The sequence below is a fragment of the Blautia sp. SF-50 genome (assembly GCF_900101315.1).
Lineage (GTDB): Bacteria > Bacillota > Clostridia > Lachnospirales > Lachnospiraceae > Blautia_A > Blautia_A fusiformis.
In genome coordinates this window covers 115,343-173,013 of the sequence record NZ_FMUW01000001.1, presented here as the reverse complement: position 1 = coordinate 173,013, position 57,671 = coordinate 115,343, and the positions used below count along the sequence as shown (strand labels likewise).

59 protein-coding genes, 2 pseudogenes and 1 riboswitch (2 of these 62 running past the window's edge) are annotated in these 57,671 nt (G+C 44.3%); of the genes and pseudogenes, 41 read left to right on the top strand and 20 right to left on the bottom strand.

What is annotated here, in order from left to right; genetic code table 11:
* The 4 genes from BLP57_RS00815 to BLP57_RS00800 all read left to right on the top strand — a co-directional run.
* A protein-coding gene (locus BLP57_RS00815) for a phosphoribosylanthranilate isomerase (RefSeq protein WP_092068540.1) crosses the window boundary here: on the top strand, positions 1-207 show its final stretch. The gene continues 441 nt to the left of window position 1, outside the view; 207 of the gene's 648 nt are visible here — the last part of the coding sequence; its start codon lies beyond the left edge, outside the window; the stop codon is at positions 205-207.
* 1 nt (position 208) lies between these two features.
* Positions 209-1,393, top strand: a complete 1,185-nt coding sequence (gene trpB / locus BLP57_RS00810) for a tryptophan synthase subunit beta (protein ID WP_015527286.1) — start codon at positions 209-211, stop codon at positions 1,391-1,393.
* Positions 1,386-2,159, top strand: coding sequence for a tryptophan synthase subunit alpha (trpA, locus tag BLP57_RS00805; protein WP_059086055.1), 774 nt, complete (start codon positions 1,386-1,388; stop codon positions 2,157-2,159). Before trpB ends, trpA begins: the two co-directional genes overlap by 8 nt.
* A gap of 184 nt (positions 2,160-2,343) precedes the next feature.
* Positions 2,344-4,437 carry a glycoside hydrolase family 3 C-terminal domain-containing protein gene (locus BLP57_RS00800; protein ID WP_092068537.1) on the top strand — a complete coding sequence of 698 codons (2,094 nt, stop codon included), beginning with the start codon at positions 2,344-2,346 and terminating at the stop codon, positions 4,435-4,437.
* A 57-nt stretch (positions 4,438-4,494) separates the two neighbouring features.
* Here BLP57_RS00800 and BLP57_RS00795 read toward each other — a convergent pair whose 3' ends face one another.
* Positions 4,495-5,874 carry an aldehyde dehydrogenase gene (locus BLP57_RS00795; protein ID WP_092068534.1) on the bottom strand — a complete coding sequence of 460 codons (1,380 nt, stop codon included), beginning with the start codon at positions 5,872-5,874 and terminating at the stop codon, positions 4,495-4,497.
* Between the two features lie 70 nt (positions 5,875-5,944).
* Positions 5,945-7,159, bottom strand: coding sequence for an iron-containing alcohol dehydrogenase (locus tag BLP57_RS00790; RefSeq protein ID WP_092068531.1), 1,215 nt, complete (start codon positions 7,157-7,159; stop codon positions 5,945-5,947).
* A 285-nt stretch (positions 7,160-7,444) separates the two neighbouring features.
* Between BLP57_RS00790 and BLP57_RS00785 the strand changes: the two genes are divergently transcribed.
* Both BLP57_RS00785 and glgP read left to right on the top strand, forming a co-directional pair.
* A complete protein-coding gene (locus BLP57_RS00785) occupies positions 7,445-8,362 on the top strand; it encodes an AraC family transcriptional regulator (protein ID WP_092068528.1) in 918 nt (305 codons plus the stop codon).
* Positions 8,363-8,577: 215 nt separating this feature from the next.
* On the top strand, positions 8,578-10,845 hold the full coding sequence (gene glgP, locus BLP57_RS00780; protein ID WP_092068525.1) for a glycogen/starch/alpha-glucan family phosphorylase: 2,268 nt from the start codon (positions 8,578-8,580) through the stop codon (positions 10,843-10,845).
* Between the two features lie 205 nt (positions 10,846-11,050).
* On the opposite strand, the gene nudC is transcribed toward glgP, so the two are convergent.
* Entirely contained in the window at positions 11,051-11,887 is an 837-nt protein-coding gene (gene nudC, locus BLP57_RS00775; protein ID WP_022426711.1) for an NAD(+) diphosphatase, read from the bottom strand.
* Positions 11,888-12,114: 227 nt separating this feature from the next.
* On the opposite strand from nudC, the gene BLP57_RS00770 reads away from it, so the two are divergent.
* From BLP57_RS00770 to BLP57_RS00755, 4 genes are all read left to right on the top strand, one after another.
* Complete coding sequence (locus tag BLP57_RS00770) at positions 12,115-12,840, top strand: TraX family protein (protein ID WP_242872532.1); 726 nt, start codon at positions 12,115-12,117, stop codon at positions 12,838-12,840.
* A gap of 234 nt (positions 12,841-13,074) precedes the next feature.
* Positions 13,075-14,313, top strand: coding sequence for an ammonium transporter (locus BLP57_RS00765; protein WP_092068756.1), 1,239 nt, complete (start codon positions 13,075-13,077; stop codon positions 14,311-14,313).
* A 54-nt stretch (positions 14,314-14,367) separates the two neighbouring features.
* Positions 14,368-14,727 (top strand): P-II family nitrogen regulator, encoded by a 360-nt coding sequence (locus BLP57_RS00760; RefSeq protein WP_092068522.1) that lies wholly within the window; start codon positions 14,368-14,370, stop codon positions 14,725-14,727.
* A 205-nt stretch (positions 14,728-14,932) separates the two neighbouring features.
* On the top strand, positions 14,933-15,727 hold the full coding sequence (locus BLP57_RS00755) for a GTP pyrophosphokinase (protein WP_242872531.1): 795 nt from the start codon (positions 14,933-14,935) through the stop codon (positions 15,725-15,727).
* Positions 15,728-16,015: 288 nt separating this feature from the next.
* Here BLP57_RS00755 and sdaAA read toward each other — a convergent pair whose 3' ends face one another.
* The 3 genes from sdaAA to BLP57_RS00740 are packed head-to-tail and all read right to left on the bottom strand — an operon-like array spanning position 16,016 to position 18,800.
* Positions 16,016-16,885, bottom strand: coding sequence for an L-serine ammonia-lyase, iron-sulfur-dependent, subunit alpha (gene sdaAA, locus BLP57_RS00750; protein ID WP_092068520.1), 870 nt, complete (start codon positions 16,883-16,885; stop codon positions 16,016-16,018).
* Positions 16,886-16,905: 20 nt separating this feature from the next.
* Positions 16,906-17,574, bottom strand: a complete 669-nt coding sequence (gene sdaAB, locus BLP57_RS00745; protein ID WP_092068517.1) for an L-serine ammonia-lyase, iron-sulfur-dependent subunit beta — start codon at positions 17,572-17,574, stop codon at positions 16,906-16,908.
* Between the two features lie 5 nt (positions 17,575-17,579).
* The gene (locus tag BLP57_RS00740; RefSeq protein ID WP_092068514.1) at positions 17,580-18,800 is read right to left on the bottom strand and encodes a dicarboxylate/amino acid:cation symporter; all 1,221 of its coding nucleotides are present in this window, start codon (positions 18,798-18,800) and stop codon (positions 17,580-17,582) included.
* Positions 18,801-18,955: 155 nt separating this feature from the next.
* Between BLP57_RS00740 and BLP57_RS00735 the strand changes: the two genes are divergently transcribed.
* The 4 genes from BLP57_RS00735 (at position 18,956) to BLP57_RS00720 (ending at position 23,105) form a co-directional block, all read left to right on the top strand.
* Positions 18,956-19,828 carry a LysR family transcriptional regulator gene (locus BLP57_RS00735; protein WP_092068511.1) on the top strand — a complete coding sequence of 291 codons (873 nt, stop codon included), beginning with the start codon at positions 18,956-18,958 and terminating at the stop codon, positions 19,826-19,828.
* Positions 19,829-19,894: 66 nt separating this feature from the next.
* The gene (locus BLP57_RS00730; protein WP_015527271.1) at positions 19,895-20,362 is read left to right on the top strand and encodes a DUF2284 domain-containing protein; all 468 of its coding nucleotides are present in this window, start codon (positions 19,895-19,897) and stop codon (positions 20,360-20,362) included.
* 140 nt (positions 20,363-20,502) lie between these two features.
* Positions 20,503-21,627: a DUF362 domain-containing protein gene (locus tag BLP57_RS00725; protein ID WP_092068508.1), complete on the top strand. Its 1,125-nt coding sequence runs from the start codon at positions 20,503-20,505 to the stop codon at positions 21,625-21,627.
* 215 nt (positions 21,628-21,842) lie between these two features.
* Positions 21,843-23,105: an MFS transporter gene (locus BLP57_RS00720; RefSeq protein ID WP_092068505.1), complete on the top strand. Its 1,263-nt coding sequence runs from the start codon at positions 21,843-21,845 to the stop codon at positions 23,103-23,105.
* 17 nt (positions 23,106-23,122) lie between these two features.
* Here BLP57_RS00720 and BLP57_RS00715 read toward each other — a convergent pair whose 3' ends face one another.
* Positions 23,123-24,289: a sensor histidine kinase gene (locus BLP57_RS00715; RefSeq protein WP_092068502.1), complete on the bottom strand. Its 1,167-nt coding sequence runs from the start codon at positions 24,287-24,289 to the stop codon at positions 23,123-23,125.
* Positions 24,286-24,963 (bottom strand): response regulator transcription factor, encoded by a 678-nt coding sequence (locus BLP57_RS00710; protein ID WP_022426717.1) that lies wholly within the window; start codon positions 24,961-24,963, stop codon positions 24,286-24,288. The genes BLP57_RS00715 and BLP57_RS00710 overlap by 4 nt, the downstream gene beginning before the upstream one ends.
* A gap of 205 nt (positions 24,964-25,168) precedes the next feature.
* Here BLP57_RS00710 and BLP57_RS00705 point away from each other — a divergent pair, with 205 nt between their 5' ends.
* From BLP57_RS00705 to BLP57_RS00695, 3 genes are read left to right on the top strand one after another with little or no spacing between them, the layout of a single operon-like run.
* A complete protein-coding gene (locus tag BLP57_RS00705; RefSeq protein WP_059086046.1) occupies positions 25,169-26,317 on the top strand; it encodes a TlpA family protein disulfide reductase in 1,149 nt (382 codons plus the stop codon).
* A gap of 27 nt (positions 26,318-26,344) precedes the next feature.
* Positions 26,345-26,497, top strand: coding sequence for a CD1871A family CXXC motif-containing protein (locus tag BLP57_RS00700; protein ID WP_092068499.1), 153 nt, complete (start codon positions 26,345-26,347; stop codon positions 26,495-26,497).
* Positions 26,498-26,504: 7 nt separating this feature from the next.
* Positions 26,505-27,353 (top strand): 4Fe-4S binding protein, encoded by an 849-nt coding sequence (locus BLP57_RS00695; protein ID WP_092068750.1) that lies wholly within the window; start codon positions 26,505-26,507, stop codon positions 27,351-27,353.
* A gap of 63 nt (positions 27,354-27,416) precedes the next feature.
* Here the strand turns inward: BLP57_RS00695 and BLP57_RS00690 are convergent, their stop codons facing one another.
* A complete protein-coding gene (locus BLP57_RS00690; RefSeq protein WP_092068494.1) occupies positions 27,417-28,145 on the bottom strand; it encodes a helix-turn-helix domain-containing protein in 729 nt (242 codons plus the stop codon).
* Between the two features lie 221 nt (positions 28,146-28,366).
* Between BLP57_RS00690 and BLP57_RS00685 the strand changes: the two genes are divergently transcribed.
* From BLP57_RS00685 to BLP57_RS00645, 8 genes are all read left to right on the top strand, one after another.
* Positions 28,367-29,767 (top strand): sodium-dependent transporter, encoded by a 1,401-nt coding sequence (locus BLP57_RS00685; protein WP_021652983.1) that lies wholly within the window; start codon positions 28,367-28,369, stop codon positions 29,765-29,767.
* Between the two features lie 240 nt (positions 29,768-30,007).
* Positions 30,008-30,089, top strand: a riboswitch (ZMP/ZTP riboswitch).
* Positions 30,090-30,162: 73 nt separating this feature from the next.
* Positions 30,163-31,848 carry a formate--tetrahydrofolate ligase gene (locus BLP57_RS00680; RefSeq protein WP_092068491.1) on the top strand — a complete coding sequence of 562 codons (1,686 nt, stop codon included), beginning with the start codon at positions 30,163-30,165 and terminating at the stop codon, positions 31,846-31,848.
* A gap of 601 nt (positions 31,849-32,449) precedes the next feature.
* Positions 32,450-32,983, top strand: a complete 534-nt coding sequence (locus BLP57_RS00670; protein WP_092068747.1) for a methylated-DNA--[protein]-cysteine S-methyltransferase — start codon at positions 32,450-32,452, stop codon at positions 32,981-32,983.
* 107 nt (positions 32,984-33,090) lie between these two features.
* Positions 33,091-33,399: an MGMT family protein gene (locus BLP57_RS00665; protein ID WP_015527257.1), complete on the top strand. Its 309-nt coding sequence runs from the start codon at positions 33,091-33,093 to the stop codon at positions 33,397-33,399.
* Positions 33,400-33,532: 133 nt separating this feature from the next.
* Complete coding sequence (locus tag BLP57_RS00660; protein ID WP_207646684.1) at positions 33,533-33,757, top strand: hypothetical protein; 225 nt, start codon at positions 33,533-33,535, stop codon at positions 33,755-33,757.
* A 188-nt stretch (positions 33,758-33,945) separates the two neighbouring features.
* The gene (locus tag BLP57_RS00655; RefSeq protein WP_092068482.1) at positions 33,946-34,398 is read left to right on the top strand and encodes a MarR family winged helix-turn-helix transcriptional regulator; all 453 of its coding nucleotides are present in this window, start codon (positions 33,946-33,948) and stop codon (positions 34,396-34,398) included.
* Positions 34,388-35,740 (top strand): MATE family efflux transporter, encoded by a 1,353-nt coding sequence (locus BLP57_RS00650; RefSeq protein ID WP_092068479.1) that lies wholly within the window; start codon positions 34,388-34,390, stop codon positions 35,738-35,740. The genes BLP57_RS00655 and BLP57_RS00650 overlap by 11 nt, the downstream gene beginning before the upstream one ends.
* Positions 35,741-35,864: 124 nt before the next feature.
* Entirely contained in the window at positions 35,865-36,752 is an 888-nt protein-coding gene (locus BLP57_RS00645) for a putative ABC transporter permease (RefSeq protein ID WP_092068476.1), read from the top strand.
* 80 nt (positions 36,753-36,832) lie between these two features.
* On the opposite strand, the gene BLP57_RS00640 is transcribed toward BLP57_RS00645, so the two are convergent.
* Both BLP57_RS00640 and bioB read right to left on the bottom strand, forming a co-directional pair.
* Positions 36,833-37,378: a biotin transporter BioY gene (locus tag BLP57_RS00640; RefSeq protein WP_092068473.1), complete on the bottom strand. Its 546-nt coding sequence runs from the start codon at positions 37,376-37,378 to the stop codon at positions 36,833-36,835.
* 101 nt (positions 37,379-37,479) lie between these two features.
* Positions 37,480-38,451, bottom strand: a complete 972-nt coding sequence (gene bioB, locus BLP57_RS00635; RefSeq protein ID WP_092068470.1) for a biotin synthase BioB — start codon at positions 38,449-38,451, stop codon at positions 37,480-37,482.
* A gap of 306 nt (positions 38,452-38,757) precedes the next feature.
* Here bioB and BLP57_RS00630 point away from each other — a divergent pair, with 306 nt between their 5' ends.
* The 9 genes and pseudogenes from BLP57_RS00630 to BLP57_RS18630 form a co-directional block, all read left to right on the top strand.
* Complete coding sequence (locus BLP57_RS00630) at positions 38,758-40,095, top strand: TrkH family potassium uptake protein (protein ID WP_059086039.1); 1,338 nt, start codon at positions 38,758-38,760, stop codon at positions 40,093-40,095.
* A gap of 19 nt (positions 40,096-40,114) precedes the next feature.
* The gene (locus BLP57_RS00625; RefSeq protein WP_015527248.1) at positions 40,115-40,762 is read left to right on the top strand and encodes a potassium channel family protein; all 648 of its coding nucleotides are present in this window, start codon (positions 40,115-40,117) and stop codon (positions 40,760-40,762) included.
* 85 nt (positions 40,763-40,847) lie between these two features.
* Entirely contained in the window at positions 40,848-42,431 is a 1,584-nt protein-coding gene (locus BLP57_RS00620) for an ATP-binding protein (RefSeq protein ID WP_092068467.1), read from the top strand.
* Positions 42,424-43,176, top strand: a complete 753-nt coding sequence (locus BLP57_RS00615) for a response regulator (protein WP_059086037.1) — start codon at positions 42,424-42,426, stop codon at positions 43,174-43,176. Before BLP57_RS00620 ends, BLP57_RS00615 begins: the two co-directional genes overlap by 8 nt.
* Before the next feature lie 9 nt (positions 43,177-43,185).
* Positions 43,186-44,553, top strand: coding sequence for a sedoheptulokinase (locus tag BLP57_RS00610; RefSeq protein WP_092068464.1), 1,368 nt, complete (start codon positions 43,186-43,188; stop codon positions 44,551-44,553).
* A gap of 8 nt (positions 44,554-44,561) precedes the next feature.
* On the top strand, positions 44,562-44,804 hold the full coding sequence (locus BLP57_RS17960; protein WP_195274283.1) for a hypothetical protein: 243 nt from the start codon (positions 44,562-44,564) through the stop codon (positions 44,802-44,804).
* A complete protein-coding gene (locus BLP57_RS00605) occupies positions 44,764-46,131 on the top strand; it encodes an MATE family efflux transporter (RefSeq protein WP_092068461.1) in 1,368 nt (455 codons plus the stop codon). Before BLP57_RS17960 ends, BLP57_RS00605 begins: the two co-directional genes overlap by 41 nt.
* 13 nt (positions 46,132-46,144) lie before the next feature.
* Complete coding sequence (locus BLP57_RS00600) at positions 46,145-46,732, top strand: cytidylate kinase-like family protein (protein WP_092068458.1); 588 nt, start codon at positions 46,145-46,147, stop codon at positions 46,730-46,732.
* A gap of 85 nt (positions 46,733-46,817) precedes the next feature.
* Positions 46,818-46,907 (top strand): annotated as a pseudogene (locus BLP57_RS18630) (TnpV protein); the annotation flags it as partial.
* Positions 46,908-46,943: 36 nt separating this feature from the next.
* On the opposite strand, the gene BLP57_RS18405 reads toward BLP57_RS18630, so the two are convergent.
* The 9 genes from BLP57_RS18405 to BLP57_RS17730 all read right to left on the bottom strand — a co-directional run bounded on the left by BLP57_RS18405 (position 46,944) and on the right by BLP57_RS17730 (position 52,964).
* Entirely contained in the window at positions 46,944-47,075 is a 132-nt protein-coding gene (locus BLP57_RS18405; protein ID WP_255363742.1) for a hypothetical protein, read from the bottom strand.
* A 599-nt stretch (positions 47,076-47,674) separates the two neighbouring features.
* On the bottom strand, positions 47,675-49,039 hold the full coding sequence (locus BLP57_RS00585; RefSeq protein ID WP_092068452.1) for a sensor histidine kinase: 1,365 nt from the start codon (positions 49,037-49,039) through the stop codon (positions 47,675-47,677).
* Positions 49,030-49,692 carry a response regulator transcription factor gene (locus BLP57_RS00580; protein WP_008705326.1) on the bottom strand — a complete coding sequence of 221 codons (663 nt, stop codon included), beginning with the start codon at positions 49,690-49,692 and terminating at the stop codon, positions 49,030-49,032. The genes BLP57_RS00585 and BLP57_RS00580 overlap by 10 nt, the downstream gene beginning before the upstream one ends.
* A 38-nt stretch (positions 49,693-49,730) precedes the next feature.
* A complete protein-coding gene (locus BLP57_RS00575; RefSeq protein WP_242872530.1) occupies positions 49,731-50,108 on the bottom strand; it encodes a NisI/SpaI family lantibiotic immunity lipoprotein in 378 nt (125 codons plus the stop codon).
* Positions 50,101-50,844, bottom strand: coding sequence for a lantibiotic immunity ABC transporter MutG family permease subunit (locus BLP57_RS00570; RefSeq protein WP_025580193.1), 744 nt, complete (start codon positions 50,842-50,844; stop codon positions 50,101-50,103). Before BLP57_RS00570 ends, BLP57_RS00575 begins: the two co-directional genes overlap by 8 nt.
* A 2-nt stretch (positions 50,845-50,846) precedes the next feature.
* The gene (locus BLP57_RS00565) at positions 50,847-51,593 is read right to left on the bottom strand and encodes a lantibiotic immunity ABC transporter MutE/EpiE family permease subunit (RefSeq protein WP_015527239.1); all 747 of its coding nucleotides are present in this window, start codon (positions 51,591-51,593) and stop codon (positions 50,847-50,849) included.
* Positions 51,594-52,298, bottom strand: a complete 705-nt coding sequence (locus BLP57_RS00560) for a lantibiotic protection ABC transporter ATP-binding protein (RefSeq protein ID WP_175442935.1) — start codon at positions 52,296-52,298, stop codon at positions 51,594-51,596.
* Between the two features lie 312 nt (positions 52,299-52,610).
* Positions 52,611-52,820 carry a transposon-transfer assisting family protein gene (locus tag BLP57_RS00555; protein WP_092068442.1) on the bottom strand — a complete coding sequence of 70 codons (210 nt, stop codon included), beginning with the start codon at positions 52,818-52,820 and terminating at the stop codon, positions 52,611-52,613.
* Positions 52,821-52,823: 3 nt separating this feature from the next.
* Positions 52,824-52,964: a hypothetical protein gene (locus BLP57_RS17730; RefSeq protein ID WP_021651320.1), complete on the bottom strand. Its 141-nt coding sequence runs from the start codon at positions 52,962-52,964 to the stop codon at positions 52,824-52,826.
* A gap of 164 nt (positions 52,965-53,128) precedes the next feature.
* Between BLP57_RS17730 and BLP57_RS00550 the strand changes: the two are divergent.
* The 7 genes and pseudogenes from BLP57_RS00550 to BLP57_RS00520 all read left to right on the top strand — a co-directional run.
* A pseudogene (locus BLP57_RS00550) lies at positions 53,129-53,395 on the top strand (ABC transporter ATP-binding protein); the annotation flags it as partial.
* Positions 53,396-53,603: 208 nt separating this feature from the next.
* Positions 53,604-54,074: a primase-like DNA-binding domain-containing protein gene (locus BLP57_RS00545; protein WP_242872529.1), complete on the top strand. Its 471-nt coding sequence runs from the start codon at positions 53,604-53,606 to the stop codon at positions 54,072-54,074.
* A gap of 182 nt (positions 54,075-54,256) precedes the next feature.
* Positions 54,257-55,201 carry a ParM/StbA family protein gene (locus BLP57_RS00540; RefSeq protein WP_175442930.1) on the top strand — a complete coding sequence of 315 codons (945 nt, stop codon included), beginning with the start codon at positions 54,257-54,259 and terminating at the stop codon, positions 55,199-55,201.
* The gene (locus tag BLP57_RS00535) at positions 55,198-55,650 is read left to right on the top strand and encodes a hypothetical protein (protein WP_092068436.1); all 453 of its coding nucleotides are present in this window, start codon (positions 55,198-55,200) and stop codon (positions 55,648-55,650) included. The genes BLP57_RS00540 and BLP57_RS00535 overlap by 4 nt, the downstream gene beginning before the upstream one ends.
* Before the next feature lie 223 nt (positions 55,651-55,873).
* A complete protein-coding gene (locus tag BLP57_RS17955) occupies positions 55,874-56,065 on the top strand; it encodes a hypothetical protein (protein ID WP_173719831.1) in 192 nt (63 codons plus the stop codon).
* Between the two features lie 351 nt (positions 56,066-56,416).
* Positions 56,417-56,797, top strand: a complete 381-nt coding sequence (locus BLP57_RS00525; RefSeq protein WP_092068433.1) for a plasmid mobilization protein — start codon at positions 56,417-56,419, stop codon at positions 56,795-56,797.
* Positions 56,746-57,671, top strand: the 5' portion of a protein-coding gene (locus BLP57_RS00520; RefSeq protein ID WP_175442929.1) for a relaxase/mobilization nuclease domain-containing protein. Its footprint extends 316 nt past the window's final position; the window shows 926 of its 1,242 coding nt (coding positions 1-926); its start codon is at positions 56,746-56,748; its stop codon lies beyond the right edge, outside the window. The genes BLP57_RS00525 and BLP57_RS00520 overlap by 52 nt, the downstream gene beginning before the upstream one ends.

Genomic DNA, 57,671 nt, shown 5'->3' with positions numbered 1-57,671 from the left:
ACTTTCGACTGGAGTCTGGTACCGGCGATCAAACGTCCCTGGTTTCTGGCAGGAGGTCTGGGCTGTGAAAATATGGAATCGGCCATACATCTGCTTCACCCCTGGGCAGTAGATTTAAGCAGCAGTGTAGAAACCGACGGTCACAAAGACCCGAATAAAATATTAGAAGCAGTATACGCAGTAAGGAACATAAAGGAGGAAATATAACATGTCAAAAGGAAGATTCGGCATCCATGGCGGACAGTACATCCCGGAAACACTGATGAACGCTGTTTTGGAGCTTGAGGAAGCATACAACCATTACAAAAACGACCCGGAATTCAACCGTGAGCTCACAGAGCTTCTCAATGAATACGCAGGAAGACCATCCCGTCTTTACTATGCGGCACATATGACCGAGGACCTTGGCGGAGCCAAGATCTATCTGAAAAGAGAAGACTTAAACCACACAGGAGCCCACAAGATCAACAACGTACTTGGTCAGGTGCTCCTGGCAAAAAAAATGGGCAAGACCCGTGTCATCGCAGAGACAGGAGCCGGCCAGCACGGTGTTGCAACTGCAACCGCAGCAGCACTGATGGGAATGGAATGTGAGGTATTTATGGGAAAAGAGGACACCGAGCGGCAGGCTCTGAACGTATATAAAATGCGTCTCCTCGGAGCAAAGGTCCATGCAGTTACAAGCGGAACCGCAACCTTAAAGGATGCCGTTTCCGAGACCATGCGTGAGTGGACAAACCGTATTGCAGATACCCATTATGTACTGGGATCTGTTATGGGCCCGCACCCGTTCCCGACCATCGTACGTGATTTCCAGGCCGTGATCTCCAAGGAGATCAAAGAACAGATGCTGGAAAAAGAGGGCAGACTTCCGGATGTTGTCCTGGCCTGTGTGGGCGGCGGCTCCAATGCTATCGGAACCTTCTACAATTTCATTGAGGACAAAGACGTTCGTCTCATCGGCTGTGAGGCAGCAGGACGTGGCGTGAATACTGCGGAGACTGCGGCAACCATCGCAACCGGTCGTCTTGGAATCTTCCATGGTATGAAATCTTACTTCTGCCAGGATGAATACGGACAGATCGCACCGGTATACTCCATCTCCGCAGGTCTTGATTATCCGGGTGTAGGTCCGGAGCATGCACACCTTTATGATATCGGAAGAGCAGAGTACGTTCCTGTTACAGATGACGAAGCAGTAGAGGCTTTTGAATATCTTTCCAGAACAGAAGGAATCATTCCTGCGATCGAAAGTGCTCACGCAGTGGCCTATGCGAAAAAGATCGCACCGACACTTGGAAAGGACAAGATCATGGTAGTTACTATTTCAGGACGTGGAGATAAGGACTGTGCGGCAATCGCCCGCTACAGAGGGGAGGATATTCATGAATAAGAGAATTACAGAGGCATTTGCAAACGGAAAAGCATTTATTCCTTTTTTAACCTGCGGAGATCCGTCTCTGGAGGTAACAGAGCAGCTGGTTTATGCAATGGAAGAAGCAGGAGCAGATCTGATCGAGCTTGGGATCCCGTTCTCAGATCCTACCGCAGAGGGACCTGTGATCCAGGAAGCTAATGTCCGGGCACTTGCAGGCGGCGTGACTACAGATAAAGTTTTTGCAATGGTAGAAAAAATCCGTAAAAATACAAAAATCCCAATGGTATTCATGACCTACGCAAACGTAGTATTTTCTTACGGAACAGAGCGTTTTATCAAGAAAGCAGCGGAAGTTGGAATGGATGGACTGATCCTTCCGGATGTTCCGTTTGAGGAAAAAGAAGAGTTTGATGTTGTGTGCAAACAGTACGGCCTTGACCTGATCTCCCTGATCGCACCGACCTCCCATGAGCGGATCGCCATGATCGCAAAAGAGGCGGAAGGCTTTGTTTACTGCGTATCTTCCCTTGGTGTAACAGGAATGCGTACCAGCATTACCACAGATATCGGAGCTATGGTGAAATTAGTAAAAGCTCAGAAAGACATTCCATGTGCAGTAGGATTCGGAATCTCCACACCGGAGCAGGCAAAAAAAATGGCAGATCAGTCAGACGGTGCCATTGTAGGATCTGCGATCGTGAAGCTTTGTGGTGCCTACGGCAAAGACTGCGTGCCGAAGGTGAAGGCTTATGTGAAAGAGATGAAGGATGCGATCAGATAAGTTCCCGGCTGAAATCGCAACACAGATCACAAAGTGTAATAAAAATCTGCTTTATCCCAAAGAAAGGGTAAAGCAGATTTTTTTCTGCTCTGAACAGAGGCCGGAAAAATTGCAGGAAATATCTACTTGACAGTCAGAGACCAAATGATAGATGATATAAAAAAAGGTGAGGAGGAAATTGGGGATGAATCGGGAAGAAGCAAAGAAGAAAGCAGAAGCGCTGGTTGCCAGGATGACTCTGGAGGAAAAAGCCAGTCAGTTAAGGTACGATGCACCTGCAATAAAAAGATTGGGAATTCCGGCGTATAACTGGTGGAATGAGGGACTTCACGGTGTTGCCAGAGCAGGGCAGGCAACGGTTTTTCCACAGGCGATCGGAATGGCGGCAGCTTTTGACCGGAAAAGTGTGGCAGAGATGGCCGGTATCGTGGCAACAGAGGGCAGAGCAAAGTATAATGCATATTCCGTAAACGGTGACAGAGATATTTATAAGGGATTGACGTTCTGGTCTCCTAATGTCAATATTTTCCGTGATCCACGATGGGGTAGAGGCCATGAAACTTATGGGGAAGATCCGTATCTTACAAAAGAACTTGGAGTTTCCTTTGTAAAAGCACTTCAGGGAAATGGGGATACAATGAAGGCAGCAGCCTGTGCCAAACATTTTGCAGTACATTCCGGGCCGGAGGCACTCCGTCATGAATTTGATGCGGAAGCATCCGCAAAAGATATGGAAGAAACGTATCTGCCGGCATTCGAAGGTCTGGTAAAAGAAGCGAAAGTAGAAGCGGTTATGGGAGCTTATAACCGGACAAACGGGGAACCCTGCTGCGGAAGTCCCACATTACAGAAAAAACTCAGAGGCGAATGGAAATTTCAGGGGCATTTTGTATCAGACTGCTGGGCGATCCGTGATTTTCACGAACACCATATGGTAACGGATACAGCCGTTGAATCTGCAGCACTGGCTATTAATAATGGCTGTGACCTGAATTGTGGAAATACTTATCTTCACATTATGAAGGCATACGAAAAGGGGCTTGTCACAGAAGAAACCATAACCCGGGCAGCAGTGCGGCTTTTTACCACAAGGTATCTGCTGGGGTTGTTTGATGGAAGCGAATATGACAATATCTCCTATCTGGAGGTGGAATCTCCCAGGCATCTGGATGCAGCGGAGAAAGCAGCGGAAAAAAGCTTTGTTCTGCTGAAAAATAATGGGATTCTTCCGCTTGATAAAGAAAAACTGAAAACAATAGGGATCATCGGACCAAATGCGGACAGCAGGCAGGCGCTGATCGGCAATTATCACGGGACAGCTTCCAGGTATATTACCATACAGGAAGGCATCCAGGATTATGTGGGAGACGATGTAAGGATCCTTACTTCCAGAGGCTGTGATCTGTTCCGAGACCGGACGGAGCACCTTGCGTTTACCAGAGATCGTATTGCGGAAGCAAAGGTGGTTGCGGAAAACAGCGATGTGGTGATCTTATGTATGGGACTGGATGAGACACTGGAAGGGGAAGAGGGAGACACCGGAAACAGCTATGTATCGGGAGATAAAGAAGATATTGAACTTCCCGGAGTACAGCGAGAACTGATGGAAGCGATCGCAGATACCGGAAAACCGGTAGTATTCTGTCTGCTGGCAGGAAGTGACCTTAATCTGAAATATGCGGCAGAGAAATTTGATGCAGTCATGATGCTGTGGTACCCTGGATGCCAGGGCGGGAAGGCAGCGGCAAAGGTACTGTTTGGAGAAATCTCGCCATCAGGAAAACTTCCGGTGACATTTTATGAAAGCCTGGAAGAACTTCCGGATTTTACCGATTATTCCATGAAAGGCAGAACATATCGCTATATGGAACGAAAAGCACAGTTTCCTTTTGGATATGGTCTGACGTACAGTAAGGTGGCAGTAGATAAAGCTGAGGTCAAAACATGTGGACAGAAGATAAACGTGGAGGTAGAAGTGCAGAATAACGGCGCATATGATACAGAGGATGTTGTTCAGATCTATGTAAAAAATATCGACAGCAAAAATGCCATTCCCAATCCGATGCTGGCCGGTTTTCAGCGGATATTCCTGAAGGCGGGAGAATGCCGGAAAATAGAAATCCCAATATGGGAAAAAGCATTCACCGTAGTAGATGAAACAGGAAAACGGATGGAAGAAGGAAAGAAATTTGAAATTTATGCAGGCTGCAGCCAGCCGGATGAAAAAAGCAAAGAACTGACCGGGATCATGCCGGTAAAGATCATCTGGGAAAAATAATAAGAAAATCTAAAGTAACAGGAGGGCGATGCATCAGGCAGCGCCCTCCCTTCATATCTACCGCATAAACAACCGTACCATTTTTTCATAAATCTTCCGATATTTCTGATACCGCATAGGAAGATCGATCCAGGTTTTTTTATCTACAATACTCTTATAATGAGAGAATGTCCGGAAGCCGTCGATGCCATGATAGGATCCCATGCCGCTTTCACCAAAGCCGCCGAAGCCCATATTGCTGGTTGCCAGATGTATGAGGACATCGTTGATACAGCCACCGCCGAAACCACATCGGGAAGTAACTTCCCGGGCATTTTTTTCATCTTCGGTGAAGATATAAAGAGCCAGCGGATGTGCCATGGAATTGATCTTTGTTACAGCACCTCCGAGAGAGTCATAGGTAAGGACCGGAAGTACCGGACCGAAGATTTCCTGCTGCATGACCGGATCTTCGAAGGTTACGTTATCAAGAACCGTCGGCTCGATCTGAAGTGTTTCACGGTTGGAACCACCGCCGCAGACAGTTTTGGCAGGATCGATCAGACTGTTGATACGGTCGAAATGCTTTTCGTTGATGATCTTTCCATAATTCCGGTTCTTCAGTGGTTCTTTTCCATACTGGCGTGTGATCTGTCTGCGAAGCTCTGCGACCAGGGCTTCTTTGATCTCCGGATCACAGTAGATATAGTCCGGAGCCACGCAGGTCTGGCCACAGTTCAGGAACTTGCCGAATACGATACGTTTTGCCGCAAGGCGGAGATTGGCTGTTTTGTCCACGATGCAGGGGCTTTTTCCACCCAGCTCCAGAGTGACTGGTGTGAGGTGTTCGGAAGCCTTTCTCATGACCTCTTTTCCTACAGACTGGCTTCCCGTGAAGAAGATGTAATCAAAGTGCAGACTGAGAAGATGTGTGTTTTCCGCACGTCCGCCTGTGACAGTTGCAACGTATTTTTCATCGAAACATTCATGGATGAGAAGACGGATCACTTCGCTTGTTGCCGGTGAGTAGGCACTTGGTTTCAGGATGACTGTGTTTCCGGCTGCAATGGCGTCTACCAGTGGTTCTATGGTGAGAAGAAACGGATAGTTCCACGGACTCATAATGAGAACAACACCGTAGGGGGATGGTTTGCGGAAACTGTGGGAATGGAACTGTGCCAGTGGAGTCGGAACGGTCTGTTCTTTTGCGTAGGAGCGGATATTTTTCAGCATATGTGTGATCTCGGAGAGCACCAGTCCGGTCTCACACATATAGCTTTCGAAATTACTTTTTCCCAGATCCTTTTTCAGCGCGGCGTGGATCTGATCTTCGTGTTTCCGGATGGAAGCGCGGAGACGTTTCAGGGCGCTGATGCGAAAATCAAGGTCAAGAGTTGCGCCGGAGTAGAAGTACTGGCGCTGTTTATCTAAAAGCTGGTTGATCTGTTCTTTTTCCATGGAATTGTAGTCCTTTCTGAAAAAACTGTATTCGAAATATCGAAAAAATCTTTCTATGCCAATGGCTGTTTTAGCAATTGCCTGCCGGAGGCATCAGTCTGTAATACAGTGTCTCAAGTTCGCCGGCATCCATCAGCACAGGAACCGGGTACAGAGGATTGGCTTCTTTATCTGCGTAATGGGCAAGCTCCGGGATGTCCGTTTCCTGGATTTCCGGGATATAGTCTCCGATGCCATAGCGTTTTTTCATATCTTTTATTGCATCAATAAACATCCGGGCAGCAGTTTTATCGTCCTCATGTTTATCGCAGAGACCGGCAGTTACGGCAAGGTTGCGGAGTTTGTGAGTGATGGAATCTCCGTATGTTTCCAGTACCATAGGAAGGATCACTGCATTGGCAAGCCCATGTGGAACATTATATTTTCCGCCGAGGGAATGTGCAATTGCGTGGACATATCCAACGTAGGATTTGGTGAAGGCACAGCCTGCGAAATAGGAGGCGCGGAGCATATTTCGTCTTGCTTCAATATTATTGCCGTCTGTGTAGGCGGTATCCAGATTTTCAAAGATCAGTCTGACAGCATCCAGGGCATTTTTTCTTGTGCCAGGTGTAGTGGAATTTCCAATGTAGGCTTCCACCGCGTGAGTCAGGGCATCCATGCCGGTGGTAGCTGTGATAAACGGCGGAAGGCTTAAAGTCACTTTCGGGTCAAGGACTGCGTAGCGTGGGATCAGCGGAAAATCGTTGATGGCATATTTGTGCCGTGTTTCTGCATCGGTAATGACAGCAGCAAGTGTTGTTTCACTTCCTGTTCCTGCAGTCGTGGGGATGGCGATGAGAAGAGGAAGCTTTTTGTGGATCTTCAGGATTCCCTTCATCTGAGCAAGAGACTGGTGTGGCTTGGCAATGCGGGCTGCTGTGGCTTTTGCACAGTCCATACTGGAACCTCCGCCGAAGCCGATGATCGCCTGGCAGTCATTGTCCAGATACATGTGAAGGGCTTCGTCCACATTGACGGTTGTTGGATTGGCAACGGTTTTGTCGTAGATGTGGTAAGAGATGCAGCTTCGCTTCAGTGTCTGCTCCAGCCTTTCTGTAAGGCCAAGGCTTCGGATCCCTGCATCTGTGATGATGAGTACATTGTTATAGTTTCTTTTTTCCAGAACTTCCGGAATACCTTTGACGCTTCCGATGATCTTCGGATTGCGGTAAGGAAGCAGTGGAAGGGCGAATTTAAAGACATTCTGGAAAACCCGGCAGTAAGCTTTTTTTAATGGATTCATGGTAGTTTTCGTTCCTTTTAAAGTCAAATTATTTTATTCTAAATATTATATATAGCAGTTGGAAGGGGAAAAGTCAAGGTTGCCGTTTATGGAAGTGCATCGCGAAGCGTGTTGCTGAGAACAGAGTAACCGTAACGTCATAAAAAAGAAAACAGGAAAATATAATATTGTCATGGTTGTAAATATCCTTTACACTAAGGGAGTCAAACAGAATCATTATGCAAGGATTGGATATCCAGCGGAAGGCAAATGTCCGCAGGATAGATATTGATCACGGAGGAAATCATGCCAGAAACAGACACATCCGCAAAAAATCCTCTTCATGTATCCGAAGTGGATGATAATTTAAAAGAATTAAGCCCTCACGGTTCCTTTGAGCTGCCGGTGGAAACCTATATGGCGAACTGTGAGATCTTTCATGCATTGTATGACCACTGGCACAGTGAGATGGAGATCATGTATATTGAAAAAGGCAGTGGCTTTGCCAGACTGAACCGGGAGAGCATCCGCCTGAAAAAGGGGGATATCCTGATCGTGAACTGCGGAGTTCTCCATAGTATGCGCACGGATCTTAAGAAGCCTCTTTATTATAAGAGTGTGGTTTTCAGCCTGGGCTTCCTTGCAGGTCAGCCGGGAGATATCTGCCAGGAATGTGTGGTATCACCATTAATAGAAAACAAGGCAGAATTCTGCCATCATATAGAAGAAGGAGATTCCGGATATGAGAAGCTACGGGAAATTTTTCTGGAGATCCATGACTGTCATACGGAGAAGAAGCCATATTTCTATGTGAAGTTGAAAATGCTGTTCTTTGATTTCTTTTATGAGATGCTGACGAAGCATTATATTATCCCGGTAAGCACAGAGCAGAACAAGAGCCTTGCAGCAGTAAAGAAAGTGCTGGATCATATCAGCCTTCACTACCAGGAGAATCTTACTGTTTCAGAGCTTTCCGGACTTTCCAATTACAGTGAGTATTATTTTATGAAGCTTTTCCGCCAGTATACGGGAAAAACCCTGGTGGAATACATCAATGACTTCCGTATGGAGAAGGCGAAGTATCTTCTTACGCATTCCGATGCACCTGTGACGGAGATCGCCATGCAGGTGGGATTTAACAGTACAAGTTATTTTATAAAGAAATTTCAGCAGTCCAATAAGGTTTCACCGCATAAGTACAGGAAGAGTATGAGACAGATCTGAGACAGATCCCGAAACAACCGCATATGTACCGGTTATGTTTTTATGCAGAGCTACAGTAAAAAGTGAAAAACAGTCTGACAAATATCTTGCATATCATGACAGGATTGTTATATTTTTGAAAAGAAATGCGTGATATCCTAATATCATCAAAAACAAAGCAAACAACCTTGTAAAAACATATTTCATCCCATCAAGATCCATGAAAGGAGATCAAAATGGAAACATTAAGCAAAGTATTTGAAGACAAATATAACAAAAATGTAAAAGATTGTACAAATGAGGAAATCTATCATGGACTTCTCTCCTGGACAAAGGAGCAGCTGAAGGGCCGCGGCTACCAGGATGGAAAAAAGAAAATTTATTATATTTCCGCAGAGTTCCTTATCGGTAAGCTTCTTTCCAACAACCTGATCAATCTGGGCGTTTATGATGAAGTTGCGAAATATCTTAAAGAAAACGGAAAAGAGCTTTCCATGATCGAGGAGATCGAGCCGGAGCCATCTCTCGGAAACGGCGGACTTGGTCGTCTGGCAGCTTGCTTCCTGGATTCCATCGCAACTTTGGGACTTCCGGGAGAAGGAATCGGACTTAATTATCACCTCGGACTTTTCAAACAGGAGTTTAAGGATCATCTTCAGTTTGAGACACCGAATCCGTGGATCCAGCCGGAGAGCTGGCTTACAGATGCAGGCGTTTCCTATTACGTGCCGTTTAAGGGCTTTATGCTGAAATCCACACTGTATGATATTGATGTTGCAGGCTATGAGAACAAAGCGATCAAGCTTCGCCTTTTTGATATTGATATTGCAGATGAGAGCATTGTAGGCGAGGGAATCTCCTTTGATAAGAGGGATCTGCTCCACAACCTGACACTGTTCCTGTATCCGGATGACAGCGATGATGCAGGAAGAAAGCTTCGTATCTATCAGCAGTACTTCATGGTAAGCAATGCGGCACAGCTGATCCTGGATGAAGCAACAGCAAAAGGCTGCAATCTTCATGACCTTGCCGATTACGCAGTGATCCAGATCAACGATACACATCCGAGTATGGTAATTCCGGAGCTTATCCGTCTCCTCACAGAGCGTGGAATCGAGTTCGAGGAGGCATGCGAGATCGTATCTCATGTATGCGCTTATACCAACCATACCATTCTTGCAGAGGCACTTGAGAAATGGCCGATCTCCTATCTTGAGGAGGTTGTTCCGCATCTGATGCCGATCATCCGCAAGCTGGACGAGCGTATCAAAGCAAAATATCCGCAGGAAAATCTTGCCATCATCGACAAGAACGACCTGGTACACATGGCACATATGGACATACACTACGGATTTTCTATCAACGGTGTTGCATCCCTTCATACCGATATCCTGAAGGAGACAGAGCTTCATCAGTTCTATGAGATCTATCCGGAGAAATTCAATAACAAGACAAACGGAATCACCTTCCGCAGATGGCTCCTTCACTGCAACCATCCGCTGACAGAGTACATCACATCCATGATCGGTGACGGCTTCCGCAAGGATTCCTTTGAGCTTGACAAGATGCTTGGCTTCAAGGGAAATCAGGACGTTCTTGCAAATATCCTTAAGATCAAGCAGGATGCAAAGAAGAGATGTGCGGAGTTTATCAAAGCCAACACAGGTGAAGAGATCAACACACACAGTGTTTATGATATCCAGATCAAACGTCTTCATGAGTACAAACGTCAGCAGCTGAACGCACTTTACATCATTGACCGTTACCTGAAGATCAAAGCAGGCGAGAAGCCGCAGCGCCCGGTAACCTTTATCTTCGGTGCAAAGGCAGCTCCTGCATACGTTATCGCAAAGGATATTATCCACCTGCTTCTCTGCTTACAGGAGCTTATCAACAATGATCCGGAGGTTTCCCCGTACATGAAAGTTGTTATGGTGGAAAACTACAACGTAAGTGCAGCAGAGAAGCTGATCCCTGCCTGCGATATCTCCGAGCAGATCTCTCTTGCTTCCAAGGAGGCCAGCGGAACAGGAAACATGAAGTTCATGCTCAACGGTGCTGTAACACTGGGAACCATGGATGGTGCAAATGTGGAGATCAGCCAGCTGGTAGGCAAGGATAATATCTATATCTTCGGAGAGTCCAGTGAGCAGGTTATCGAACACTATGAAAAGGCTGACTACTGCTCCAGAGATTTTTATGAGAAAGACGAGCGCATCCGTCGTGCAGTAGACTTTATCGTAGGAAACGAGCTTCTTTCTATTGGAAGTGAGGAGCATTTAAGAAGACTGCATCATGAGATCGTAAGCAAAGACTGGTTCATGACTCTTCTTGACTTCGAGGATTATGCGAAGGTGAAAGATCAGGCACTGCTCGATTATGAGGACAGAACCGCATGGGCAGAGAAAATGCTTGTAAATATCGGAAAAGCAGGATACTTCTCTTCAGACAGAACCATCGAAGAGTACAACAGAGATATCTGGCATCTGACACCGGAGAAATAAAACGGTTTTAGGCAGATTGCTCCGGCTCGAAAGAAAAATAGAAAAATAGAAAATAAAAACACCGGCATTCATCGGAATATGTACTGGGGCTGAGATGTCAGAGATGATCTGGCAGCCTGGACAGGACATGGTACAGATGAATGGCCGGTGTTTTTTTGTGAAATTGGTTGCGAAAAATTGTTTACGGAATCAGGCAAGCGATATTTCAGGCTTTTCCATGCTTAAATGCCATCATCATCTCCTTGGTAAGGCTGATATTATCTCCTTCATCCGGAATGTCTTCCCGGTTGAACCAGGAGGCCATGGAAAGCTCATCGTGGTCTACAGTCAGAGTGTCGTCGCCATCCAGATCACAGTAGAAGCCAAACAGAAGGGTTCCGGAGAAGGACCATGGCTGGCTCTTGTAGTAGCGGAGATTTTTGACCTTTACGCCGATCTCTTCCATAACTTCACGGTGAACGGTCTCCTCGATGGTCTCACCAATCTCGGCAAAACCTGCGATCATGGCGTAGCGGGTGTGATTTCGGCCCTCATATTTGGAGAGGATCAGCTTGTCACCGTTGGTAACGCCTACGATCACAGCCGGAGAAAGCACCGGATATTCACCGTTTCCACAGGCAGGGCAGATCATCTTGCGCTCATGTTTATCATGTACCATCGGTTTTCCGCAGCAGCCGCAGAAACGGCGCTTGCTGTACCACTGAAAGAGCTGATATCCGGTGATTCCTGCGAAAGCCAGATACTGTGGCTCCGCTGTGCGGAGAACTCTTGTGATCTCAAACTGATAACCAGGAAGGAGACTGGTGTCAAGATCCGGGATCAGATAAAAATGCTCTTCGTCAATGGAGAAAAGATAGATATAATTCTCATAGAGGTTTTCAACTTTTCCTTCCAGCTCTCCAAAGCTTGGAAGAGTCATAGTCTCGCCATCTTTTTTCATAAGGATCTTTCCTTCTTCATAGGCGAGGATGTGGCTTTCTTTATCCGGGGCCACAGGTTTGTACTCATTGTGATAGGTATGTGGTGCGATATCCTGGATCATGATCGATAATTCCTTTCCGAATTTATTGTTTTACAGTGTTTGCTGAGAAGTTTTGCCATATAAAATACAGCACGCTTTCTACAGTATAAGCTTACCTTAAGAAAAAGGCAACTCCAGCAATAACAAAAAAAGTTGTATGAGTCAGAAAATCAGTGTAAGATAAATGTATTATATTGTGCAGAAGATGTGAAAGGTCTGAAAATTTTTCTGCACAGAAGGAGAAGATCATGCCAACAACAGAAAAGCCGGGACTGACCCGGGATGCCATTAAATATCTGGCAATTTTTACCATGCTTCTGAATCATATCGCCAACGTGCTTCTGCCGGAAAACACGATCCTGTGGGAAGTGTTTATAGACATTGGCTACTTCACAGCCATTACCATGTGTTATTTTCTTGTGGAAGGTTTTTACTATACACATTCCAGGAGAAAATACGGTGAAAGGCTTCTGATCTTTGCCGGAATCTCCCAGGTTCCCTATATGATAGCCTTTGGGAATTCACAGCTGAATATGATCTTTACTCTGTTTATCTGTTTTATGATCCTGGTTGTTCAGGAAAGGATGATGGCAAGTAAATGGAGAATTCCACTTCTGATCCTGCTTCTTTTACTATCCGTTTGTTCGGACTGGGCAATCCTGGCACCGGTTTTTACCATCTGGTTCCATGAGAGCTGGGGGAACAGGAAGAGGATGATAACAGCGTACGGAGTCGGTGCTGCCCTTTTTGTGCTGTTTAACTACAGCTCCTACGTGGAAAAAATGGCAGCCGGACCGGCAATGATCCATGCTCTGTTTTCGGCAGCAGGGATCGTGGCATCAGGAATCATCATCCTGTGCTTCTATAATGGCAAAAAATCCGAAAAAGCACCGAAGTTTTCCAAGTGGTTTTTCTATATCTTTTATCCGGCACATCTGCTGATTCTGAGCATAGTCCGTGTTATAGTACAGTAAGAGATAAAATAAAATCTCTCCAATATTTATAACCGGATAGATTGCCGAAAATAAATTTCATATCCACATAAAACATAGTAATTCTGTAAGAAAACAGAAAAATAGCGAAAAAACTCTTGAAAACCCACAAATTATCTGCTATGCTAACTGACATGACAAAGGCGTCTGGAAATTGAGTTTCCAGGCGCTTTTTGCGTTGCAGAATAATTGAGGGAATTGAGGAGGAAATGAATGATGAATGCAGGAGATACCGGCTTTATGCTGATCTGTACAGCCTTTGTGTTCTTTATGACACCTGGGCTTGCGTTTTTCTACGGAGGACTGGTCCGCAGGAAAAATGTGGTAAATACCATGATGGCCTGTGGGGCGATCATGGGACTGTCCGTAGTTATGTGGACATTGTTTGGATATTCGCTGGCATTTGGAGGAAATCATGGCGGGATCATCGGAGATTTTCGCTGGTTTGCGCTGAATGGCGTAGGCTGGGAGCCGGGACCTTATGCGGATACGATCCCGCATCTGGTATTTGTGGCGTTCCAGATGATGTTTGCCATGATCACACCGGCATTGATCACCGGTGCCGTGGTTGGAAGAATGCGTTTTAAGGCGCTGTTTTTCTTTATTGCGATCTGGTCTTTGATCGTGTATTATCCAATGGCACATATGGTCTGGGGAGACGGTGGATTTCTGGCAGCCATTGGCTCTGTGGACTTTGCAGGAGGAAATGTGGTACATATCAGTTCCGGTGTCAGTGCACTGGTTCTTGCCATTTATCTTGGACAGAGACGAGGCTATGCAAAAGCAACCTATCGCACACACAATATCCCATTTGTATTTCTCGGAGCAGCTATGCTGTGGTTCGGATGGTTCGGCTTTAATGCAGGAAGTGCGCTGAAGGCAGACGGCCTTGCGGCACATGCCTTTATGACCAGCAGCATTTCTTCTGCCTGCGCACTGCTGACCTGGATGCTGATCGAGGTGATCCGCGAGGGAAAACCGACACTGGTTGGTGCATCCACAGGTCTTGTTATCGGACTGGTAGCCATTACACCGGGAGCTGGTTTCGTACCGGTATGGGCATCCTTTATCATTGGGATCCTGGTAAGCCCGATCTGTTACTTTACTGTGATCCTTCTGAAACAGAAGCTGAAGATCGACGATGCCCTGGATGCTTTTGGCTGCCATGGTATCGGTGGTATCTGGGGAGGAATCGCAACAGGTCTCTTCGGAAAAACTTCCATTAACTCTGTTGCAAAATGGGATGGCCTTGTGTTTGGAGATCATCGTCTGTTCCTGGCGCAGGTATTGAGTATTGTGATCACCATTGCGGTTGCCATTGTGGGAACGCTGATCTGTATCGGGATCGTGCGGATCTTTACACCGCTTCGTGTAGATCCGAAGGAAGAGATGGTCGGTCTGGATGCATCCCAGCATGGAGAGAATGCATATCCGTCATTTAATGGATTTGACTGATAAGAGTCCATTTCCTGTTAATGTGAATGATGGTGTTAAAGAGGAGATTATAGTATGTTGATTAAAATAGAAGCAATCGTAAGAGAAGAAAAAATGGAAGATGTCAAAGCAGCGTTAAATGAGATCCAGGTTAACGGTTTTACAGTAACCCAGATCATGGGCTGCGGAACACAGCGCGGCTATACAGAATATGTCCGTGGTTCCAAGATCGATGTATTTCTGAAACCGAAGATCAAGTTTGAGATTGTAGTATCATCAGAAGACTGGGAGATTAAAGTTATTGATGCCATTCAGAAAGCAGCATTCACCGGTGATCCGGGCGATGGTAAGATATTCAGCTACGAGATCCGTAACGCTGTTCGTATCCGTACAGGTGAGACCGGATACGATGCGCTGCAGTCGGAATTTCTGTAAATTGTTTTATTAATATGTAAATTATGTGTGAAAGAGTCCTTCGGGAAGTCGCAGAGATATCAGGAGATATGATCTTGAGATTTTTCGGAGGACTTTTTTACCACAGGTTTAACAATAGTCTTACGTTGATTTGATGAAAAACAGCATGTGGCCGGTATAATATATAAGATGTACACGAAAACTAAAAATAATAGATAAGGCAGACATGACAAAAAAGAAATCAAAGAAAAAAATAAGAAAAAAACAGAAATCTATTAAAGATGGATTCGAACAGGACCAAGAAGAGCAGGAGAAGGAGAATCCAAAAATGGATGCTCCGGCTCAGAAGTCAGAGCAGAGCAGAGTTCCGGATTCAATAGAACCAGAAAATCAGAAACTGACAGCAGAAAAAACAGCAGCCATCGCAAGCTACATCAAGGATCCGGACTACCGCCTCCGCTGTAAGGCGGCCATCGATATCCTTATGGCAAAACTGAAGATGATCAATGCAGAGCTTTCCGGGCAGAAAAAACGTACTGTGATCAGTCAGACTACCAGTCGGATCAAAAGTGCGGAAAGTATTTACGCAAAACTTCTGAAAAAAGGCCTGGAACCGGATTTCGAGACAGCCAGAAAAAATCTGAAGGATCTCATAGGCATCCGTGTAGTCTGTCCGTTTGAGGATGAGCTTTACCAGGTTGCAGAATCCCTGGAAATGCAGAAGGATATCGAGAACGTCCGGATAAAGGATTACATTAAAAATCCAAAGAAAAACGGCTACAAAAGTCTTCATCTGATCGTGAAAGTACCTATCTACTCTGCGGAAGGTGAACAGAAAGAACTGGTGGAAATACAGCTTCGGACCATTGCGATGGATTACTGGTCTGTGTTAGAATATGAGTTGTATTATAAAAAAAGAGACAATGCGGAAATTGAAGCAGAATTAAAAAAATATGCAGAAGAAATTGCAAATCTGGACCATAGAATGCTGGAACTACGAAATAAAATTGAAAAAATCTGAACAATCAGTGAATGTGAGATCAGAATGCCTGTTTTATGACAAAACTGTAAAATTACTGCATCAGAAAAGGAGAATATCCCGGTGCTGGAGAAATAAAAGATATTTACACATGAAATTATAAATTAGGATTTATAAAAAAGAAAACGGAGAATTCCCGAAAGAAAAATTTAAGGAATTCTCCGTTTTATTATCTGACTGAGCAAACTATGAAGTTATTATTCAATATAGAGCTGTGCAACAAATGGGGCATAAGATATCCAACTGCTTTTTCTCTGCCATAGTTGCATTTCAACTGCAAAGATGACACTTCTCACAGGCGGACGGTGTGGCTGCACAACCGCCGAGAGCAGTTTCACGAAGCTCTGCAGGAAGCTTTTTGCCCACAGTATACATGGCATCGATCATCTCATCCAGCGGGATGAACTGGGGGATACCGGCCAGTGACATTTCCGCTGCGATAAGGGCATTGGAAACACCGGCTGCGTTACGGTTCTGGCAGGGATATTCCACTAGGCCGCCTACAGGGTCGCATACAAGTCCAAGCATGTTCATAAGAACCGTGGAAGCAGCATAAGTACACTGAAGAGGTGTACCGCGAAGAAGTTCCACAGCAGCAGAAGCAGCCATTGCAGAAGCGATTCCGACCTCAGCCTGACATCCGCCAACAGCACCGGCAACTGTTGCATTACGCATGGCAAGATAGCCGATCGCGCCTGCATTAAATAATGCCTGGCGGATTTTTTTATCGGAAAAGCCATAGACCTCCTGAAGAGCAAGCATCATTCCGGGAACGATCCCGGCACTGCCGGCAGTAGGAGAGGCAACGATAAGTCCCATGGAAGCGTTGGTCTCAAGGGTTGCCATAGCGTAGGTGATCCCCTTTCCGAGAACATTTCCGCACAGGCTTTTTCCCAGGTCATGAAATTCGCAGAGCTTTCGGGCTTCACCGCCGATCAGTCCGCCCATAGATATCACCGGATCTTTGATGGGGGAAAAAGCAGCATCCTTCATGATCTCCAGAACACGGTCCATGCGCTGGTCCACGATTTCAGCAGTGGTTTCACCGAGAAGGATCTCACGCTGGCGCATTACTTCGGAAATCGGAAGCTTTTTTTCCTGGCAGAGAGCAAGAAGTTCCTTGGCATTTTTGAAATTCATAAAACACATCCTCCTTTTCCCTACATCTGAACAACCATGACATCATGGATGTTGGTGTTCCGGTGAATGCTTTCTACGATATCTTCCGGGAGATGACCGTCGGATTCCACGATCGTATAGGCTGTGGTTCCTTTGGATTCACGGAAGAGGCGCATGAAGGCAATGTTAATGTTACGTTCACTTAAGCATTTGGTGATGTAGGCCACAACACCGGGAGTATCCTGATGGATCACGATGATGGCACTGTATTCGCCGGTGAAATCCACTTTCACGTGGTTGATCTCCACAATACGGACCTTGCCGCCGCCCAGCGATTCCCCCCGGACTGTCATTTCCTGTCCCTGTTCATTGACCATATGGATATCTACAGTGTTGGGATGGACATCGGTTTCTGTTTCATTTGGAGTAAAGGAAAAGTCGATCCCCTGTTCCCTGGCAATATCAAAAGAATTCCGTATACGCATGTCATCTGTGGAAAAGCCCATGATCCCGCCAAGGAGGGCACGGTCTGTACCGTGTCCCTTGTATGTTCTGGCGAAGGAACCATAAAGGATGAATTCCACTTTTTTCAGGGGCGGCGTGATCATCTTCTGGGCAAGGAAAGCAATGCGTGCAGCCCCTGCGGTATGAGAACTGGAAGGACCGATCATGTTGGGACCCATAACGTCAAATACACTGATAAAAGACATTTTGCTTAATTCTCCTGTGATGTTTTTGCAATAAATTTCTTATAAATGGTGTCAACGATTACGCCGATGGCGTTGTCACCGGATACATTGCAGGCAGTTCCGAAGGAATCCTGGGTAATGTAAAGGGCAACCATGATAGCACAGATGGCACCGTCCGGATCACCGGCTTCCGCTCCGAATACCATGTAAAGGAATGGAAGGGCAGTCATGATGGAACCACCGGGAGCACCGGGAGATGCAACCATGGCAACACCGAGAGTCATGATGAACGGAACGATGATCCCAAGACTGATGGGCAGCTGGTTCATAAGGCAGACTGCAGTAGCACAGGCTGTGATGGTGATCATGGAACCGGCCATGTGGATGTTTGCACAGAGCGGTACTACGAAGTTGCGAATCTGCTCGCACACGCCGTCCTTTTTGGCACATTCCAGATTGACCGGGATGGTAGCTGCGGAAGACTGGGTTCCCAGAGCAGTTGTGTATCCCGGGATCTGATTTTTGATCAGAGTGAAAGGATTCTTTTTGCTGACAGTACCTGCGATCACAAACTGGATCGTAATGCAGATCAGGTGCATGATGATAACAACAAGGAATACCTTCCAGAGGATGCTTAAGATGGCAAAGGTTTTTCCGGAAATAGTCATATCTGTGAAGGTTCCGCAGATGTAAAGCGGAAGCAGCGGGATGATAATGGTATGAAGGACCTTGTCAATGATTTTGGAAAAGTCACTCATTCCGTTATAAAGGCTGTTTCCCATTTCTTTTCCACGCATGGAAGAGAGGCACAGTCCCATGACAAAGGCAAGGGCAACAGCAGAAAGAGTATCCATGACCGGCTCCAGTGTGATAGAGAAAAATGGTGTCAGGGATGCGTCTGCGGTAGCTGCGATCTGATCCAGTGCACCTTCACTCATAAAGTGCGGGAACAGGCTGGATGATACCAGATAGGATGCGGAACCTGCGATCAGAGTGGAGCCATAAGCCAGAGCCACTGTGATCAGGAGAAGCTTCCCTGCACCCTGTGAAAGATCCGCAATACCCATGGTCACATAGGCAAGGATCATCAGCGGGATGACGAATTTCAGAAAGGTACTGAAAAATCCGGAAAGGGTTACAACAAAGCGACAGAAGCCTTCCGGAAGGAACTGGCCGAACAGGATACCTACGATGATGGCAATGATCAGCTTCGGCACAAGTCCGATCTTGATTTTTTTCTTTTCCATTTGGATTCTTTCCTCCTAAGTATGAATTTATTCATTTTGCACAAAAATACGATTGACGTCCTCGTGATTGTATTGTAACATTGACATAAAAATAAGGCAAATTCACAGATTTCATCATCACGATGAAAAAATTTCATAGAAAAAGGGAGAAAATCATGGAAATCCGTCAGTTGGAGACGTTTGTACATGTAGCACAGCTTCAGAGCTTTTCCAGGGCAGCAGAGGTTCTGGGATACACCCAGTCAGCGATCACTGTCCAGATCCGTCTTTTGGAAAATGAGCTGGAAACAAGACTTTTTGACAGAACCGGAAAGCGTGTGGTGCTTACTCCGTCCGGAAAAGAGTTTATGGAGCATGCAAGCCGGATCTTATATGACGTAAATAAAGCAAAAAAGTCAATGAATGATGATTCGGAACTGAAAAATCCATTACATATCGGGACTATTGAATCTCTCTGCACAGCAAAGCTTCCGGCTGTTCTCAGCAAATTTCGTGAGTTTCACCCGAAAGTAAATATGCAGGTGACTATTGATACACCGGAGCAGCTGATACGGATGATGGAGCATAACGGGCTGGATCTTATTTATATACTGGATACCCCAAGGTGGGACCAGAACTGGGTGAAGGTCATGGAGAAGGCGGAGCCGGTAGTATTTGTGGCCTCCGCAGATTCGGAGTTTGCGGGAAAGACGCTGAAGATGGAGGATATTCTGGAAGAACCTTTTTTTCTCACGGAAAAGAATGCCAATTATCGCCAGGCCCTGGATCAGCAGCTGGCGCTTAAGAAGCAGGCCCTGTCACCGGTACTGGAGATCAGCGATACCGCTTTCATCATCCGCATGCTGGAAAAGAACCACGGACTTTCCTTTCTTCCCTATCTGGCTGTGGAGCGGGATATCCGGAAAGGAAGAATTGCCCTTTTACATGTGGAAGATGTGGAGATATCCATGTACCGGCAGATCTTTTACCATAAGAATAAGTTTAAGACGAGAGAGATGGAGGAGTTTATCCGTCTGGCGGCAGAGTGAAAGTCAGAGCTTGTAAAAACAAATAAAATGTGGCACTATAAAAGAAAAAAACACAGGAGAGAAAAAATGAATCTTATTGAAGAAGCAAAAGCTCTTGGTTTTTCCGACGCAGCGGTCATAAGTACCGATCAGCTTGTATTTGTGCCGGAATACCGGGTTTTCTGCGAGGACAATCTTTGCGGGAATTATGATAAAAACCCGGCATGTCCACCACAGAGCGGCACTGTAGAGGAGATGAAAGAGCATGCGCTGAAATACGAAAAAACGCTGATACTCCAGACAATGCAGGATGGCCTTATGGACTACAAAAAGGCAAAACTTGCTCATAACAAACTGACAGAACAGCTGGCAGAGAAGATGAAAGAAGAGGGAATAACTGATCTTCTGATCATGAGTGCGGGACCTTATAAACATAATTCCTGCATGTCCGCTTACTGTGTGGATGCACAGAAAATGGCAGACGCTGCAGGAATGCTATGCTGGACTAGCGACGGAATGATCCGTTATTTTTCCCAGGTTCTTTTCCATGGGTAAGATGAAGGATTTTGTAAAGGAATATGGGAGAAATAGATGGAGTTTTACAAATGCGAGTATCCGTTGACAGAAACAGAAAAAACGTGTAGAGTTTAAATAAATGTAATTACATAAAAAGAATCAGCAGGAGAAAAACCAGAATGGAAAAATCAACAGTTTATTTCACTGATTTTCGTTGTCCGGTGGGAACCAGCCAGCTGGACAAACTGAAAAAACTCTGTGTTGCCGCAGGAATCAAAGATATCGATATGGATGGAAAATTCGTAGCCATCAAGATGCATTTCGGAGAGCTTGGAAATATGGCATTCCTTCGTCCGAACTATGCAAAGGTAGTTGCAGATCTTTGTAAGGAGCAGGGCGGAATGCCGTTCCTGACAGATTGTAATACTCTTTATCCGGGAAGCAGAAAGAATGCACTGGAGCATCTGGACTGTGCAAATCTTAACGGATTTAACACGATCACAACCGGATGCCAGATCATCATCGGTGACGGAGTTCGAGGAACCGATGAAATAGAAGTTCCGGTAGTAAACGGAGAATACTGCAAAACTGCCCTGATCGGACATGCTATCATGGACGCAGATATTTTTATCAGTCTCAGCCATTTCAAGGGACATGAGACAACCGGCTTTGGCGGTGCTCTGAAGAATATCGGTATGGGATGCGGAAGCCGTGCCGGAAAAATGCAGCAGCATGCCAGCGGAAAGCCGGCCATCCATGAAGATGTCTGTCGTGGCTGCCGCCGTTGTGCGAAAGAGTGCGGAAGTGATGCGATTACATATGTAAACAAGAAAGCAGTTATCGATTATGATAAATGCAAAGGCTGTGGCCGCTGTATCGGGGCCTGCAGCTATGATGCCGTATACAATCCGAATAGCAGTGCAAACGAGCTTCTTGACCGCAAGATGGCAGAGTATGCACAGGCTGTCTGTCACGGACGTCCCCATTTCCATATTGCACTGGTACAGGATATCAGCCCTAACTGTGACTGCCATGGTGAAAATGATGCGCCGATCCTTCCGGATATCGGAATGTTCGCAAGCTTTGACCCGGTTGCACTGGATCAGGCCTGTGCAGATGCCTGCCTGAAGGCAACACCGATCGCCAACAGCCAGCTTGGAGAGCATCTGGCAGAGCCGGGATGGCACTGTCATCATGACCACTTTAAGGATTCCAATCCGAATATTGAGTGGAAGGCAACCCTGGATCAGGCAGAAAAGATCGGTCTGGGAACCAGGGAATATGAGCTGAAGATAATCAAATAAGCAACAGAAATCATATAAAATCACGAAAGCACGCCTGTTACATGGCGTGCTTTTTTGCGTAAATAAAGAAATATAAAATGAAAAAACGTAATAAGCGGAGCTAATGTGCAGGAAAACGTGCAGGAAAACGTGCAGATCGTGTGTACAGAAACAGGCTGCATTCTGTGAGCAGAGAATATAGAGCAGGCCTGAAATCTTTTTCAGAGGAGGAAATTATGACAGGAATACAGAAAAAACAGCGTCTGCTGACTATGATATTCGGAGCTTTCGCGATCTTTTTTACCGGATATCCCCATGTATGGTCTATTTACCAGCCCTATGTGATGGAGCAGGCAGGCTGGAGCCAGGGACAGGCATCCATGTGCTTTTATCTGGCACTGAGCACCTTTGTATTCGGAAATATCGTAGGCGGAAGGATGCAGAACCGCTTTAAGGAAAAGACGATTGTATGGATCGGAGGCGGGATCTTTGCGGCAGGAATCCTGGCATCCGCATTTCTGATCGTTCCTACACCGTTTCCTATGTATCTGTCCTATGGCGTGATGCAGGGATTTGGACAGGGAATGATCTACACGGTGATCTTGGCAACTGTGCAGAGATGGTTCCCGGACCGTACCGGATTTGCTTCCGGTGTTGTGGTAACTGCCAACGGACTTTGCGGATTTTTCCTGGCGCCGCTGAGTCGAAAGCTGCTGGAGGCAGAGGGAGTGCAGAAAACCTTTCTGATCATTGGGGCAGCCATCGCAGTTTCCTGGATCCTGTGCGGCATCTTTTTTCAGGCACCCGATAAGAGTCTGGTGAACGCAGGTGGCTCTGCGGCAAAGTCCGGAACATCGGAGATGAAGCAGTATACATCCGGAGAGATGATGCGTACAAGAAATTTTTATCTTCTTCTTGCGACCATGTTCTTTGGACTGATTTCTTATTTTATGGTTTCACCGGTATCCCAGACCTACCAGATCGACCTTGGGATCCCGTCTGCAGTGGCAGTCAGCGCTGTTATGCTTGGATCCATTGTCAATGCGGGAGCAAGACTGGTGCTTCCGACACTGGCAGATAAAGTGGGAAGGATCGTCTGCATCAAAGGAGTGCTGATCGTGGCAGTGATCGCTATGGGAGTTCTCGCTGTATCAAGATCCCTGGCAGTAACGGTTGCTGTTGTGCTGATGTACGGCTGCTACGGCGGCATCATGGGAAGCTTTCCGTCCCTGACAAGCTCTATTTTCGGAATGAAGCACACCGGGGAGAATTACGGATTTGTCATGTTCGGCATTGTATTTGCAACCTTTGGCGCACCGGCGATCTCCGGTCTGGTGAGCAGTAATGGCTATGAGCTGAACGCCCAGGTTGGAATCCCTGCGAAATTATCGGACACCGGGGTTACGGATGAGTATTTTGCGCAGATGACAGAGGATGCCATGAAAAGCGGAAACATTGCGGTAAATCCTCAGAAAACCGTTCATGAGCATATAAAGTAAATGTAATACAAACATGTTCAGACTGGCAGCATAATTGCGATCATGCTGCCTTTTTTGCTGCTTTCCAGTACTTTTACCTGTCCGTTATGCTGTCTGACAATTTCACTGACAAGTGCAAGCCCCAGGCCGGCACCTCCCATAGCGCGGCTTCTTGATTTGTCCACACGGAAAAACGGGGTGAAGATTTTTTCCTGATATTCAGGAGGAATGCCGATTCCGGTGTCGGAGACTTCAAGAAAGACGTAATTGACAGAGGTGGATGTATCTGTTATTTCTTCGGAAGGATGGATATTTACGGTTACTTTTCCACCGGAGTGATTGTATTTGATCGCATTTTCCACAAGATTGTACACAGCGCGATACAGCAGCAGATAGCTTCCGGTAATGATGCAGTCACCTTCCTGCTGGATCAGTTCAACTTCTTTCTGTTCCGCTATGGAAGCCAGGTCGCAGAAAACCTCATCCGTCAGTGCTGCCAGAGAGATCCTTTCGGAACGTTCAACAGTCTGTACACCGGTCATATCCAGGAGGATTTCAGCCAGATGGGAAAGTCGCCCGGTCTGTTCCTGGAGCATGGCAAAAATCTCCTGATAATCTTTTAAAGCAGGTGCTTCCCTGCGGGCAAAAACCTCCAGATTTGTCTGGATAACGGCAAGAGGAGTCCTAAGCTCATGGGCTGCATTGGCAGAAAACTGCTTCTGAGCAGTAAAGGCCTCATCCAGGCGTGCGAGCATTTTGTTAAATGAAATTGTCAGGCGGGAAATTTCATCATTGGTAGCAGGAACTTCAAGAGCCTCTGAAAGGTTCTGGACCTCTATTTGGTTTACCTCTTGGCTGAGTCTGCGAAGCGGAAGTAATGCCTGACGGCTGATAAAATAAGTGCAGATGCTGCTGAGAAGGATGATGATCCCTGTTACCATGAGTCCTTTGGTGAGAAAAAGTTTTTTGGTCAACTGCAGCTGATCGGAAAGCTCCGGAAATAAGACGGAGGGATCCATATTAAAGGTGATGGGAGCAGAGTCTGTGTTATCGATCCGTATCATGTAATCTCCCAGATTCTCCATTCCGGCAACTGCAGACTGACTGATAAAAAAATACATCAGAATGCAGGTGACTGTCATAAGCAGTGCGGTGATCAGTGTCAGACGCCATTGAAGAGATAGCTTTCCGGTTATTTTTTTCATTTTATATCCTCCGTTAAAATGTAACCCTGGCCGATCTTATTCTGTATTGGATCAAAGCCGAGAGCCGTGCGCAGCTTTTTTCGAAGAGAAGAAATGTGGACACGAATGGAATTGCTGAGACTGTTGACGCTTCCGTCCCAGATATGCTCGATCATTTCTTCCGGGCTTATGATACGGTTCTGATGAAGAAGGAAATATTCCAGAAGAGAACTTTCCTTTCGGGTCAGAGAAAGAGGAAGTCCATCGATACTGGCCTTTCTTGTACGGGTATCAAAGCTGATACGTCCGCATTGCAGACATACATCCTGCTGGATAAATTTCCTTCGTGTCAGACTTCGGATCCGTGCCTCCAGCTCTTCAAAATGAAAAGGCTTTGTGAGATAGTCATTGGCACCGAGATCAAGCCCTTCAACCTTGTCCTGGATCTGTCCTCTAGCAGATAGGATCAAAACGGGAGTGGAAGTATTGGATTCCCGAAACTGGCGCAGGATTTCCAGCCCATCAACGCCTGGAAGGTTCAGATCAAGAAGGATGAGATCATAATTTTCCACCAGACATAATTCCAGTCCCTCATCCCCGTCAAAACATGTGTCCGCTTCATAGCCATCCATGCGAAGCCCCTCCGCAATAGACTGGCAAAGCTGCTTTTCATCTTCGATTATCAATATATGCATAGTAAATTCTCCTAAAAAACAGTTGATTTTGCTTTGTTATCTATCATATCATGTATAGCATAAAATTCCTGTAAATTTTTTTATTTCTTAACAGAGATTTTATACAGGGGATGATATAGTAAGGCTATAGAGAACAAAATTAACATATAAAATATACGCCGGTTCCGGATATGGGCCGGTGATATCAGAAGGGAGAATATAAACAATGAAATTAAGAACACAGAAAATAACAGCACTTATGGCAGCAGCGGTATTAGGAATATCTGCATTAGGAAGTGTGCCGGTAACAGCGGCAGAAAGCACGGAAACAGCAGATATCGGAGAGGCAATGGCGGTGGATGGAGAGGCAGTTTCATCAGATCTGGTAGCAGGTACATTTAAGCCTTCCGACGTAACCTGCAAGGCACAGGATTCTTATGAATATCCGTTTCTGGGACTGAAGCTTTCACTTTCAAAGGAGCTGTTAAAGCAGATCAAGGATCAGAGCATTGCAATGCTTACCACGGAAGATTTTGAGAATCAGACCAATGCAGTGACATATGCCTATATAAGCTGGAGCAAAATGACAGAGGAACAGAAAAACGCCGAAATACAGAAGATGGGAACAGGATATGACGACTGGGTGGCAGGTCTGGACAGAATTGGTACAATTGGTGTTTATGACGAAGCTTCACAGAAAAAGCTGGATGAGATCACTGGCTGTACAGAGCATAAAGAGCTTGGAAGCAGTAGTGACGGGAAATACAAATATTATCTGAGCACCAACAAAGATGCAGATGAAAAGCTGACAAAGGAGCTGGAAAAGATCAAAACCGACATTACGGAAATGACACCGTATCAGAATATTTCCGTGTTTGAACAGCCTCAGGATACCAGCGTCAACCCGGAGGATGTAAAATCTGTAGGAAAATTTGAAACAACAGGAATAGATGGAAAAACATATACAGAAAAAGTATTCAGTGACTATGACCTGACGCTGGTAAATATTTTTACAACCTGGTGCTCACCATGTGTAAAAGAGATTCCGGAACTTCAGGAGCTTTATAAAGAAATGAAAGATAAAGGCGTCGGAGTAGCAGGCGTGGTGCTTGATACTACAGATGAAAAGGGAAATCAGGACGAGGAGGCAGTAAAAAAAGCAGGCATTCTTCAGGAAAAAACAAAAGCAGAATATCCGTTCCTGATACCGGATACTACTATGATGAACGGCCGTCTGCAGGGGATTTCCGCATTTCCTGAAACATTTTTTGTTGACAAAGATGGAAACATTGTAGGCGATACCTATACAGGAAGCCATACACTGGACGAATGGAAGGAAATCGTGGAAAAAGAGCTTAAAAACGTTTCAAAGTAGAAGATGATCATTACGGAGAGTGAAAAAATGATTCGGAAAATAACAGAATCCAGGTGGATCGGACCTGCTCTGGCAGTTTTGGGAATTTTACTGATGATACTGGGAATCTGCAGGGGCGAGGTGTCTGTAGTTTTTACAAAAGCGATCAACATCTGTATGGAGTGTATTGGCATTGGATAATAAGAAGATGAAAATAAATGAATGGCCGCGGCATGGAATCCAGGCATTGTGGGCGGCCCTTACAAACAGTCACATATCAGGGTTTGTGACTGGAAAGATCTATACCGGAAAACTGAAAAATGTCTGTGTTCCGGGGCTGAACTGTTATTCCTGCCCCGGGGCAAGAGGGGCCTGTCCCATTGGTTCCCTTCAGGCTGTGATCGGAAGCTGGAACTTCAAGATGGCATATTATGTAGCTGGATTTCTGATCTTTGTAGGAGCGTTGCTTGGAAGACTGGTGTGCGGATTTCTCTGCCCCTTTGGACTGATCCAGGATCTGTTGAACAAGATTCCTTTTCCAAAGAAGATCCGGACATTTCGGGGAGATAAGCTTCTGCGAAAACTGAAATATGTGATCTTTCTTGTATTTGTGATCATACTTCCCATGTTTGTAGTAGATATCATGGGCCAAGGAGCACCATATTTCTGCAAGCTGATCTGCCCGGCAGGAACGCTGGAGGGAGGTATCCCTCTGGTGCTGCTGAACAAATCCATGCGAAGTGCAGTAGGCTGGCTGTACATGTGGAAAAATACAATCCTGGTGATCACCATTATCTTATCAATTATGATATACCGGCCATTCTGTAAGTATATCTGTCCGCTGGGAGCTTTTTATTCGGTATTTAATAAAGTTTCCGTTTTTCGTTACAGAGTAGATAAAGAAAAATGTGTTCACTGCGGAAAATGCAGAAATATCTGCCAGATGGAGGTCGATCCGACGGAAAATCCCAACAGTGCAGAGTGCATCCGATGTGGAAGATGTAAAAAGATATGTCCGACACAGGCAATCCGGTGTGGGTTTGCAAGCAAACCCTGATACAGAAAAATACGAAAACGGTACAGCTTATAAAATATAAGGTGTACCGTTTTTTGCAGAAAACTACTTTTCCATATTATCTATCAGTAACATATTCAGCTGTTCCCAGCGCTTCAGATCTTTTTTTGTAAAAAGCAGCTGGTGGCGGAACGCTTCGGTAAGCTCCTGTGGTTTTAAAGTGATCACACATTTGAATGCGCAGGGCATCAGATCCGCACTGGAAATCCCACACAAAAGTCCTGTTGTAAAATCTCGAAGCTCCAGAGGATTAAAAATGTACAGGAGATCTTCTTCCAGTGGGTTATACTGATTTACAAAGGAAAAACGGATCAGCATATCACTGTAAAGAACTTTTCCGGTGTAAAAAATCTCACTGCTTCTTCCGTTGGCAGAAACAGAACAGATCGTTAAGGTTGCTTCGTATTTTCCGGATTCGCCTTTTTTTTCATAAATATCGATGACGCCATCCTTCGTACGCTGATAGCGTCCATCGTAAAAGTAAAAATATAGTCGCTGTGCCTGAAAAAATGGGCTTTTTTGTCCTTTTCCCAGTGCATTGGACGGTTTACTGGCTGTTTCAGGAAGACCAGTGGTAAGCTGGGACATAGATACCTGGAGAATCTGGCTGATCTCATATAAAGTTTCGATATCAACGGAGATATCTCCATTTTCATATTTGCATACGGTAGCTCGACTTTTATGGATGGCATCTGCCAGATCCTGCAGAGTCATCTTTCCGGCTTTTCGGTATTTTCTTATTTGTTCACCTACATAACAGGTAAAATTACTCATTTTGTTTCCTCATACTATCTATTTTTCTTATTAATTTTTATTGTATACGATTATATCGGAAAAACCGGTATTTTGTAAAGTAGTAAGAAACTTTTTTGAAATAAAATTTCGTAAAAAGAAACTTCTGCCATTTGCACTTATCTTTATTTAAGGTAAGATATGGCTGTTAGGCTGAAGGTTTCAACCTATATCAAATATATATTTGAAGAGGGGAAATTGAAATGAAAGAAAAAGGAAGTAGCTTTTCCGGCTCAATAGGCTTTGTCCTGGCGGCAGCCGGAAGTGCAGTAGGAGTTGGAAATATCTGGAGATTTCCATATCTCTGTGCCAAAGATGGCGGAGGACTTTTCCTGCTGGTTTATCTGGTACTGGTACTGACTTTTGGATTTGTACTGTTGACAACGGATGTAGCACTTGGGAGAAAGACAAAGAAAAATGCATTGAGGGCTTTTGAATCTCTTGATCCAAAGTGGAAATTTTTAGGACATTTAACGTTTATGGTTCCGGCATTGATCATGACCTATTATTCTGTTATCGGTGGATGGATTGTAAAATATTTTTTTACTTATATTATTTCTGATGGGAAAGATGCGGCTTCAGATGTATACTTTACATCATTTATTACATCAGATATTGCACCTGTTGTATTTATGCTGATCTTTCTGGCATTGACTGCCTGGATCGTATTTCGTGGTGTGGAAAAGGGAATCGAAAAGTTTTCCAGGATCATTATGCCGGGGCTGATTCTTCTGATCGTGATCATTGCCATTTTTTCACTGACACTGTCCCATACTGATACGGATGGAACTGTCCGCACCGGTATGCAGGGGCTGGCTGTTTACCTCAAACCGGATTTTCATGGATTGACGGTAAAACGCTTCCTGGAGATCCTTCTGGATGCGATGAGCCAGTTATTCTTTTCCTTAAGTGTATCTATGGGAATCATGATTACATATGGTTCTTATGTGAAAAATGAAGTTAATTTAAATAAAGCAACAAATCAGATTGAGATCTTTGATACCGGCGTTGCGTTTCTTGCAGGAATGATGATCATACCGGCTGTTTTTGTATTTCTCGGAAAGGATGGAATGGCTTCCGGCCCAAGCCTGATATTTATCTCACTGCCAAAGGTTTTTGATGCCATGGGAGTATTTGGCCGTCCGGTGGCAATTGCATTTTTCCTGATGATGGGATTTGCGGCACTGACTTCCTGCGTGTCTGTCATGGAGACACTGGTTGCAAACTGCATGGAACTTTATCATAAACCACGTAAGAAAATGTGTGGTGCTGTCGGAATTTATTCTCTTGTTACAGCAGTACTGATCTGCCTTGGTTATAACAAACTGTATTTTGAACTTAAACTGCCAAATGGTTCCGTTGGACAGCTTCTGGATGTGATGGATTATATCAGCAACAGTTTTCTGATGCCGTTTATCTCACTTTTGACAAGCATTCTGATCGGCTGGGTGATCGGCCCTGACTGGATCATAGGAGAAGTGGAACGAAATGGGGAACACTTCAAACGGGCAGGGTTATATCGCTTTATGATCCGTTATGTAGTGCCGGTTGTAATGCTGATATTATTCCTGGTATCTACAGGATTTGCAGATTTGATTTCATAAGTGTGGTAATATGTTTATGGCGTCTGGACAGTCGCATTAACGGATGACCAGTACAAGATACGATTAAATAACAGAGGATTTGATGAAAAAAGATATGTACGAATGTTGGAGAGAAAACTAATACATAGAACGGAAATGATTCAGAAAATTAGACTTAGCTCACTTTAAAAGTGAAAAAATAATTTGATAATTTCTTGACAAGTACTAATAAATATGTTAGTATTCAATCATCAAATTAATAAAGTCTTCGGTGACTGACGGAGTTGTGGGATAACCACGAGGGAGCCGGAGATTCGATGAGTCGACCGTCTGGGCAGTATTTGAAAAACTTCAGATACTGCTCTTTTTTATGGGATAAAAGATGCAGACGGTTGCAGCGGAGAAAGGAGAACATTATGGGATTTAAAAGTGACATCGAGATTGCACAGGAGTGCACAATGGAGCCAATTACCAAGATTGCAGAGAAAGCAGGTATTGATGACAAATATCTGGAGCAGTATGGTAAATACAAAGCAAAGATCGACTATAATCTTCTGAAAGAAACAGACAAAAAAGACGGAAAGCTGATCCTGGTAACAGCCATCAACCCGACACCGGCAGGTGAGGGAAAAACTACGACAACCGTAGGTCTTGCAGATGGAATGCAGAGACTTGGAAAAAATGTTATGGTAGCTCTTCGTGAGCCATCCCTGGGACCGGTATTTGGTGTCAAAGGTGGTGCGGCAGGCGGCGGCTATGCACAGGTAGTTCCGATGGAGGATATCAACCTTCATTTTACCGGTGATTTCCATGCAATCGGTGCGGCAAACAACCTTCTTGCAGCAATGATCGACAACCATATTTTCCAGGGTAATGAACTGAACATCGACCCGAGAAAGATCACCTGGAGACGATGCGTGGACATGAACGACCGTCAGCTTCGTAATGTAGTAGACGGACTTGGCGGAAGAACAAACGGTATGCCGCGTGAAGACGGATATGACATCACTGTAGCATCTGAGATTATGGCAGTTCTCTGTCTGGCAAGTGATATCAAAGATCTGAAAGAGAGACTTTCCAGAATCATCATCGGATATACTTACGGTAAGGTTGCTGAGCAGAAACCGGTAACAGCAGGAGACCTCCACGCAGAGGGTGCTATGACAGCACTTCTGAAGGATGCCCTGAAACCAAACCTTGTTCAGACACTGGAGCATGTTCCGGCGATCGTTCATGGCGGACCATTCGCAAATATCGCTCACGGATGTAACTCCGTAACCGCTACAAAGATGGCTATGAAGCTTGCTGATTATGCCATCACAGAGGCTGGATTCGGTGCTGATCTTGGAGCTGAGAAATTCCTGGATATCAAGTGCCGTATGGCAGGTCTTACACCAAGTGCCGTTGTTATCGTAGCAACCGTACGTGCTCTGAAATATAATGGTGGCGTTGCAAAAGCAGATCTTAACAATGAGAACCTTGAGGCTCTTGAAAAGGGTATCCCGAACCTTCTGAAGCATGTAAGCAATATCAAAAATGTATACAAGCTTCCATGTGTGGTAGCTATTAACGCATTCCCGACCGATACCAAGGCAGAGCTTGATTTTGTGGAAGCAAAATGCAAGGAGCTTGGCGTAAACGTAGCACTTTCCGAGGTATGGGCAAAAGGTGGCGAAGGCGGAATCAAGCTTGCTGAGGAAGTGATCCGTCTTGTTGAAGAGCCGAATGATTTCACATATGCTTATGAACTGGAAGGCTCCATCGAGGACAAACTGAACCAGATCGTACAGAAGGTTTATGGTGGAAAGAAAGTGGTTCTTACAGCAAATGCCCAGAAGCAGGCGAAACAGCTGGAGGCACTTGGATTTGGCAACTGCCCGATCTGTGTGGCTAAGACCCAGTACAGCTTAACAGACGACCAGACAAAGCTTGGTGCTCCGACAGATTTCGAGGTAACAGTAAGAAATCTTAAGATTTCCGCAGGTGCAGGATTTATTGTTGCACTGACAGGTGAGATCATGACCATGCCAGGTCTTCCGAAAGTACCGGCAGCAACCAAGATCGACGTAGACGAGAGCGGTAAGATCACAGGACTGTTCTAATATAAAGATTTTTTGAGGGGAATTCAGATAGAAAGCGGTAGAGCTTGCAAAAATAGAGGTTCTGCCGCTTTTTCTTATATTGTTGTCTATTGCTCATGGCGGCGGTCCAGCCATTTACAGATGTAGTGGCCAACAATGTTCCCGGCCAGAAGGGTAAAGAACAAAGCAACATATTTCTGCATGGTGTTCACCTCTTTCATTCAGGATTGTATCTGCATTATATCATATTTCGAATGAAAATAATTGACTTTTTGCGGTGAATGGACTATGATGTGTGTAGCTAAAGAAAGTAATTATGCTTATCATGGGCAAAGCAAAACCCTCGGAAGTGGTCGAGACTTCCGGGGGTTTTTGTTTCGTTTATGTAAGGTGGTTTAATCCTTTCAGCTGGAGGTTCGGCAGCAACAGCATTATAGCATGTTCAGAACAAAAATGGTATAATATTATAAATTGTCAAGAATGTCAGCAATCTCCTGCTGCTTGTTGGGATAAAACTCACAATGTAGAGGAAAGTGCAGAGGGGACGCGCATGTGACATTTGCGTTAATTAAGAGGAATCCTATAGAAAAAATTGTAGAGATAAATGAATGTGGGGGGAAATATGGTATACACATGCAAATATAAATCGCTAATCGGAGATATTTTACTTGCCGCAGATGAAATCGGACTTACCGGTCTGTGGTTTGAAGGACAGAAATATTTTGCAAATACACTTCCGGAAGATTATGTTCCACAGGAAACGAAAATTCTCACAGAAGCAAAAAAATGGCTGGATGTATATTTCTCCGGTGAAGAACCGAAATTTACTCCGCCACTTCATCCCACCAGTTCAGTATTCAGACAGGAAGTGTGGAAGATTTTATTACAGATTCCCTACGGACAGACGATCACATATGGAGAAATTGCGCGCAGAATTGCAGTGATGAAAAACACTTCCCATATGTCCGCCCAGGCAGTAGGCGGTGCGGTTGGACATAATGAAATTTCCATTATCATTCCCTGCCATCGAGTCGTAGGAACAAATGGAAGCTTGACGGGCTATGCCGGAGGAATTGACAAAAAAATTTCACTTCTCAAGCTGGAACATACAGATATGAGCCGTTTGTTTATTCCAAAGAAAGGAACTGCACTGTAAAACTCAGGCTGAGAGGACGGTCTGGTGCAGGCGTCCACGAAAAGACAGATATTTTATTTATGAAAGCATGCTATGAAAATTGCCAGCAGGATTTCGGAGGAATAATTATGGGAAAAATACTGGATGAAGATTTAATCTACGAGATACTGTCCGTGGTGGAAGAGATACCTGAGGGAAAAGTGGCCTCCTACGGACAGATCGCACGTCTGATCGGGCGGGATAAAAATTCACGTCTTGTAGGAAAAGTCTTAGGTATGGCAGAATTTTACGGGAAGTATCCCTGCCACAGAGTTGTGAACCATGCAGGGCGTACTGCACCAGGCTGGAGAGAGCAGAAGATGCTTCTGGAAGACGAGGGTGTGGAGTTTAAGGCAAATGGATGTGTAGATATGAAGCAGTATCAGTGGGAGGAGTAGTGTTTTATGAATTGTAGAAATATGATGCAGATCCCGGAGCTTACAGAAGTTCTGAAGCTGAAAGCAGGGGAAAACGGTCTGGAGTAGTCTGTACGATGGGGCTATTTTGCAGACTGCCTGCAGTGCATCAAAAGTGAATACAGGATTGAATAACTATATCCATGGAGGAGAATTCGTAGTTCTGATAAATCCCAGTGTCACCAACGACAGCCGGAAACTCGTGCTGGAGGAAAAGGACAGAAACGCCGCAGAGCAGCTGTCTTCCTCTATTCTGGATGCAGAACATTTAAGCCGAGAGCGTGTGATGGCACAGGCCAGATATCTGAACCTTGCACCGCTTACCATGACCGATGAGTAGATGGAGAAAGGACTTGAGATCTTTGAAGCTTCTCTGAAAGAGGCATTAGAAGCATAGATTAATAGAAAGCTACTCTGTAATAGAAAGCTACTCTGTAACAGAAAAATAAAACATGCTTGACAAATCATAAATTTCTCATATAATTATCAGTGGTAATTAACCAAGATAATTATATGAGGAGTTTTTTTATGACAAATGAAAAGATCAAGCGGATGTTTGATGCATTTTATCAGGCAAAGCGGATCCGGGATATGCTTCCGCCACTGCCCCAGGGGGTGATGCCATCCTACATACAGTATCTGGATGTGATCCATTCTCTGCAGAGAGAAAAAAAGGATATCCGGCTCTCTGATATCAGTGATGCCATGAACCTTCCGCGTCCGGGTGTTACCAGAACAGTGAAAGAAATGGAGGCAAAGGGATATCTTCAGAAGCTCATGTCTCCGGATGACGGGCGCGTTACTTACATTTCCATAACAGAAAAAGGAGAGAGGCTTTCCAGGAAGTATGATCAGGATTATTTCAGCAGTCTGGCGCCCTATCTTTCAGAGATTTCCGAAGAAGAAGCAGACAATATGATCCGAACCATCGGGAAATTTTATCAGATCATGTGTGACAGGAGGGAACATTATGACAAATGATAAGGCAGATTTTACCCAGGGAAATATCCTGAAGAAGCTGGTTGCATTTATGATGCCGGTACTCGGTGCGCTGATCCTGCAGGCTGCCTATGGTGCGGTCGATCTTCTTGTAGTTGGAAGATTCGGTTCCACATCCGGACTGTCAGCGGTTTCCACCGGAAGTCAGGTACTGAATCTGGTTACCTTTGTAGTGATCCAGTTTGCTATGGGTATCACAGTTCTGATCGCACGTTATCTTGGAGAAAAAAGACCGGAGCAGATCGGCTCCGTTATCGGTGGGGCTGCAATCGTCTTTACCATGATCTCTATCGTGCTGTTTATTGTTATGGTAGGCTTTGCACATCCGATTTCCATGCTGATGCAGGCACCGGAAGAAGCGGTAGCGCTGACTGCATCTTATGTACGGATTTGTGGCAGCGGAATTTTCTTTATTGTTGCGTATAACCTACTGTCTGCTATTTTCCGTGGCCTTGGTGACAGTAAATCTCCGTTGCTGTTTGTGCTGGTAGCATGTATTGTAAATGTGATCGGAGATCTGGTACTGGTAGCCGGGTTACATATGGATGCAGCAGGAGCAGCTATTGCTACGGTTTCTGCTCAGGCCTTAAGTGTTGTATTTGCAGTAGTTCTGCTGATAAAGAAGAAGCTTCCGTTTACCATTACAAAAAAAGATTTCCGGCTGAATCCCCAGTGCAGACGTTTCCTAAAGATCGGACTGCCGCTGGCACTTCAGGAATTCCTGACCCAGATTTCATTCCTGGCCTTGTGCGCATTTGTCAATCGCCTGGGTCTGGAAGCATCCTCCGGTTACGGAGTTGCATGTAAGATCGTAAACTTTGCCATGCTGGTTCCAAGCTCCCTAATGCAGTCCATGGCCTCCTTTGTTTCACAGAACGTAGGAGCAGGAAAGCCGAAACGTGCGAGAAAATCCATGCTTACGGGAATTGGAGTTGGCCTGTCTGTGGGATGCCTGGTATTTATCCTGATCCTGCTGAAGGGTGATGTGCTGGCAGGATTCTTTTCAACAGATGCCGGCGTTATCCAAAAGGGCTTTGATTATCTGAAGGGGTTTGCTCCGGAGACACTGGTAACGGCTGTTCTGTTCAGTATGATAGGCTATTTCAACGGAAACAACCAGACCATATGGGTTATGGTCCAGGGCCTGATCCAGACGCTTCTGGTACGACTTCCAATGGCGTACTTTATGAGTATCCAGCCGGATGCCAGCCTGACAAAGATCGGTCTTGCAGCACCGGTATCTACCACAGTGGGAATCATTCTGAACATTGGATTCTTTCTGTACTTTACCCGTGTGAAAAAAGAAATTGTTTCGGAAGAATGACCGGATAAAGGGATGTAAATGAGAGGGGTGATATGATATAATCAGAATCACCCCGGCAGAGGTGATGGTACTGACCCCTGAAATAGCTGCCGGAATCTTGACAGCTGTAAAGGAGGAGTACAGGATGATTTGCGGGATGACGTATTTTCAGATATGTCTGTATTTTTTGTTTTATTCTTTTGGAGGATGGGTCGTTGAAGTTATCTTCCATGCAGTAACCTTAGGAAAGGTTATAAACCGGGGATTTCTCAACGGTCCGGTATGCCCGGTGTACGGATTTGGTGTACTTTCCGTGTTTGCATTGCTTAATACGCTTCAGAGCGGCGGACATCAGATGAGTGAGGGAATGATCTTTCTGTTTGGAATCGTTCTTGCAACTGCGGTAGAGCTGGTTGCCGGATGGCTTCTGGATGTATGCTTCCATGCAAGATGGTGGGATTATTCTAATAAGCCGCTGAATTTTCACGGCTATATCTGTCTTGAGTTTTCCCTGATATGGGGACTTGCCATTGTGATGGTCGTAAAGGTTTTTCAGAAGTATGTGGAGCGTCAGGCTTCTCATACACCTTCCACACTGGAATGGGCTGTTATGGCAATTCTGTATGCGGTGTATCTGGCTGATCTTATTGTAACAGTGGCGGTGATCCGCGGACTGAATAAGAAGCTTACCCGACTAGATAAGGTACGTGCGGATCTGCGGATCGTGAGTGATAAGCTCAGTGATACTCTGGCAACAACTACCATTGATACAGCACAGAAGGTGGGAGAAGGAAAGGTTCAGGTTGCTCTTGCTAAGGCAGAGCTCAGAGATGCGACTGTGGCTCAGAGAGAAAAATCTGCCGAAATGCTTCGAATGAAGAAAGCGGAGCTTCAGGCACAGTTTGATGAGCTGTCAAGCTCTATCACAAACCATACGGTATTCGGCCAGGGAAGAATCATTAAGGCTTTCCCGGAGATGAAGCACAGAGATTATTTTGAACTGATCCAGGAACTGAAGAAAAAACTCAGATAAGAAAAATGAAACGCGATAAAGAGGCAGCAGGAAATGTTGGAAATTTCCTGCTGCCTCTTTGGGCGTATCAGAGCTTCAGCTTATCGGATCCGTTTCTTTATCATTGGTCCGATGATCATGGCGATGATCATTTTTATGAGATCTGCCGGGATAAACGGAATTACACAGATTCCAAGAGCTGCTTTAAAAGTGGAATCTGCAACGATGCAGAACCATATAGTTCCGAGAAGATAGCATACAATTGTTCCTGCAATCATACCAACGAGCTGGATCAGAGGCTTATGGCAGTTGTCAATTACCAGTCCGGCAATAACAGCCATAACGATAAAGCCGATGATGTATCCGCCTGTAGGACCGGCCAGCTTTGCAGGGCCGCCGGTAAATCCGGAAAATACCGGAAGACCTACAAGGCCAAGCAGCAGATAGATCAGATAGCTGATGGTTCCTTTTTTCCATCCGAGAAGATAAAGGGACAGATAGATGGCAAGATTGGTAAATGAGATCGGAACCGGACCGATCGGAATGGACAGCGGCGCAAGAATACAGGTGACAGCTGCCATAAGAGCGGTCATGGTGATCTCGTAGGTTTTTGTACGTGGTGCAGAGACAGTATTTGTCTGATTCATATTAAAAGAGCCTCCTTTGAAAAAGGTAATATATTTACTGGTTTGGGTAAGTAATGAAATGCTGTAAGTGTGTATGACAGGTCATATGTCCATAAGGATGCTTACGCAGATTCAATCTCATAGGTGAATCCTGCATCCGTAATGGTTTTCAGAGTGTCTTCGATTCCCTGACCACCTTCTGTAAGATAACCGGAAGCAAAAATAGAGTCTACAACACTGAGCAGTTTTTTTTCTTCGCCTTTAAAATAAACTTCTCTTCCGGCAGCACATCGGATATCTGCTTTAGGTACAAGAAGTCTTGCCAGGCAGAGGACCTTCATACAGTATTCTGTTGTCAGCTGGGAAATATCTGCATTTCCGAGAGGAGTTCCCTTGATCGGAAGAAGAAAGTTGATCGGCAGTGCTTCCGGCTGGATCTCACGTAATTCCAGAAGCATGTCAACAACGTCTTCCTTGCTTTCACCCATGCCAATGATACCGCCGCTGCAGATCTCGAAACCAAGTCCCTGAAGCATATGGATGTTCCGGACACGCTGGTCAAAGGTATGTGTACTGCAGATGTTATGATAAAAGGAACGGCTGCTGTTCAGATTATGGTTGATCCGGTCAAGACCAGCCTCTTTGAGCATTTTTGCCTGGTGCTCTGTGAGAAAGCCTATGGAGCAGCAGAGATGAGTTCCGTGTTCTTTCATTTTGCGGATCCTGCGGGCCAGCTCCTCGATCTCTTTATCTGTAAATTTCATACCACTCAGTCCGATACAATGTCTGGATAAATGATAATCATTTACGAAATCATTGTCCTGATATAATTTGTCTTCATCTACCCATTTGTATTTATCAATATCGGCAGTGGAACGACATGACTGGGCACAGTAGGCACAATCCTGGGAACAGTTACCGCTGCGGGCATTGGTAAGGATGTGGATGCTTACCCGGTTTCCCTTATATTTGTAACGTAAACTGCTGGCACGGTCGATCAGTGCCTCAAGTTTTTCGTCCGGAGTATCTAAAATTGCAATGGCTTCATCTCTGGAAAGCGATGGAGCTTCTTTTTCGCATGCTGCAGTGTTCATGTCAATACCTTCCTTTTGATTTTTTTGTACGGGTATCACTTTATCACATAGAAATATCTATTGTCAACCATAAATATAAAATGAGTTTACAATTAAAAACTGTAGTATTAAGGTATTGCTTAGACTTATCAAAGCAGGTAATTTCCTTGATTCGGTTAAAATAATTCTCAATTCAATATCATATCTTTATAAAATCTTAATACGAAAGCAGAGACTTTTATACTATCTTTGAAAGTAGTTATATATAATAAAATGCATTACGAGGATAGCACTGTTAAAAGTATTGATAAGGAGTTCTGATCATTTATGCCGGAAAAATCATATAAGAAAAAACATATGACATCTTTTCAGCTGATTATCATGGGGTTTGCAGGAGTGATCCTTTTGGGAACCGTTCTGCTGATGCTTCCATTTTCTTCTGCGGAGAAAGTGATCACACCATTTCATGAGGCACTTTTTACAGCCACTTCGGCGGTATGTGTTACAGGTCTTGTGGTAAAGGACACTGGAAGCTACTGGTCCCTGGCAGGCCAGACGATCATTCTTGCACTCATACAAACAGGTGGGCTTGGAGTAGTGACTGTGGCTGCGTCTGTTTCCCTTCTTTCCGGAAAGAAAATATCCCTCATGCAAAGAAGCACCATGCAGGATGCAATTTCAGCACCTAAAGTTGGAGGAATCGTCAGACTGACAAGGTTTATTTTGAGGGGAACATTTTTGATCGAAGCTGCAGGGACGGTGTTGCTGCTGCCGGTTTTTATGGGAGATTATGGAAAAAAGGGAATCTGGATGTCAGTTTTTCATTCAATCTCTGCTTTTTGTAATGCCGGCTTTGATATTCTGGGGACAGATTCCAGTATGTTTCCATCGCTGACTGGGTATTCAGGAAATATACTTATAAATCTGGTAATTATGCTGTTGATCATTACAGGAGGAATCGGTTTTCTCACATGGGATGATATTTATACAAATAAACTGAACTTTAAACGCTACCGCATGCAAAGCAAGATCATTCTCATGACTACCGCATGTCTGATCTTATTTCCGGCAGTCTTTTTCTATATCTGTGATCTGACAAAATTACCCATGGGAAAACGCCTGTTAGCAGCAACGTTTCAATCGGTAACGACAAGAACTGCCGGATTTAATACTATAAACATTTCAGAGATGAGTGAGGCATCAAAAGCAGTTATGATATTGTTAATGCTAATTGGTGGTTCACCGGGATCTACAGCAGGTGGAATGAAAACAACAACTTTTTCAGTACTTATTTTAAATGCAATTGCGACATTTCGAAGTCAGGAAAATGCAGGAGCTTTTGGGCGAAGACTTGAATATCATGTGATAAAAAATGCAGCGACAATAGCCATGTTATATTTTGCCTTGTTCTTTGGCGGCGGAATAGCGATCAGTGTGTACGAAGGCCTTCCGCTTTTAGATTGTCTGTACGAAGCTGCTTCAGCTGTTGGTACGGTAGGTCTGACTCTGGGAATCACACCGGAACTTCATGTTTTTTCACAAGTCGTGCTGATCATACTGATGTATCTGGGACGTGTAGGTGGTCTGACCCTGATCTATGCGGTATTTTCCGGAAGAAATAAGGGAAATGCAAAGCTCCCTCTGGAAAAAATCACAGTTGGATAAGAAGGAGAAAAATAATATTATGAAAAATGTATTGCTTATTGGACTTGGAAGGTTTGGAAGACATATTGCCATGCAGCTCAATCAGCTGGGACATGAAGTTATGGCAGTTGACTGGAAGGAAGAAAGAGTGGACAAAGTACTGTCATTTGTGACGAATGCTCAGATTGGTGACAGCACCAATGCTGAATTTTTACAGTCCCTTGGAATTGGAAACTATGACATTTGTTTTGTGACCATTGGAGAGAGCTTTCAAAATTCTCTTGAAACAACATCCCTTCTAAAAGAACTGGGTGCAAAATTGGTGATATCCAGAGCTGAACGTGATGTTCAGGAAAAATTTCTTTTACGCAATGGTGCCGATAAGGTAGTTTATCCGGAAAAGCAGGTGGCAAAATGGGCCTCCTTCCGTTATACAGATGATCATATACTGGATTATATGGAGGTGGATGCTTCCCATGCAATTTTTGAAGTGGAAGTGCCGGAAGAATGGGTTGGAAAAACAGTGGGTGGACTTGACATCAGAAAACGCTACAATATTAATATTCTGGCAGTAAAAAATGAAGAGGAATTCAGTATTGCAATTTCACCGGAAACATATTTTGCAGAAAATGATAAATTACTGGTATTAGGAGAATACAGAGCTCTTCAGAAGTGCTTCCGCATATAGCTCATTGCCATGAAGAAAAAATTTTGACCACAGAACAGCTGCGTGATATAATTCCAGAAAACAGCAGTAGAAGGAGAATGACAGAATGAGCTTGAAAATGGAGGATACAGTAAAAAACAGAACCTATCCGAAACGGCCATTTGCATGGTATGTGGAAAAACCGTCTGCAAAAGATTACTTGCTGACGGTTTTTATATTTGCAGTATGCACTTTGATCGGCCTGCTGTTTCAGAAACTGGATCTTACAGATACAAATATTGTAACGATATACATTTTGGGCGTATTGATCACTTCGATCGTGACAGATGGTTATCTTTGCAGTGTAGCCGGCTCCTTTTTAAGTGTATTCTTATTTTGCTTTTTTCTGATGGAGCCAAGGATGTCTTTTGAGACATATGCGGTGGGATATCCGGTGACATTTTTCATAATGCTTATTTCGTCCGTACTTACAGGAACCCTTGCGGCAAAGCTGAAAATGCATGCAAAGCTGTCTTCACAGATTGCCTTTCGCACACAGGTTCTGTTTGATACGGATCGTCTGCTGCAAAAGGCAAAAAGTGAGACAGAAATCCTCGGAGTTACCTGTACACAGCTGATACGCCTGTTAAACCGTAGCATCACGGCATATGTTGTGGAAAATGGAACTTTATCAGAAGGAAAGCTTTTTTCCGGGGAAAAAGAGAGCACAGAGGATTTTCTGACACAGGAAGAACAACAGGCGGCCAGATGGACTTATGAAAACAGACAGCGTGCCGGCGCATCCACACAGTATTTCTCACAGGCAAAATGCTTATATCTGGCAATTCGAAGCGGGAATAATGTTTATGGCGTAATCGGGATCCCTCTGCAGAAAGAAACACTGGACTCTTATGAATACAGCATCCTGCTGTCTGTAATAAATGAATGTGCACTTGCAATGGAGAATGTACAAAATGCCATAGAAAAAGAAAAAAATGCGGTTTTAGCAAAAAATGAGCAGCTGCGTGGCGATCTTCTTCGGGCGATCTCCCATGACCTGCGTACTCCGCTTTGTTCTATTTCCGGAAATGCAGATATGCTTCTCAGTAACAGTGACCGTCTGGATGAAGCTACAAGGTATCAGATCTACACGGACATTCATGAGGATTCAGAGTGGCTGATCGGAGTTGTGGAAAATCTGCTTTCCATTACCAGGCTCAATGATGGAAGATTGAAGTTTAAATTTACGGATCAGCTTTTGGATGAGGTAATAGCAGAGTCACTCCGGCATGTCAGCCGGAAGCATGATGCGTATAAGATCGTGGCGGACTGTGAAGAACTTGTTCTTACACGTATGGACGTGCATCTTATTATACAGGTTCTGGTAAATTTGATCGATAATGCGATAAAATATACGCCGTCAGGCTCTGTCATCAGCATTCGGGGGTTCAAAAAAGCCGGGAAAGCACAGGTAAGCGTGGAAGATAACGGCCCCGGGATCCCGGATGAAATGAAGCCACATATTTTTGAGATGTTTTATACAGGGAAAACAACCGTTGCAGACAGCCAACGGAGTCTGGGGCTTGGCCTGGCACTTTGCCGCTCTATCATAGAAGCTCACGATGGAACACTGGTTCTTTCAGATCATGCTCCGCATGGATGTAATTTTACTTTTACTTTACCATTAAGCGAGGTGACATTAAATGAATAAGACATTAATTCTGGTGGTTGAGGATGACAGACCCATACGGAACCTGATCGTTACCACATTAAAAACACATGACTATAAATATCTGGCTGCAGAAAATGGAGCTTCAGCCATTTTGGAGGCTTCATCACACAATCCGGATATCGTTCTTCTGGATCTGGGCCTTCCTGATATGGAAGGAGTAGAGGTAATAAAGAAAATCCGTACCTGGTCGAATATGCCTATCATCGTGATCAGTGCCAGAAGTGAAGATATGGACAAAATAGAGGCACTGGATGCGGGTGCAGATGATTATATCACAAAACCATTTTCAGTAGAAGAATTACTTGCGCGTATCCGTGTCAGCCAAAGACGGCTTGCCATAACGCAGTCAGGAAAACAGCCGGAAACATCTGTTTTTGAAAATGGTGGATTAAAGATAGATTACACGGCTGGCTGCACATTCCTGAAGGACAGAGAACTGCATCTGACGCCCATTGAGTATAAGTTGCTCTGCCTTTTATCCCGTAATGTTGGAAAAGTATTGACACATACATATATTACTCAGCAGATCTGGGGACGCTGCTCGGAAAACGATGTTGCTTCTCTCAGGGTTTTTATGGCAACACTGCGGAAAAAACTGGAGCCTGAAAAAAACGGTGTACAATATATCCAGACGCACATAGGAATTGGATATCGCATGCTCAGAATCGAGAAACCTGAGCAGGAAACCAAAAAAGATAGCATTAATCCTCAAACGATAATATAATCATCTCATATGATGACAGTTTTTTTCTATAGTAAAGATCACAGAAAAGGACGGAAACAGACGATGAAGATCATGGGGATTGATATCGGCACAACAACAGTCAGTGTCGTAATGACAGATACAGAAACGGGAAAGCTGCTTGCAAAGGAAACAGTGGAGCATAATTCTTTTCTGCGGAGCAGTAAGCCGGAACAGAAGCTGCAGGATCCGGAACGGATCTATGAGATCGTCCGGGAGCTTCTTATAAAGCAGCAGAAGGAGAATGGTTTGCCAGATGGAATAGGGTTTACAGGGCAGATGCATGGAATGCTGTATGTGGATGTTTCCGGCAAGGCAGTGAGTCCTCTCTATACCTGGCAGGATGGAAGCGGAGAGATTCCGCTGGAAAACGGAAAAACCTGTGCAGAGCTTTTGCAGGGAGTAGGTGCGGCGGCGTCCGGATATGGTGTAGTGACACATTTTTATCTTCAGAAGAAAGATCAGATCCCGAAGGATGCTGTAAGGATGACGACGATCAGTGATTATATTGCTATGCGGCTGTGTGAAAATACTGTCCCTGTTATCGGACTTGACATGGCGGCAAGCTGGGGCTGCTTTGACCTGCGAAAACAGGAGTTTCTGTATGAAGCCCTGGAGCAGGCCGGCGTAGATACTTCTTATCTGCCGGAAGTAAGAAAGGGACATTTTTTTATCGGAGAAACAAGAGCCGGTGTGCCGGTAATGGGATCGATCGGTGACAATCAGGCGAGTCTGTTTGGTTCCGTCCGGAATCTTAAAGATACCGTGCTCTTGAATGTAGGAACCGGCAGCCAGGTTTCCTTAGTGACAGAGAAGTTTATAGAATGCAGCGGCAGTGTGGAGCTTCGCCCCTGTACCGAAAACAGCTATATCCTCGTGGGAGCTTCCCTGTGTGGTGGTCGTGCGTATGCGATGCTGGAACAGTTTTACAGAGAAGCTGCAGAAACTGAAGAAAGACTGTATTCCCGGATGCAGGAGCAGGCAGAAAAATTTATTGAAAAATACGGAAAAGAAGCTGCATGGAAAGTAGATACAGCTTTTTCAGGGACAAGAAGTAATCCGTCTCACAGGGGCATGATCGCAGGAATCGGTGTAGAGAATTTTCATCCTGGTGCACTGACGGTCGGTGTGATCTGTGGGATCCTTAACGAACTGCATGAGCAGTATGAGCAGATGTGTCAGCTCACCGGAAAAAAGGCCACACGCCTGACTGGCTCCGGAAACGGAATTCGCCGAAACTCGCTGATGAGAAGACTGGCAGAAGAAATGTTCAAAATGCCGATGGAGATTCCTGAATATGAAGAAGAGGCTGCATATGGAGCTGCACTTACTGCGGGAAAGTTGGTTGCGGCAATGTAAGAAAAATTTTGTTTGACTTTTTGAAAAAGAGGCAATATAATTACAAGAAACGAGTAGCAAGTAAGCGTAAATCCAGTTTACCGGCTACTCGTTTTCATTTTGCAAAAATGAATATCGCCATGAAAAAGTGTGTAGCGTGTCAGCGTAAGTCCAGCTTATATGACAAGGTGCGCACTTTTTTTGTGCTAAAAAGAAAGGAGTTAAAACAAAATGGCGGAAAGCAACAAGATGAAGGAGATGCCGGTAAATAAGCTGATGGTCCAAATGGGAATCCCGATGATCCTATCTATGGCATTGCAGGCAGTCTATAACATTGTAGACAGTGCATTTGTGGGAAATATGAAAGCAGGCAGTGAGGTAGCACTAAATGCTTTGACACTGGTATTTCCGGTGCAGATGCTTATGGTGGCAGTGGGGATTGGAACCGGTGTAGGAACCAATGCACTTCTTGCAAGGACACTTGGACAGGGAGACAGTAAAAAAGCTGCAAAGGTAGCAGGAAACAGTCTGTTTCTGGGAGTGATCATTTATGTGGTCTGCTTATTGTTTGGTATCTTTGGGGTGAAAGCATATATTTCATCGCAGACAGTAGATACAGAAGTACTTGAGATGGGGGTCAGCTATCTGAGGATATGCTGCGTGATTTCTTTTGGTATTATTTTCTTTTCTCTATTTGAAAAGTTACTTCAGGCAACAGGCCGTTCTCTTTATTCCACGATTGGTCAGGTGGTTGGAGCGGTTGTAAATATCATCCTTGATCCGATCATGATCTACGGTATTGGACCTTGTCCGGAAATGGGAGTGAAAGGCGCAGCCTACGCAACTGTAATTGGACAGGTAGCATCAGCAGTATTACTGTTCATTTTTCATATCAAATTAAATAAGGAATTCGAGCATGGGGCGAAATATATGAAGCCAGATGGCGAAATTATCAAGGAGATCTATGCAATCGGACTTCCGGCAATCATTGCTCAGGCGCTGATGTCCATTATGGTTTATGTAATGAACCTGATCCTAAAGTTCGATCCGTCAGCACAGACGGCCTATGGTCTGTTCTATAAGGTACAGCAGTTTGTTTTGTTTCTTGCTTTTGGTCTGCGAGATGCAATCACCCCAATCATTGCATTTGCTTATGGAATGAGAAGTAAGAAGAGAATTCAGGATGGGATCAAATATGGTCTGATCTATACAATTGTGTTAATGATTCTGGGAATTGCAATCACAGAGATTTTCCCTGGGGCATTTGCAACGCTGTTTAATGCGGGACAGTCGAGAGAATATTTTATCGGAGCAATGAGAGTGATTTCTATAAGTTTCCTGTTCGCAGGAATCAATGTTGCTTATCAGGGCATTTATCAGGCACTGGATGGTGGTGTGGAATCGCTGGTTATTTCGCTTTTGAGACAGTTTATTATTATCCTGCCGCTGGCTGGAATCTTTTCTATGTTTGTCAGAAATGATCAGATGGGAGTTTCACTGATCTGGTGGGCATTTCCGATCACGGAAATAGTTTCCTGTTTTGTAGGATATGTATTTTTAAAGAGAATCAGAAAAAATAAAGTAGATGTTTTGAATTAAGGAGGAACTGGAAATGGTGAAAAGAATCATTACGATCAGTAGAGAATTTGGAAGCGGCGGACGCTTTATCGGAGAAGAATTAGCGAAAAAATTGGGACTCGCTTATTATGATAAAAACATTATCAATGAGATCGCAGAAAAGTCTGGTTTATCTCCGGAATATATTCAGGAAAGTGCGGAACTGTCTCCGAAAAAAGGCTTGTTTGCATATGCATTTGCCGGACGTGATATCACAGGAAAATCAGTAGAAGACATGGTGTATGAGGCACAGAGAAAGGTTATCTTAGAACTGGCTGATAAGGAATCTTGTGTGATTATCGGAAGAAATGCAGATTATATTCTGAAAGATAGAGATGATGTACTGAATGTATTTATCCATGGGAATATGCCGGAAAAAACACAGCGTATTATGGGTTTATATAATGTAGGAGAGAAGGAAGCTGTCAAAATGATGGCAGATACAGATAAAAGGCGTATGACGAATTATAATTTTTACACCGATCAGAAATGGGGAAAGGCCAGTAATTATACGTTGTGTCTGAATAGTTCACAGCTTGGATATGACAGATGTGAGAAGCTTGTTATGGAATGTAGTAAATAATGAAATCCTCATGGTGAAAGTGGATTAAAGAAAATGTGATGAGAGCATTCATGAGTAAGTAGCGAAAGCGGATTGCGAATGTCCTATTTATATAACGTACACGAATGTAAATGGATATCTGATCCTGAATCTCACCTATAAATCCGGTGAGCAGATGGAGCAACTTGGCAAGTATAGGCCGGAAATATAAAACTGTCGCTGGGGTACTGATCTATCGTGCATAGCGTGTCCAGTTCCGAAAGCGGCAGCGTTTCAAAGGATGTTTCCCAGCCACGCTGACGCTTCCTTTCCCGGAAGTAGTCAACGGCTTCATGGTACAGTACCAGCTTGCAAAAATGGTCAAACTGGCAGCGCCTCCCGTAATCATCAGGGGTAACTTTCATCTTCTCACCCCCTTTCCGTGGGGAGTGAGCAGGATGATCCTGTCCGTCGTCAGGGGCCTATGCTGGCCCTGGTCTGCTGACCGCCTCCTTTTCCATCTGATTTTTTGCCGGAAATGAGAATCCGCGAAAATCGACAAAAATCGCCCGGCAGGTCGTAAACCTACCGGGCGACGATTTGAAGCGTTTTGTTGTTTTCTTACATGGTATAGTTCATACTCATAGCCGGAATATTCCCGTGGCGGGGCAAGGCTTTTTTTAAGCGGTAGAAGTGGATTAGATTATAATGATAGTAAAACAGCATGGCGGCGTCCTCCCGTGGGCCGCCATGCCTTTAACTGCTGGGAATGACAGAAAGAAAGCAGCGGCCTTGATTTCTCAAAACCGCCACCATTGAATATAAATTAAGCGTGAAAATGGGTCTGCCCAGCAGCGTTTTTTTCTTTTCTGCCGCTGGGCAGATGTTTTTTCTTTAGATACATGATAAGAGGAATTTTTGAAGATTCCATAAAGATTTGAAAAATGGACGGACATAAAAGACGTCCATTACACTATCGGAAAATCAGCAAGGAAGTTTCATAGTAACCTTTGCGCCGCCGGTTTCTTTTGAATTTTCTAAAATAAGCTGACCATTATGTTGTTCCATAATCGAATTTGTAATATATAGACCCATACCAAAGTGTAACTTTGAATTGCGGCTTTGATCGCCCATATAGAACCGTTCCTGTGCGTGGCATAATGCCTCTTTAGAAAACCCCGTTCCCTCGTCTGTGACTGAAATTTCCACGAAACCGTTGTTACTCTGAACATCCACATAAAGCGTTCCGCCTTGCGGGGAGTAGTCCAGCCCATTACTGATAACATTCATAATAGCACGTTCTATCAGCACCCTATCAAATTTCAGCATTTGAGGGAGTGAAACAGTATTCATTTGCAGCCGGATTTCTTTTGTCCGGCATAGTGATTCCATATAACCGAACAAGTGCTGCATGAACGCTGGCAAGTCTATACTTTTAATATGGAGCTGATAACCAACCGCCGCCCGTGATATATCAATCAGGGTTTGAATATATGACTGCATCTGGCCGGAGCTTTCCACGACGTAACCAGCGTATAATCGTTGCTCATCATTAAGATTTGTTTCTGTGAGTAAATCAGCATTTCCTTGAATAACCGTCAGAGGCGTTTTCAAATCATGGGCAAGCGCGGCGATTTGCTCTTTCTGTGTCTGTTCGGTTTTCCATTGCCGTTCTAACGAAATTTTCAGATTATCTTTCATATCTGAAAAAGATGCAAGGACATCTTCAAACTCTTTGATTTTGGCGTGTCCTACTTCAAAATCAAGGTTTTGCTTTGAAACCTCCGCAGTTGCTTCAAAAAGCGGGGTCAGTTGTGTACGCAGGTTCTTAGCAAATCTGGCGGTCAGTATGATAATGACCAGCAGCGAATTTACAGCCATCAGGATAAACGCAAGCGTGTCAGGAGATGGAAAATATTCCGGTAGCCATGACACTGTAAATTGAGAACCAATATAATACCTTAAAACGCAAAATTCGTTTTCCCGGACAACAAGTGCAAACTGCCTCCCCGTAGCATATTCAATATATTCTCCCTTTGCGTACAGCAGGGCAATTTCTTTTTCATCATCGTCCATATTGCTGTAAAGCTCATTAAAGTTCTTGTCCAGAATTAAGTAGCCGCATCCCTGTGGAATCACAACCTTTGTAATATCCGGGGCAATCGTCAGCGTTGGAATGATCTCTTTTACCTGCAATTCACTTAGATTTGCTCTTGTAGCTAATCCAGCATTTACAGCAAGTCCCTCCAAACCAGAAGGGACAATAATTGCCGCTACCAGCATGACAATGAGGGAGATAGCAAACTGGCGAAACAATATTTTCAATGTAGGTTTCTTTTTCACTCCCATTTATATCCTATCCCCCATACGGTGCTGACCGGACTTATTTTGAAATGCTCCAATTTCGCACGAATATTTTTTATATGCGTTGAGATCGTAGAGTTATCGCCTATTCCATCAAACCCGAAAACGGCTTCATAGATTTGTTCTTTTGTAAAAACCTGTCCCCGGTTTTTCGCAAGGTATTCACAGATTGAATACTCGCTTTTGGTAAGGGGAACCGGCTGTTCTGAAACATACAGTACCTTTGCGGAAAGGTCAAATCTTATATCAGGCTCAAATGAAAGTGTGCTGTGATGCTCCCTTTTTTCTCTGCGTAAATGTGCCGCGACACGGGCGCGAAGCTCCTGAATACGAAAAGGTTTCGTAATATAATCATCCGCACCGATGCCCAATCCAAACAATATATCTTCCTCTAATGTCTTTGCGGTCAGAAAGAGAATCGGGCAGTCTACCATATTCCTGATCTGTTTGCAAAACTCAAACCCGTCTGTGCCAGGCATCATCACATCCAAAAGAATGAGGTCATAGAAATGCAGCTTTTTGATGTCTACATCATCCGCATTTTGACAGACTGTTATCAAATATCCATCTTTCCCCAAACTGTTCTTAATCAATTCCAAGATAGAAACTTCATCGTCAACTACAAGTAAGTGGGTCAAAAAATCACCTCCCGCCCCATTATACCACATTGTCGAGGTTACTCATCATTATTTTTAATGTCAGCTTTCCGATATTCATTGTTGATATTTACAGCTACGGCATTGCTTATATCCACATTCACAATACTGTAAACGTAGCCGAAACTGAAATCTTCCCCCGCCACATTTTTGAAGCGTTTCGATACCTGCCCGATTTCTTCTTGCAGTTCTGACATTTCAAGACATTCATCCGTTATGGTATATGTCAGGCCGTTATATGAAATTTCATCATAGTTTGCGGCGTTCAGCTCATAATACGGCAGAGATTCATTTAACGCCTTATTTTTATCGGCGGTATCGCGGAGCGCACCGCAGGCCGATAAGCATATAAGACTTACAAGCATAATTACCACGGCAAACAGGCACTTTTTATTCACTGTTTTTACCTCCCTCCCAACCATGAAACCAAACCAAACTGGCAATCAGCAGACAAACAGTGCAGCATACAGAAATAATCATACCGCTGAAAAAATCGGTTTTTACCTGTGCATACAGTTGGGGGCTATCCCATGCAAGCACAGTGTAATCCATAGCACGAACGCCCCAGGCCCAGGGAATATATTTCCATGTAGCGTCACCAAGCCCTGTTATCATAAGGGCAGCTATTAAACTCCCTGCAATTCCCAATCCCATAGATGCACCTTTTCCGAAGCTCATTCCCACAAACAAATGAATCAGGTAAATGGGAAGCATGGTAATCAACAATAGAATCCCTGCTTTCAGGTAAAGGCTTGCCGGAGCATCCCTATATAGTGCAGCGAATGTTCCTAACGCTAAAAATGTTGCGCCAAAAGCACAGATCATCAGAAAACCAAGTTTACCAATATACGTTGCCATGCGAGATGGGATTGTTCCCAACAAAAGCTGATAATGCCCGGCCTGATTTTCGATCTGAACAACCAGGCCCACAATAATGCCGATCAGAAACGGGAACGCAACGGCCAGCACTTCCAGATAGGCACTGATTTTGGTTGCCAGTTCCCATCTGGATATATGATAGTAACCCGCAAAAATCGCCGCACATATAATCGGAATCATGCTGTGCATATAGAGCAAAATGCTATGTTTACACTTCTGATATTCTGCTTTCCAGCAGCGAACCACAGATACCATAGTTACCCCACCTCCTTTTTCTCAAACCATCTTGCAGTTAAAAATGACAGCGCCGCAAACCAGGCCAGCGAAATGACCAATACAAGTATAATCATCCAAAATGCCATTGCCGTACTCTGATCTGCAACCGGCTCACCATTAGGCAAAATACCTAACACGGAAATCATAAGATGCGGCACCCAGCTATACGGGCAGATCATCCACAAAGAGGTTGTAGCCGTGAAAATCCCTAAAACGCTTCCAAGTCCGGCATTAAGAATAACCGTGACAAAGATACCAACTTTTTTTGATAACCATAAGCACAGCGGAACTTCCCATAGGCTTGCAATGACAATACAAGCTGTTCCGGCCGCAGCCTGGCAAATTCCGATTGTCAGGGGAATTTCGTTGATAACTAATATTGCAAAACCGCCCAACAGATTTAGTGCCAGGAAAATGAAATTCCCCACACAGGAGTAAATACCGGCCACTCCAATTTTTGCTTTCCAGACTTTGTTCTGCGAAACAGGCAATGAAGCAACGGCACGATATTTTAGTTTGCCATTATCCCGCTGTTCAATCAAGGCACAGGTGAGCGTAAGGAATCCAGGATAAAGCAGGTTATACCACCAATTATAAGAATTGAGCTGGAACCAAAGAGGGGCAAAAAAGTTCATAAGCGCAGTTACAAACGGGGCCAGAACGATCAGCGTTTTTGTGAAAGTTCTCTTATGCTTTAGGTTCTCTGCCTGAATATATGCCATCTCCATTTAATATCCCTCCTTACCATTTCTGCGAATAACATCCATAAAGAGTTGTTCCAAATCTTCACCGGCGCGAAGCTCTCCCTCATATCCAAGGACGCCGCCAGCAATGATACCCACATGATCTACAATCTGCTGGACTTCTGACAGAATATGGCTGGACAAAATAACTGTAATCCCTTTGCAGGGAAAAGAGCGAATTAACTCTCGAAGTTCCTCAATCCCTAAAGGGTCAAGGCCGTTAGTCGGTTCATCCAGAATCAAAAGCTGGGGACTGTTCAGCAATGCAATAGCAATACCAAGCCGCTGCTTCATACCAAGAGAAAACTGCCCGGCCCGTTTCTTGCCGGTATTCGTGAGCTGGACAATTTGCAATACCTTGTTAATTCGTGCATCGTCCAGGCCGAGCAATGTAGTTCTGACTTTGAGATTTTCGTATGCAGTCAGATTTTCGTAAAGCGGGGGCATCTCAATCAAAGCACCGATATGCTCCAGATCATTCCGCTTCCACGGGTGGCCGTCAAACTCGATGCTTCCCGATGTGGGGCGCAAAATGCCGGTGAGCATTTTTAAGATCGTGGATTTGCCAGCCCCATTCGGCCCCAGCAGACCATAAACCGAGTTGCGCCGGATGTTCAGTGACACATTGTTTACCGCCATTTGCCCCTTGAAATTTTTGCAGAGGTCAGTCGTTTTCAAAATCATATCCATATAATCAAGTCCTTTCTTTGATTTTACGGATAGCATACCGGGCAATTTTGAAGATTTCATAAAGATTCCCGAAAACAGAATATGAACAATACACCGTAACTGTGGAGCATATCGCAACAAAGCACTAACCTACGCATTTAGGGCCTTAAAAAGCCCTATATTTCAAGGTTTTTCCCGCATAGTCGGCGGGGTATGTGAGTGTTTTATCCTATCCCCGCCAATACTGGATTCTAAATGCGTAGGAACAGGCAAAAAGAACAGACGCCGGACGCAAGCGGCCACATGGCCGCCGCGCCCGGCGTCTGTTGTTATTTATTCGTTCTCGTCTGTGAAATAGAATTTCTGGCTGTCATAGTCAGAATCCGTCATACGTTTCAGCTTGGAAAGGGTCTGCTGGGCCAGCGTCCACATATCCCCGTCCATACCCGGCATGGCTGCGGTGATCTTGCCTATCGTTCTGCGTCGGTCTGCGTTGTGGTACATATAGATCAAATTTTCTTCTTCCACGGTAAAGTGCATCATTCCTCATACCTCCAATTCATTTTTCTTGGTTCTGGCCGCCGCCTTTTTCGGGCTGGTGGCCTGTTTGCTGTCGGCAAGCTGCTTGCGGATAGATGGCCGGGGCTTGCGAATACTCACATCACGGCGCTCATCTTTGTTAATCATGGCATATACCCCGTCACCTCCTTTCCTTGGGCAAAAAGAAATGCCTTTTTCGTCGCAGACTTACGAAAAAGGCATTTCAGGTGTGATTATAGAGAGGTTTAATTGTCTTTAGATTTTTGAAAAGTCCCGGTTTTATGCGGGTTTGCGCTGGTTGTGCTAATCGGAACGAAGCTACTGCTTACACGGATCCGGAAAACGAGGCGATTCTGCAGAATTCTATGGATGCAGTAGATGCACTTACAAAGGAAAAAACGATTATTATGATTGCCCACAGATTAAAAACAGTCAGACATGCAGACCAGATTGCGGTTGTTGAAAAAGGAAGAATTGCACAGCAGGGAACACATGAGCAATTAATGAAACAGGAAGGTATTTATAAGAGATTTGTGGATGCAAGGCAGCAGGCGGTAAGTTGGAAACTGGTGCACTGAGAAATAATCCACAGTTGGTGAATATCCAAATTGAATTGTCTGAAAGAGATTTAATTTAAGTTTCGCTAAGTTTCACTTATATAGGCAGAATGAGGGATATTCAATAAAGTAATATGAAAAAAGCACTGAAAACCGTTGGATTGATATGCTCCCCATATGGTAGACAATGGAAATATCCAAAAATCTATCATATGAGGAGCATATTTTTATGTCTAGGAAACAGTATAGTAAGGAGTTGAAACTTGAGCTCGTAAAGAAACACCTTCCAATAAAAGAACATAAAGGGCTAAAAACGGAAATTAGTTTTTCATTTTACGGGGCGAAATTCTTTGTAAAAAAATTAGCACTCACGTCAGATAGTATCTGTGCTTTTATTGATGAGTCATTGGTGCGTGCTAAAGGAAAACGTCTGAAACGAAGTGAAGTGTTCCATATGTATGAGGAATACTGCAAAGAGAATGGCCGACAGGGGCATGGTAAATCCAACTTTTTCAGGAATATGACAGATAAAGGTTTCCTTCTGAAGCAGTACAATGGTGAGTTTTATTATCAGGATATTGCAGTTAAGGAAGAAGATTTTTGTCCTGTAGATCCAGAAGAAAGAATACCTTTTGAAGAAACAGATATAGATTATAAACAGTTACAATTAAATATGAATCAGGGAATTAAGGGCATTTAGGGCAAAATAAGCAAAAAGAAATGTTACCGGAGCAGGAGAAATAACAAAGATAGCTGCCAGAGTACATAATATTTTGCTTTTTTTACACTGACTGCCCTTTTTCATGTATCAACGAAATATAGGTTTTTCCCGAATTTGGGAATAAGTAAAAAATAAAAATTAAGAAAGTGTGAGGTATGATTATGCGAATGATGAAAAACAACAATAATGAAACAGTTATGGTGATCGGGATTGATCATGGGTATGGAAACATGAAAACTGCCACCAGATGCTTTCCATCCGGTGTAGCCAGATATGACAAGGAGCCAATCTTCCAGAATAATCTTCTTGTTTACAATGGTATGTATTACCAGATTGGAGAGGAACACAAAGAGTTCTGTGCAGAGAAAACGCAGGACGAGGACTATTATGTGCTGACACTGGCGGCTATCGCAAGAGAACTTGATGGGAAAGGAATGAACCGGGCAACGGTACATATCGCAGCCGGACTTCCCCTTACCTGGGTAGCTACACAGAAAGAAGACTTTCAGAAATATCTTCTCCAGAATGAAAGTGTGGATTTTACATTCCGTAACAAAGACTACCATGTAGAGTTTGCAGGAGCTGATATTTACCCACAGGGGTTTGCAGCAGCCTTTTACCGATTACAGGATTTCAAAGGAATCAACATGCTTGTGGATATTGGAAACGGAACTATGAACATCATGTATATCAACAATTCCCGTCCATTAGAGAAGAAATGCTTTACAGAGAAATATGGAACGCATCAGTGTGTGCTTGCTGTAAGGGAATCCCTGCTGAAAGAACTGGGAACAGTGGTGGACGATCTGGTGATTGAGCAGGTGATCCGTACCGGGACAGCAGATATTGGTGAGAAATATCTGACAGTCATTCGTAAAGCTGCCGGAGATTATACGAAAGAAATCTTCCATAAGCTGAGAGAACGGGAATATAATCCAGAACTGATGCGTCTGTATGTGGTCGGCGGTGGCGGTTGTATGATCCAGAATTTTGGAGAATATGACAAGAGCCGTGTAACGATTGTACGGGACATCTGTGCCACAGCGAAAGGTTATGAAGCAATGAGCGTAAGGAAAATCCAGAGAAACGGAGGGATGCTTGTATGAGAAAAGAACGGAAAATCATCGATACAAATATCCGTTTGAATCTTTGTGATGAACAGGACAGGCAGGCATGGGAATATTTGCAGACGATGGACAGAGAAAAATATAAATCGTACACCAGAGCAGTTGTAGTTGCTTTAAACGATTATTTTTCCAGAGAGTACAGTAATGAAGCAGATCCGTATCTGGAAACCAGAGAAAAGGAAGATGCGTTTTTGGAAAGAGTGGAAACAGCTATCCGGGATGGAGTGAAAGAATCTGCCCCGATGGCTATAGCGAAGAATCTGATGGAAATGCTTGTACCGTTTGTAAAAGAATCGGTAGGAGAAATTAATCTGCCGGACAGAATACTAACAATGGAGAAAACGGATGGAGAGATCGCAGAAGATAATCTGGACTGGGAGAAAGAAGCTGATATGGATGCAGCACTGGATTTTGCAGACAGTTTTTAGATGGTTATGAAATAGCAGTAACAGGAAAACAGACTGACAGTAAGGAATAGCTTTACAAAAACAGAATAGCAGAAAAAGACAATGGCAGTGGTGACATTTCAGACATTATGAATTGGAGAAATGTTTATGACTGCTATTTTTATGTTTTTTAGCAGAAATGGAAAGAGATCCAGAAAAAGAAAGACAGAAATAGCAGGAAAATATAACAGAAAAGCGTTGGCAGATGGGTGGATTGAACAAGCAAGGCGAAGAAAAGAATAGAGTGCCGGATACGGCACATGATTGTCCGATACTTCGCATCGGAGTGATGCACGAACAGCCTGTTTCAGAAAGAGAAAATCTATCGAAAGGGGAGCTTTTCTCTTTCTTCCACAGTCAGTTCCTGCACCACAAAACCACCGTCATCTCTATTTAGGTTGGATAACGCAGAGGAGAAATGTTACTTGACTGGTGCTAGTTCAGTGGTGGGGAGATGACAGGCAAGTTTCGCAAAGTGGCAAGCCACTCTGCACCGGAGCCAGCCTTTGGGCTGTTCCTAAACTTGCCAGAGGGCTCCGCCCCTTGGAACCCCGGCACGTCAATAGCGTAAGTATCCCTGCGAAATGTCCACCGGACATTCCTGCGGAACACTTACTGATTGACTAGGGTTTTACCCTGCACCCACCAAAGGGGCGTTGCCCCTTATGGAATTCCTGTAAATTTTAGCCGAAACGCTGTGTTTGTTAATAAAGAATGAAAATCAAGTAAGGAAAGGAGACAAAAGCCTATGAGAAAACGAAATCATACAGTAACCATACGGATGAATAAAGCAGAATACGATCTGCTTCAAAGCAAAGTCAAAGAATCCGGAAAAACACAGCAGGAAGTTGTGATAAAAGCAATCGCAGACTTGAAGATAGCATCAGTAGAGGAAGTGGAAGAACTGAAAAGACTGAACCAGATGTTTGCAGATATCCTTTGTCAGCTCCGGGGAGCGACTACAAATATCAATCAGATTGCAAGAAAACTGCATACAGATGGAGAAATTCCAAATGACAGTATGCTGTATTTCCTCAATAAAAATATCCTCAAGTACCGGAAGGAGAGTGAAAGGGTATGGCTGTTAATAAGACGATTAATAAGCGGACAAATACACATGGAGCAATGAGAAATTGTATCGAATATGTTTTACGACAAGACAAGACCGGCAAACTGCTTACCTATATAACAGGCCCGTACTGCCATGATGAGATTAACTATGATTTGGTGTACAGAACCTTTCTGGAAGAAAAGAAGATGTGGAACAAAGATACTGGGAGAATGTATGTCCACAATATTATTTCCTGGCATAAGGACGAGCAGATTACTTCGGAGCAGGCATTAGAATTTGGAAAAGAGTTTGCAGAAAAATGGTTCAGTGGATTCCAGACCTTAGTGGCTGTGCATAAGGATAAAGAGCATATTCACTGTCATCTGGTTACAAATTCTGTGAGTTATGAAGATGGAAGAAAACTGCATAACACCAAAAAGGATCTGGAACGTATGAAACAGCTTACCAATCAGATGTGCCGAGAACGTGGACTGACAGTAGCCGAAAAAGGAAAGCACTTTGATGGAAGTCAAATTGAAAAAGGGGAAGTCATTGCATGGAGCAAAGATAAATATAATCTGTTCCGACAGCAGGTGAAAGACAGCTTTGTAGCGGATTGCGCAATGGCAGTGTTAAAAGCACTGGAAAATTGTATCAGTAAAGAAAAGTTTATAGAAAAAATGAAACAGTTTGGATGGAATGTAAACTGGACAGAGAAACGGAAACACATCACCTTTCAGAACCAGGATGGGAAGAAAGTGCGAGACAGCAATCTGTCAAAAACTTTCCATTTGGACATCAGCAAGGAGGGTTTAGAGAATGAATTTAATGGAAATAGGCAAAAATCCAGAGATACAGAAAACAGAGACAGCAGAGCAACCGAAGAACTCAGAAACTATTACAGAGAGCTTGACGCAACCATCGCAGATGCCAGAGGAATCACCGATCAAGC

Coding starts and splice junctions, on each gene's coding strand:
- BLP57_RS00765 (WP_092068756.1), top strand. CDS start 13,075: ATGAATGCAGGAGATACCGGCTTTATGCTGATCTGTACAGCCTTTGTG.
- BLP57_RS00685 (WP_021652983.1), top strand. CDS start 28,367: ATGAAAGAAAAAGGAAGTAGCTTTTCCGGCTCAATAGGCTTTGTCCTG.
- BLP57_RS00585 (WP_092068452.1), bottom strand. CDS start 49,039: ATGGGAGTGAAAAAGAAACCTACATTGAAAATATTGTTTCGCCAGTTT.
- trpB (WP_015527286.1), top strand. CDS start 209: ATGTCAAAAGGAAGATTCGGCATCCATGGCGGACAGTACATCCCGGAA.
- BLP57_RS00615 (WP_059086037.1), top strand. CDS start 42,424: ATGAATAAGACATTAATTCTGGTGGTTGAGGATGACAGACCCATACGG.
- glgP (WP_092068525.1), top strand. CDS start 8,578: ATGGAAACATTAAGCAAAGTATTTGAAGACAAATATAACAAAAATGTA.
- BLP57_RS00650 (WP_092068479.1), top strand. CDS start 34,388: ATGACAAATGATAAGGCAGATTTTACCCAGGGAAATATCCTGAAGAAG.
- BLP57_RS17955 (WP_173719831.1), top strand. CDS start 55,874: ATGGGTGGATTGAACAAGCAAGGCGAAGAAAAGAATAGAGTGCCGGAT.
- BLP57_RS00560 (WP_175442935.1), bottom strand. CDS start 52,298: ATGGATATGATTTTGAAAACGACTGACCTCTGCAAAAATTTCAAGGGG.
- BLP57_RS00620 (WP_092068467.1), top strand. CDS start 40,848: ATGAGCTTGAAAATGGAGGATACAGTAAAAAACAGAACCTATCCGAAA.
- BLP57_RS00525 (WP_092068433.1), top strand. CDS start 56,417: ATGAGAAAACGAAATCATACAGTAACCATACGGATGAATAAAGCAGAA.
- BLP57_RS00790 (WP_092068531.1), bottom strand. CDS start 7,159: ATGAATCCATTAAAAAAAGCTTACTGCCGGGTTTTCCAGAATGTCTTT.
- BLP57_RS00735 (WP_092068511.1), top strand. CDS start 18,956: ATGGAAATCCGTCAGTTGGAGACGTTTGTACATGTAGCACAGCTTCAG.
- bioB (WP_092068470.1), bottom strand. CDS start 38,451: ATGAACACTGCAGCATGCGAAAAAGAAGCTCCATCGCTTTCCAGAGAT.
- BLP57_RS00640 (WP_092068473.1), bottom strand. CDS start 37,378: ATGAATCAGACAAATACTGTCTCTGCACCACGTACAAAAACCTACGAG.
- BLP57_RS00695 (WP_092068750.1), top strand. CDS start 26,505: ATGAAAATAAATGAATGGCCGCGGCATGGAATCCAGGCATTGTGGGCG.
- BLP57_RS00740 (WP_092068514.1), bottom strand. CDS start 18,800: ATGGAAAAGAAAAAAATCAAGATCGGACTTGTGCCGAAGCTGATCATT.
- BLP57_RS00570 (WP_025580193.1), bottom strand. CDS start 50,844: ATGGTATCTGTGGTTCGCTGCTGGAAAGCAGAATATCAGAAGTGTAAA.
- BLP57_RS00755 (WP_242872531.1), top strand. CDS start 14,933: ATGACAAAAAAGAAATCAAAGAAAAAAATAAGAAAAAAACAGAAATCT.
- BLP57_RS00555 (WP_092068442.1), bottom strand. CDS start 52,820: ATGATGCACTTTACCGTGGAAGAAGAAAATTTGATCTATATGTACCAC.
- BLP57_RS00535 (WP_092068436.1), top strand. CDS start 55,198: ATGAGAAAAGAACGGAAAATCATCGATACAAATATCCGTTTGAATCTT.
- BLP57_RS17730 (WP_021651320.1), bottom strand. CDS start 52,964: ATGATTAACAAAGATGAGCGCCGTGATGTGAGTATTCGCAAGCCCCGG.
- BLP57_RS00770 (WP_242872532.1), top strand. CDS start 12,115: ATGCCAACAACAGAAAAGCCGGGACTGACCCGGGATGCCATTAAATAT.
- BLP57_RS00700 (WP_092068499.1), top strand. CDS start 26,345: ATGATTCGGAAAATAACAGAATCCAGGTGGATCGGACCTGCTCTGGCA.
- BLP57_RS00540 (WP_175442930.1), top strand. CDS start 54,257: ATGCGAATGATGAAAAACAACAATAATGAAACAGTTATGGTGATCGGG.
- BLP57_RS00690 (WP_092068494.1), bottom strand. CDS start 28,145: ATGAGTAATTTTACCTGTTATGTAGGTGAACAAATAAGAAAATACCGA.
- BLP57_RS00680 (WP_092068491.1), top strand. CDS start 30,163: ATGGGATTTAAAAGTGACATCGAGATTGCACAGGAGTGCACAATGGAG.
- BLP57_RS00730 (WP_015527271.1), top strand. CDS start 19,895: ATGAATCTTATTGAAGAAGCAAAAGCTCTTGGTTTTTCCGACGCAGCG.
- nudC (WP_022426711.1), bottom strand. CDS start 11,887: ATGATCCAGGATATCGCACCACATACCTATCACAATGAGTACAAACCT.
- sdaAA (WP_092068520.1), bottom strand. CDS start 16,885: ATGAATTTCAAAAATGCCAAGGAACTTCTTGCTCTCTGCCAGGAAAAA.
- BLP57_RS00655 (WP_092068482.1), top strand. CDS start 33,946: ATGACAAATGAAAAGATCAAGCGGATGTTTGATGCATTTTATCAGGCA.
- BLP57_RS00665 (WP_015527257.1), top strand. CDS start 33,091: ATGGGAAAAATACTGGATGAAGATTTAATCTACGAGATACTGTCCGTG.
- BLP57_RS00610 (WP_092068464.1), top strand. CDS start 43,186: ATGATGACAGTTTTTTTCTATAGTAAAGATCACAGAAAAGGACGGAAA.
- BLP57_RS00710 (WP_022426717.1), bottom strand. CDS start 24,963: ATGCATATATTGATAATCGAAGATGAAAAGCAGCTTTGCCAGTCTATT.
- BLP57_RS00720 (WP_092068505.1), top strand. CDS start 21,843: ATGACAGGAATACAGAAAAAACAGCGTCTGCTGACTATGATATTCGGA.
- BLP57_RS00715 (WP_092068502.1), bottom strand. CDS start 24,289: ATGAAAAAAATAACCGGAAAGCTATCTCTTCAATGGCGTCTGACACTG.
- BLP57_RS00625 (WP_015527248.1), top strand. CDS start 40,115: ATGAAAAATGTATTGCTTATTGGACTTGGAAGGTTTGGAAGACATATT.
- BLP57_RS00670 (WP_092068747.1), top strand. CDS start 32,450: ATGGTATACACATGCAAATATAAATCGCTAATCGGAGATATTTTACTT.
- BLP57_RS00785 (WP_092068528.1), top strand. CDS start 7,445: ATGCCAGAAACAGACACATCCGCAAAAAATCCTCTTCATGTATCCGAA.
- trpA (WP_059086055.1), top strand. CDS start 1,386: ATGAATAAGAGAATTACAGAGGCATTTGCAAACGGAAAAGCATTTATT.
- BLP57_RS00705 (WP_059086046.1), top strand. CDS start 25,169: ATGAAATTAAGAACACAGAAAATAACAGCACTTATGGCAGCAGCGGTA.
- BLP57_RS00645 (WP_092068476.1), top strand. CDS start 35,865: ATGATTTGCGGGATGACGTATTTTCAGATATGTCTGTATTTTTTGTTT.
- BLP57_RS00600 (WP_092068458.1), top strand. CDS start 46,145: ATGGTGAAAAGAATCATTACGATCAGTAGAGAATTTGGAAGCGGCGGA.
- BLP57_RS00725 (WP_092068508.1), top strand. CDS start 20,503: ATGGAAAAATCAACAGTTTATTTCACTGATTTTCGTTGTCCGGTGGGA.
- sdaAB (WP_092068517.1), bottom strand. CDS start 17,574: ATGTCTTTTATCAGTGTATTTGACGTTATGGGTCCCAACATGATCGGT.
- BLP57_RS00545 (WP_242872529.1), top strand. CDS start 53,604: ATGTCTAGGAAACAGTATAGTAAGGAGTTGAAACTTGAGCTCGTAAAG.
- BLP57_RS00795 (WP_092068534.1), bottom strand. CDS start 5,874: ATGGAAAAAGAACAGATCAACCAGCTTTTAGATAAACAGCGCCAGTAC.
- BLP57_RS00565 (WP_015527239.1), bottom strand. CDS start 51,593: ATGGAGATGGCATATATTCAGGCAGAGAACCTAAAGCATAAGAGAACT.
- BLP57_RS00800 (WP_092068537.1), top strand. CDS start 2,344: ATGAATCGGGAAGAAGCAAAGAAGAAAGCAGAAGCGCTGGTTGCCAGG.
- BLP57_RS00760 (WP_092068522.1), top strand. CDS start 14,368: ATGTTGATTAAAATAGAAGCAATCGTAAGAGAAGAAAAAATGGAAGAT.
- BLP57_RS00630 (WP_059086039.1), top strand. CDS start 38,758: ATGCCGGAAAAATCATATAAGAAAAAACATATGACATCTTTTCAGCTG.
- BLP57_RS00605 (WP_092068461.1), top strand. CDS start 44,764: ATGGCGGAAAGCAACAAGATGAAGGAGATGCCGGTAAATAAGCTGATG.